42 protein-coding genes and 1 riboswitch (1 of these 43 running past the window's edge) are annotated in these 57671 nt (G+C 68.2%); of the genes, 9 read left to right on the forward strand and 33 right to left on the reverse strand.

Annotated features, from left to right (window positions below; translation table 11 throughout):
* Positions 1–198: 198 nt before the first annotated feature.
* Positions 199–852 (forward strand): MerR family transcriptional regulator, encoded by a 654-nt coding sequence (locus HMPREF2883_RS12785; protein ID WP_070662985.1) that lies wholly within the window; start codon positions 199–201, stop codon positions 850–852.
* Between the two features lie 34 nt (positions 853–886).
* Here HMPREF2883_RS12785 and HMPREF2883_RS12790 read toward each other — a convergent pair whose 3' ends face one another.
* The 12 genes from HMPREF2883_RS12790 to HMPREF2883_RS12845 all read right to left on the reverse strand — a co-directional run bounded on the left by HMPREF2883_RS12790 (position 887) and on the right by HMPREF2883_RS12845 (position 24420).
* Positions 887–1933 carry an ABC transporter substrate-binding protein gene (locus HMPREF2883_RS12790; protein ID WP_070662986.1) on the reverse strand — a complete coding sequence of 349 codons (1047 nt, stop codon included), beginning with the start codon at positions 1931–1933 and terminating at the stop codon, positions 887–889.
* Positions 1934–1985: 52 nt separating this feature from the next.
* Positions 1986–2933, reverse strand: coding sequence for an ABC transporter permease (locus tag HMPREF2883_RS12795; RefSeq protein WP_070662987.1), 948 nt, complete (start codon positions 2931–2933; stop codon positions 1986–1988).
* Positions 2934–3115: 182 nt separating this feature from the next.
* Positions 3116–3266, reverse strand: a riboswitch (FMN riboswitch).
* A 77-nt stretch (positions 3267–3343) separates the two neighbouring features.
* A complete protein-coding gene (locus tag HMPREF2883_RS12800) occupies positions 3344–4498 on the reverse strand; it encodes a glycerate kinase (RefSeq protein ID WP_070662988.1) in 1155 nt (384 codons plus the stop codon).
* 31 nt (positions 4499–4529) lie between these two features.
* On the reverse strand, positions 4530–6023 hold the full coding sequence (putP, locus tag HMPREF2883_RS12805) for a sodium/proline symporter PutP (protein ID WP_070662989.1): 1494 nt from the start codon (positions 6021–6023) through the stop codon (positions 4530–4532).
* A gap of 263 nt (positions 6024–6286) precedes the next feature.
* Positions 6287–6793, reverse strand: a complete 507-nt coding sequence (locus tag HMPREF2883_RS12810; protein ID WP_070662990.1) for a holo-ACP synthase AcpS — start codon at positions 6791–6793, stop codon at positions 6287–6289.
* 137 nt (positions 6794–6930) lie between these two features.
* Entirely contained in the window at positions 6931–16383 is a 9453-nt protein-coding gene (locus HMPREF2883_RS12815; protein ID WP_081384529.1) for a type I polyketide synthase, read from the reverse strand.
* A gap of 133 nt (positions 16384–16516) precedes the next feature.
* The gene (locus tag HMPREF2883_RS12820) at positions 16517–18085 is read right to left on the reverse strand and encodes an acyl-CoA carboxylase subunit beta (RefSeq protein ID WP_371080924.1); all 1569 of its coding nucleotides are present in this window, start codon (positions 18083–18085) and stop codon (positions 16517–16519) included.
* A gap of 66 nt (positions 18086–18151) precedes the next feature.
* Entirely contained in the window at positions 18152–19987 is a 1836-nt protein-coding gene (locus tag HMPREF2883_RS12825; protein WP_070662992.1) for an acetyl/propionyl/methylcrotonyl-CoA carboxylase subunit alpha, read from the reverse strand.
* 388 nt (positions 19988–20375) lie between these two features.
* Positions 20376–21071: a ribulose-phosphate 3-epimerase gene (rpe, locus tag HMPREF2883_RS12830; RefSeq protein WP_070662993.1), complete on the reverse strand. Its 696-nt coding sequence runs from the start codon at positions 21069–21071 to the stop codon at positions 20376–20378.
* Positions 21072–21109: 38 nt separating this feature from the next.
* The gene (locus HMPREF2883_RS12835; protein ID WP_081381221.1) at positions 21110–22501 is read right to left on the reverse strand and encodes an RsmB/NOP family class I SAM-dependent RNA methyltransferase; all 1392 of its coding nucleotides are present in this window, start codon (positions 22499–22501) and stop codon (positions 21110–21112) included.
* A gap of 224 nt (positions 22502–22725) precedes the next feature.
* Complete coding sequence (fmt, locus tag HMPREF2883_RS12840; RefSeq protein WP_070662995.1) at positions 22726–23700, reverse strand: methionyl-tRNA formyltransferase; 975 nt, start codon at positions 23698–23700, stop codon at positions 22726–22728.
* Positions 23701–23739: 39 nt separating this feature from the next.
* Complete coding sequence (locus HMPREF2883_RS12845) at positions 23740–24420, reverse strand: HAD family hydrolase (protein ID WP_070662996.1); 681 nt, start codon at positions 24418–24420, stop codon at positions 23740–23742.
* Positions 24421–24766: 346 nt separating this feature from the next.
* Here HMPREF2883_RS12845 and HMPREF2883_RS12850 point away from each other — a divergent pair, with 346 nt between their 5' ends.
* From HMPREF2883_RS12850 to HMPREF2883_RS12880, 7 genes are all read left to right on the forward strand, one after another.
* Positions 24767–25990, forward strand: coding sequence for an arginine deiminase (locus tag HMPREF2883_RS12850; RefSeq protein WP_070662997.1), 1224 nt, complete (start codon positions 24767–24769; stop codon positions 25988–25990).
* Between the two features lie 65 nt (positions 25991–26055).
* Positions 26056–27063: an ornithine carbamoyltransferase gene (gene argF / locus HMPREF2883_RS12855; protein WP_070662998.1), complete on the forward strand. Its 1008-nt coding sequence runs from the start codon at positions 26056–26058 to the stop codon at positions 27061–27063.
* Positions 27064–27066: 3 nt separating this feature from the next.
* On the forward strand, positions 27067–28047 hold the full coding sequence (arcC, locus tag HMPREF2883_RS12860) for a carbamate kinase (RefSeq protein ID WP_070662999.1): 981 nt from the start codon (positions 27067–27069) through the stop codon (positions 28045–28047).
* A gap of 209 nt (positions 28048–28256) precedes the next feature.
* Complete coding sequence (locus HMPREF2883_RS12865; protein ID WP_070663000.1) at positions 28257–29384, forward strand: serine/threonine protein kinase; 1128 nt, start codon at positions 28257–28259, stop codon at positions 29382–29384.
* 187 nt (positions 29385–29571) lie between these two features.
* Positions 29572–30591, forward strand: a complete 1020-nt coding sequence (locus HMPREF2883_RS12870; RefSeq protein WP_070663001.1) for a DMT family transporter — start codon at positions 29572–29574, stop codon at positions 30589–30591.
* Positions 30592–30720: 129 nt separating this feature from the next.
* Complete coding sequence (locus HMPREF2883_RS12875; RefSeq protein ID WP_070663002.1) at positions 30721–32079, forward strand: MFS transporter; 1359 nt, start codon at positions 30721–30723, stop codon at positions 32077–32079.
* A 118-nt stretch (positions 32080–32197) separates the two neighbouring features.
* Entirely contained in the window at positions 32198–32944 is a 747-nt protein-coding gene (locus tag HMPREF2883_RS12880) for a TetR/AcrR family transcriptional regulator (RefSeq protein WP_070663003.1), read from the forward strand.
* 46 nt (positions 32945–32990) lie between these two features.
* Here HMPREF2883_RS12880 and HMPREF2883_RS12885 read toward each other — a convergent pair whose 3' ends face one another.
* The 12 genes from HMPREF2883_RS12885 to pyrR form a co-directional block, all read right to left on the reverse strand.
* Positions 32991–35138, reverse strand: coding sequence for a primosomal protein N' family DNA-binding protein (locus tag HMPREF2883_RS12885; RefSeq protein WP_081384528.1), 2148 nt, complete (start codon positions 35136–35138; stop codon positions 32991–32993).
* A gap of 39 nt (positions 35139–35177) precedes the next feature.
* Positions 35178–36383, reverse strand: a complete 1206-nt coding sequence (gene metK, locus HMPREF2883_RS12890; protein ID WP_070663004.1) for a methionine adenosyltransferase — start codon at positions 36381–36383, stop codon at positions 35178–35180.
* 69 nt (positions 36384–36452) lie between these two features.
* Positions 36453–37790, reverse strand: coding sequence for a bifunctional phosphopantothenoylcysteine decarboxylase/phosphopantothenate--cysteine ligase CoaBC (gene coaBC, locus HMPREF2883_RS12895; RefSeq protein ID WP_070663005.1), 1338 nt, complete (start codon positions 37788–37790; stop codon positions 36453–36455).
* Positions 37791–37802: 12 nt separating this feature from the next.
* A complete protein-coding gene (gene rpoZ / locus HMPREF2883_RS12900) occupies positions 37803–38201 on the reverse strand; it encodes a DNA-directed RNA polymerase subunit omega (protein WP_070663105.1) in 399 nt (132 codons plus the stop codon).
* 45 nt (positions 38202–38246) lie between these two features.
* On the reverse strand, positions 38247–38840 hold the full coding sequence (gene gmk / locus HMPREF2883_RS12905) for a guanylate kinase (protein ID WP_070663006.1): 594 nt from the start codon (positions 38838–38840) through the stop codon (positions 38247–38249).
* 57 nt (positions 38841–38897) lie between these two features.
* Complete coding sequence (gene mihF, locus HMPREF2883_RS12910; protein WP_070663007.1) at positions 38898–39209, reverse strand: integration host factor, actinobacterial type; 312 nt, start codon at positions 39207–39209, stop codon at positions 38898–38900.
* A 150-nt stretch (positions 39210–39359) separates the two neighbouring features.
* Positions 39360–40244 carry an orotidine-5'-phosphate decarboxylase gene (gene pyrF, locus HMPREF2883_RS12915; RefSeq protein WP_070663008.1) on the reverse strand — a complete coding sequence of 295 codons (885 nt, stop codon included), beginning with the start codon at positions 40242–40244 and terminating at the stop codon, positions 39360–39362.
* Complete coding sequence (carB, locus tag HMPREF2883_RS12920) at positions 40241–43600, reverse strand: carbamoyl-phosphate synthase large subunit (RefSeq protein ID WP_070663009.1); 3360 nt, start codon at positions 43598–43600, stop codon at positions 40241–40243. Before carB ends, pyrF begins: the two co-directional genes overlap by 4 nt.
* A 1-nt stretch (position 43601) precedes the next feature.
* Positions 43602–44825 carry a glutamine-hydrolyzing carbamoyl-phosphate synthase small subunit gene (carA, locus tag HMPREF2883_RS12925; RefSeq protein WP_070663010.1) on the reverse strand — a complete coding sequence of 408 codons (1224 nt, stop codon included), beginning with the start codon at positions 44823–44825 and terminating at the stop codon, positions 43602–43604.
* Positions 44818–46140, reverse strand: a complete 1323-nt coding sequence (locus HMPREF2883_RS12930) for a dihydroorotase (protein WP_070663011.1) — start codon at positions 46138–46140, stop codon at positions 44818–44820. Before HMPREF2883_RS12930 ends, carA begins: the two co-directional genes overlap by 8 nt.
* Positions 46137–47126: an aspartate carbamoyltransferase catalytic subunit gene (locus tag HMPREF2883_RS12935; protein ID WP_070663012.1), complete on the reverse strand. Its 990-nt coding sequence runs from the start codon at positions 47124–47126 to the stop codon at positions 46137–46139. Before HMPREF2883_RS12935 ends, HMPREF2883_RS12930 begins: the two co-directional genes overlap by 4 nt.
* Positions 47123–47791 (reverse strand): bifunctional pyr operon transcriptional regulator/uracil phosphoribosyltransferase PyrR, encoded by a 669-nt coding sequence (pyrR, locus tag HMPREF2883_RS12940; RefSeq protein ID WP_070663013.1) that lies wholly within the window; start codon positions 47789–47791, stop codon positions 47123–47125. The genes HMPREF2883_RS12935 and pyrR overlap by 4 nt, the downstream gene beginning before the upstream one ends.
* Before the next feature lie 391 nt (positions 47792–48182).
* Between pyrR and HMPREF2883_RS12945 the strand changes: the two genes are divergently transcribed.
* Complete coding sequence (locus tag HMPREF2883_RS12945) at positions 48183–49046, forward strand: glycoside hydrolase family 16 protein (protein WP_070663014.1); 864 nt, start codon at positions 48183–48185, stop codon at positions 49044–49046.
* 109 nt (positions 49047–49155) lie between these two features.
* On the opposite strand, the gene HMPREF2883_RS12950 is transcribed toward HMPREF2883_RS12945, so the two are convergent.
* The 9 genes from HMPREF2883_RS12950 to mltG all read right to left on the reverse strand — a co-directional run.
* On the reverse strand, positions 49156–49743 hold the full coding sequence (locus HMPREF2883_RS12950; RefSeq protein ID WP_070663015.1) for a hypothetical protein: 588 nt from the start codon (positions 49741–49743) through the stop codon (positions 49156–49158).
* A 312-nt stretch (positions 49744–50055) separates the two neighbouring features.
* The gene (locus HMPREF2883_RS12955) at positions 50056–50925 is read right to left on the reverse strand and encodes a hypothetical protein (RefSeq protein WP_070663016.1); all 870 of its coding nucleotides are present in this window, start codon (positions 50923–50925) and stop codon (positions 50056–50058) included.
* A 100-nt stretch (positions 50926–51025) separates the two neighbouring features.
* On the reverse strand, positions 51026–51517 hold the full coding sequence (nusB, locus tag HMPREF2883_RS12960) for a transcription antitermination factor NusB (RefSeq protein ID WP_070663017.1): 492 nt from the start codon (positions 51515–51517) through the stop codon (positions 51026–51028).
* Positions 51517–52080: an elongation factor P gene (efp, locus tag HMPREF2883_RS12965; protein ID WP_070663018.1), complete on the reverse strand. Its 564-nt coding sequence runs from the start codon at positions 52078–52080 to the stop codon at positions 51517–51519. The genes nusB and efp overlap by 1 nt, the downstream gene beginning before the upstream one ends.
* Positions 52081–52170: 90 nt before the next feature.
* On the reverse strand, positions 52171–52737 hold the full coding sequence (locus HMPREF2883_RS12970) for a shikimate kinase (RefSeq protein WP_070663019.1): 567 nt from the start codon (positions 52735–52737) through the stop codon (positions 52171–52173).
* The gene (gene aroB, locus HMPREF2883_RS12975; RefSeq protein WP_070663020.1) at positions 52734–54602 is read right to left on the reverse strand and encodes a 3-dehydroquinate synthase; all 1869 of its coding nucleotides are present in this window, start codon (positions 54600–54602) and stop codon (positions 52734–52736) included. The genes HMPREF2883_RS12970 and aroB overlap by 4 nt, the downstream gene beginning before the upstream one ends.
* Positions 54603–54678: 76 nt before the next feature.
* Positions 54679–55911: a chorismate synthase gene (gene aroC / locus HMPREF2883_RS12980; protein WP_070663021.1), complete on the reverse strand. Its 1233-nt coding sequence runs from the start codon at positions 55909–55911 to the stop codon at positions 54679–54681.
* 67 nt (positions 55912–55978) lie between these two features.
* On the reverse strand, positions 55979–56950 hold the full coding sequence (locus tag HMPREF2883_RS12985; protein ID WP_070663022.1) for a shikimate dehydrogenase: 972 nt from the start codon (positions 56948–56950) through the stop codon (positions 55979–55981).
* 12 nt (positions 56951–56962) lie between these two features.
* A protein-coding gene (mltG, locus tag HMPREF2883_RS12990; protein WP_070663023.1) for an endolytic transglycosylase MltG crosses the window boundary here: on the reverse strand, positions 56963–57671 show its 3' portion. Its footprint extends 509 nt past the window's final position; the window shows 709 of its 1218 coding nt (coding positions 510–1218); its start codon lies beyond the right edge, outside the window — the gene reads right to left on this strand; it ends in the stop codon at positions 56963–56965.

The raw sequence follows: 57671 nt of genomic DNA on the forward strand, positions 1-57671 counted from the left end.
ACCGACCCACACCCCTTGGAATCAATCATCTAGGTCACGCGAGACATTGCCGCCGTTCTGCCGTCTCAGGGGGTTGAGCTGTTTCCCTTCGAACCTTGGTATCGGCGCGCGTGAGCCTCGGGGGCCGTGTGCGCTCGTATGCTCGGACCAGGGCGACATCGCACGACGGCCCGGCGACGCCGCTGAAGAAGGAGGACCATGCGTATCTCGGAGCTCGCCAAGGAGTCCGGGACCCCGGTGGCGACGATCAAGTACTACATCCGCGAAGGCCTCCTACCCGCCGGTACGCCCGTTAACGCGCGGCAGTCTGACTACGGGACTCAGCACCTGGAGAGGTTGCGCCTCATTCGGGGACTCATGCACGTCCTAGGTGCATCCATTGATCAGGTGCGTGATGTCATCGACGTGATCAATCAACCGGATCAGGAGCCGTGGGAGGCGATGAAGTTCGCGACCGAGGCGATCCCAGCCCCTCACCAGCACGAGGAGTCGAGGGCGGGCAAGGCGCGTGTGGTACTGGAGCAGTTCGGCCTGCCCTGCTCCCCCGAGCATCCTGCGGTCAGGCACCTCGACGTGGCCCTGGCTTTCGCTGAGGAGATCGGTATGGCCATGAGCTCGGAGCAGCTGGCCGTTTACGTCGAGGCCGCGCGGCGGACTGCGCGCGCCGATATCGAGCGTGTCCCTTGGCAGTCGCGCGAGGACTCGGTGAGGCAGGCGGTCCTAGGGACCGTGGTCTACGAGCCGGTACTCCTTGCGCTACGGCGCATCGCGCACCGCGAGCTGGGCATGGCTCACTACGAGCACCACGACGGCGAGCAGGATCCGACACCGGACTCCCCGCCGGAGGAATGACGACGCGACCGGCGCGCCCCTGACACCCGTGTACTTACTGCCCTAGGGGAACGCACACCTCGACGGCCTTGGGCGTCTTCTTGTCGCCCAGGAGCTTGTGGGAGGTGAGGAACTCGATCATGGCGGCGACGTCGTCTACCCGCACCGAACCAATGGGGTGGCTGCCGTCGCCGCTGACCAGCTTGCCCGTGGCCACGGCGACCTCGCGGGCGCGCTTCGCCTGCGTCTGATCCACCTTGAGGTCGTCCATGTGTTCCTTGGTGGCCTCGACCGCCGCGTCGGGGTCCTTGACGAAGGCGGTCATGCCTTTGATCGAGGCCTTGACGACGGTCTCGAGGTCCTGGCGACGGGAGTCCAGCAGGGATCGGGTCGTCACCAGCGAGACGCCTACGAGGGGGATCCGGTCGGCGACCTGGATGGTACGCACGGGGGTGCCGGCCTGGCGGATCTGGATCGCGTCGTTGTTGGAGAAGCCGACGACGGCGTCGACCTTGCCGCCGACGAGCGCAGCCTGCTGGGTGTAGCCGATGTCCTGGATCGTCAGGTCGGACTCGGTCAGGGAGGCCGTGGACATGGCCAGCTGGAGGGCGTACCAGGTCTCACCCTTGCGGCCTGGAGTGCCGACGGTCTTGCCCTTGAGGTCCGCGGGAGCCTTGATCGGCGAGCTCTCCGGGACGATGAGGCAGGCCGGGTAGGACTGGTAGTAGCCGCCCACGACGACGAGGTCGGAGCCGTTGGAGGTGGCCACCACCGCCTCGTCGGCGCCAGCGACGACGAGCTGCTCATGGCCGCTCTGGAGGGCGTCGAAGAGACCGTCCTGCGCCCCGTGGTGGTGCAGCGTCACGTTCGTGGCGTATGTCCCGTCATTCTTAGCCATGTAGAAGGGGGCGAACTGGATGTTCGGCGTGTAGGTCAGGCCGATTGTCAGTGCGCCTCCGGCCGCCGAGGCCGACGCCGCGCGGCTGGCGGTCCCCGAGGAGCAGGCGGCAAGTGCTCCGGCGCCGGTGAGCGCCAGGCCTCCTGCCAGCAGCCGGCGGCGCGAGAGGAGTGACTGGGAGACGACGAGGTGAGAGACAGCCATGATGAGGAGTTTCCTTGTGTCGGAGGGGTGAGAAGCGGAGGCCGCGCAGGGCTCAGGTGGCGCGTCGGCCTCGTAGGGCGTCCACGGTGCGGCTGCGTCGCTCGAGCTCATGGAGCACCCAGTGGATGGTTGTGGCCAGCACGCACAGGAGCGTGATCGTGGCGAATACGCCGGTCGTGTCGCCCCGGCTCTGCTGCGTGGAGAGCACTGTCCCCAGGCCCTCGCCGCCCATGATGAGCTCGCCGACGACCGCACCGGTGACTGACAGGGTGAAACCGGTGCGCAACCCGGTGTAGATCGCCGGCAAGGCCATCGGAAGCTCCATGTGGATGAGCATGCTCAAGCCATGAGCGCCGTCGAGCCGGGCGGCGTCCATGACGTCGGCGTCCAGGCCGCGCAGCCCCAGGAGCACCGTGATGGTGATGGGGAAGAAGACCATGAAGGCGCACAGGACCACGATGGGAAGAGTTCCGTAACCGATCCACAGCACCATGAGGGGCGCGACGGCGATGCCGGGAACCGCCTGACTTGCAGCGACATAGGGCAGGACGGTTCGGGAGAACAGCCGCCAGCGGTACAGGGCCCAGGCCAGGGGCAGAGCGAACACGGCGGCCAGGAGACAGCCGAGGAGAGCCTCACGCAGCGTGATCCACGCTCTCCATCCCAGCCCGGCCTGAGTGAGGTTCAGCCACAGGCGGGTGACGACCGCCCAGGGGCTGGGCAGGAAGATCTCGGGGACGGCCCCCGAGCCGGCGACGAGCTGCCAGATGATGAGCAGTGCCGCTCCCAGGACGACGGCGGGAAACGGCCCGCTCCGCTCAGCAGCGCGGATGCGACGTCGGCGACGAGCCGAAGGCCTGGACGGCGACTCTGAGAACGACTCTGACAGGGAGGTCATCGACGAGGCCGAGGATGTCGACGGCTCAGGAACGTCACTGGGCGGCTCGGCGGGGGAAGCGTGGGGGCGTGCGGCCTTGCCGATGGGGCTGGGGCTGTACACGGTGGTGTCCTTCCCGGGACGTTCCGGGAACGGGCGCTCCCGGCTGCACCGGGGTCCGCCTGTGCACCGTCGGTCGGCGCACACACGTGCTGGGCGCCCGCTCGGTTCACCACCCGGCGAGCTCACAGCTGTCCGTGAGCTCGGGACACCGTCTCGAGCTGCGGGTCTCCCCGCCGAGCGCCACGCGCATCCTCCCCTCCGGACTTTCACCGTCGGTGCCGGAGTTCCACCGGCTCAGCCGTCGCATCCATAGCCGCTTCAGGCGGGTGTGGTGCGAGCGGGTCGCGGACTGTGACCGCCGGTTCGGACTTTCACCGACCCCGGAGCACGTTGCTGTTGGTAAGGATACAACGCAACCGTCCCACGACGGTACCCGGGACCTCTTCATGGCTGAGCGTGCTCGCGGGATGTCATTCAGAGCGAGGCTCGAGCTGGTCACCATCAGCGGAACAGTGACCCACAGCGTCCGCAACCGCCCGGCGCAGATGTTCCGGGCCCCGTCTAAGAGACGTCTCCAGTGCCTCGGAAGGATCGGAGATCTGGATGATGCGCTGGGCTCCCAGATCACTCAGACGCTGTTGTGCCGCGGCATCGATCCCGACCCGTCCGGCGAAGACGATGGAGGGCACCCCGTACTCGCAGGCCAGGCGGAGCACTCCGCTGACCGCCTTGCCATTTAAGGACTGCCCATCAACGGTCCCCTCCCCTGTCAGCAGCAGGTCGGCCTCTTCCAGCCGCTCACGCAGTCCGACGACGCGAGCCAGGTGATCAATGCCGGTGGCAAGCTCCGCCCCGAGAACAGCTGCCAGGGCAAAGGCGGTGCCGCCTGCCGCCCCGGTGCCCGGGCGGCAGGCCCAGTGGCTCAGGCCGAGGACTGCGGCCAGGCGCGTCACCTCGCCATCAACCCACGTGATCGCAGGCCCGAGCAGTCCCTTCTGCGGTCCGAAGACGGCTGCCGCGCCGTGGGGACCCGTGAGTGGATTCGTCACGTCACCGGCCACCGTGATGCTCACGCCCTCGAGGCGACGGCGAGCCGGCCCGACCTCGATCCGCCGGATGCGGGAGAACTCGGCGGGTACCGGTTCCACCTCACCTCCCCTCTCGTCCAGGCAGCGGGCGCCCAGCGCCACGAGCATCCCCAGGCCCAGGTCGTTGGAGGCCGACCCACCCAGACCGATGAGCAGTGAGCGGGCGCCGACGTCGACCGCGGCAGTGATGACATGGCCGAGCCCTGCGGTCGAGGAATGCATGACGTCCCGCTCTCCCGGCGCGATGTGCTCCAGCCCCACGCTGGAGGCCAGGTCGACAACGGCCCGATCGCCGTCGAGTCCGAAGCCCGCCATCCGGGGCCGGCCCAGGGCGTCAACCGTGGTCACCTCCTGCCACGAGGCGCCCCAGGCGGCCGTGACGGCCTCGGCGAAACCCTCTCCGCCGTCGGAGACGGGGACCTGATCGACCACGCATGTGGTGGGCAGGGCGTCGCGCACCCCGACCGCCATGGCCCGAGCGGCCTGCACGGCGGTCATGGACTCCTTGAAGGAGTCGGGTGCGATGACGATCCTCATGGATGCGGTACTGTCCGACTGCCCAGGCCGGCTATGCCCGCGAGGCGGTGACAGCGGCGTCGAACTCCTCGGAGATCTCCTTCGAGGGCTGACTCGTGCGGGACACGGCCCAGGCCACGGCCAGGTTGCTCAGGAATCCGGGCACGATCTCATAGAGGTCGAAGATGCCGCCCGGACCGCCGGAGACGTTCCCCCAGATCATGACGACGACGGCCCCGGTGATCATTCCCGCGAAGGCACCCATGACGCTCAAGCGCTTCCAGTACAGCGACAGCAGAATGGTGGGGCCGAAGGAGGCGCCGAAGCCGGCCCAGGCGAAGGCCACGAGCGCGAGGATCGTTTTACTGTCATTCCAGGCCATGATCGCGGCGACCAGGGCGATGGCGAATACCGCCATGCGCGAGTAGAGCACCATGCGGTTGCCACTGATCTTGTCCTCTCGGGTTCGGGCGAAGGAGCCGTACAGGTCCTCAATGAGCGCCGAGGAGGTGACGAGCAGCTGGGAGGAGATCGTCGACATGATGGCGGCAAGAATGGCTGCCAGCATGAATCCTGCGACCAACGGGTGGAAGAGCAGCTTGCCCAGGGTGATGAAGACGGTCTCCGGGTCGGCCAGCTGCTTCTTGTCGTGGTGGTACGTGGCTACGCCCACGACGGCGGTGCCGGCAGCACCGAGCACCGCGAAGAGCATCCAGCCGATTCCGATGGTGCCGCCGGCCACGGCCTCCCTGGGACTGCGGATGGCCATGAACCGGACGATGATGTGCGGCTGTCCGAAGTAGCCCAGGCCCCAGGCCAGTGCCGAGATGACGCCGAGCAGCGTCGTCGTCGGCCCCCAGACGACCCAGTAGTGGGCGTCAACCTCGGAGACGGCCTTCATCAGGTTGGACACTCCCCCGAGTCGAATGACCCCTGCGACGGGAACCATGACCAGGGCGGCCACCATCATGACTCCCTGGACGAAGTCGGTGTAGGACACGGCCAGGAAGCCGCCGATCAGCGTGTAGACCACGGTGATGGCGGCGACGATGACCATGCCGAGGTGGTAGTCCATGCCGAAGGAGGACTCGAAGAAACGGCCGCCGGCGACCATGCCGGAGGAGACGTAGAAGGTGAAGTAGACCAGAATGATGAGGCCGCTGGACCACCGCAGCAACCGGTGCGTGTCGTGGAGCCGGTTGTCCAGGAAGCTGGGGACCGTGATGGAGTTGTTGGCGACCTCGGTGTAAGCGCGCAGGCGAGGAGCCACCAGCAGCCAGTTCGCCAGAGCCCCGGCCGTCAGTCCGACAGCGATCCACCCCTCGACCAGGCCGCTGACATACAGGGCCCCCGGCAGTCCCATCAGCAGCCACCCCGACATGTCGGAGGCTCCCGCCGACAGTGCCGCCACCCAGGGATTGAGGTCGCGGTCGGCGAGCATGTAGTCGTCGAAGTTGTCCGTTCGCAGATAGGCCCAGCCCCCGATGGCGAGCATGGCCACGAAATAGACGATCATCGCGATGGCTTGATAGGTAGTGGCAGTCATCAATATCCTCACGTCAGTCAGAGGGGAGACACACCGCTGTCGCCGTTGGAGAAAGGGCTCGTGGAGCCTCTCGAGGGATCCGGATCGGCGTGCGCGGTATGTCGCGGCTCGTCGTTGATGTTCCTGATGGCGCGACCATGAGTGGCAGACAAGCACTGCGGATGATGTGGAAATCCGCACGTTACATGACATGACGGGCGGCAGTGACCGCTCACTTGATCATGGTTGAGACTTCTTCATCGTTCCTTCTGCGTGGGCACGACTCAACGCACGTGAAGGACGATGGCCGCGGCATAATCACCGTCATGGCTCATGGAAACCGGCCAACACCCTGGGGTTGATACCTCCTCTCCGAGACTGCGTTCAACAGCACGGGCAACGGTGCCGCTCAGGCGTAAGGAAGGGCGGCCCCACCGATCGGTGACCACCTCGATCTCACGCCAGTCGACGTCCTCGACCAGGATAACCGGAGAACTACTCGTTCCGCGACTATTTGCGCACAGAACGTGTGCCTGGCTCCAGGCCTTGATGAAGGACTCCTTGGCCGCCCAGCGTGCGGCCAGATGCTGGGCCGGACTCGTCCCCCTGTCCTGCGAGCGGTTGTGGGCCTCTCTGAGCTCGCGCGCAGTGAAGGCTCGTTGTGCGAAGACGGTGCCGGGCTGCTCGAGCTGGGCGGAGAAACCCGGAATGTGCACCAGGTCCGTGCCCACTGCCAGAACGGTGGAACCGGGGGAAGGCTGCGGCGTGTCCGGAAGCTGCGGCTCAGTCATGACGGAGTACTCATGAAGTAAAACTTACGAATCATTGACGCAATTCCTTCGACAATTCCATATGGACCAAACAGGGCCGGTTCTACAGACGGTATCCATCGTCTGTAGAACCGGCCCTGTCCGCTATCGTGATGAGCTTACTCGCCGGTGTGGTAGACGCCGTCGGAGCCCAGGCGAGCGTCGGGGTCGAGCAGCATGGCGGCTTCGACCTCATGCGGGTCGCGCTGCTTGGACTCCTCCCCCAGGCGCCGGCTCTGAACCTGCTCGAACAGCGGGGCCCGGCCGATCATGCCTGCGCGGCGGCGCCTGGTCCCGGCGGCCAGGCGGGCGTTGGCGGAGGCCAGCCAGGCGTCAACCGCCTCCTGGCCCTCGGCCTGACGCAGGGCGGCCTCGAAGGCGCCGGGGTGGACGATCGCGATGAGACCGGAGACGTGTCCGAAGCCCAGCGAGGTCAGCAGGCCGGCTCGCACCGGGCCGGCACCGGGGACCCGCCCGTCCTGACCGCCGCGGCCGGCCAGACGGATGGGCCTGCGCGGCCACACCCAGAAGGCGTCCTTGGCCAGCGGGGCGTCGACGACATCCAGGGAGGCGTTGCCGGGAGCCACACCGGAGGTGAGGATCTCGGTCAGGCCCGCAACCTGGAAGACGGCGGCGCCGCCCTTGGCGTGACCGGTGATGGTCTTCTGCGAGACCGCCACCAGCGAGTTGCCCTCGGAGCGTCCCAGTGCGCGCGCCAGACGCGTGTGCAGCTCGGACTCGTTGGGGTCGTTGGCACCGGTCGAGGTGTCGTGCTTGGAGACCAGCGCGATGTCGTCAGCCTCCACACCCAGGGCTGCCAGGGCCTTGGCCAGGCGCGAGCTGCGCCCGCCGCGGCCGGCGCCCAGGGCGCCCAGGCCGGGGGCCGGGATCGAGGTGTGGGCGCCGTCGGCGTAGGAGGAGACGAAACCGATCACGCCGGCCACCGGCAGCCCCATCCGGGCCGCCACCGAGCCACGGGCCAGGATCACCGTGCCGCCGCCCTCGGCCTCCACGAATCCGCCGCGGCGGCGGTCGTTGGCGCGCGAGAAGTGGCGGTCGGAGATGCCCTTGGCGCGCATGGCCGCGGCCTCCGCGGTGGCGTTCATGTTGCCGAAGCCGACGACCGACTCGATCGAGATGTCGTCGATGGCGCCGGCCACGACGACGTCGGCCTTGCCCAGGGCGATCTTGTCCCAGCCCTCCTCGATGGAGACGGCCGCGGTGGCGCAGGCGCTCACCGGCTGGACCATGGCACCGTAGCCGCCGATGTAGGACTGCATGACGTGGGCGGCCACAACATTGGGCAGGGCCTCCTGGAGGATGTCACTGGGACGCTCCTCCCCCAGGAACCGGCCGACGAACATCTTGCGCATCGACTCCATGCCGCCGAACCCGGTGCCCTGCGTGGAGGCCACGTCGGAGGGGTGGACGGCCTTGAGGAGCTCGGCCGGGGTGAAACCGGCCGACAGGAAGGCGTCAACGGTGGTGACCAGGTTCCAGGAGGCGATCGGGTCCATACCCTGGGTCATCGAGGCAGGGATGCCCCAGCGCTCCGGGTCGAAGTCGCGCGGGAACTGGCCGCCAACCGTGCGCGACAGCGCGGCGCGGCGCGGCACCCGGGCCAGTGAGCCGGCCAGGCGGGTGACGGTCCACTCGCCGGTCTCGGCGTCGGGGACCACGAGCGTGTGCTCGGGGTCGGAGGCCTCAATGGTGCGGGCCGTGGCCTCGTCGGGAACCGACAGGGTGATGTCGCGGTCGAGGTAGACGATGACCTCCTCATCGGCGATCGGCGCGATGACGCCGTCGTCGACGAACTGGCGGATACCGCAGCGGGCCACGACCTCGTCGCGGTAGCGCTCCAGGATGTCGGACTCCTCGACCATCTCCCCGTCGGTGTCGTACCAGCCGGCCTTGGGGCTGTCCTGCCAGGTGAGCAGCCCCATGCCCCAGGCGAGCTCGAGGACCCCGGCGGCGGTCAGGTCAACGTCCTCCCCGCTGCTCATACCCAGCTCGGCCTCGCGGCGCGTACGACCCGATCCCCAGGTGGAAACCTCTCCGGTGGAGATGATGACGACCAGGTCGTCGAGGTCGGCGCTCACCTCGCCCCACTGGGGGGCGGTGGGCTGAGTCGGGACCACCGGGGTGGGCAGGGCCTTGATGACGGCCGGGGCCTCTGTCTCCTCGGTGGGCTCGGCGCCCTGAGCAGCGGCGTTCTCACGCAGGGCCACCAGGTCGATGTCGTCACCCAGTCCCCCCGTGAGGTCAGCGTTCACCGGGGCCTGGGCCGCCCGGGTACGCACCTCGGTGGTGCACAGGTCGGTGAGCTCGGAGGCGATCTCCTCCGTGGTCCAGGTGCGCACCCCGGCTGCCTCGACGGCGGCGACGAGTGGGTCGTTACCGCCCATGAGGCCGGTGCCCTTGACCCAGCCGATACGGGGGTGGGCCAAAGTGACGCGCTGGGCCCAGGCCCGCTCCGACGACCAGCGGTTGACGATCGCGTCCAGAGCGGACTTGACCTCGCCGTAGGCGCCGTCACCGCCGAAGGTGCCCCGGTTCGGGGAGCCGGGCAGGACCACGTGCAGACGGTGGTCGACGTGGGTGTCGGTGCCGATGGCGCTCAGAGCGGCAATGGTGCGCTCCACCGACCACAGCAGCAGGCGGGTCTGGGACTCGGCCGCGGGGCCGGCGTCGGCCAGCGTGCCCGAGACGCGCGGCGCGGCGAAGGGGAACAGGAGGGTGGGAACCAGGGCCTCCTTGACCACCTTGGTGGAGCCGCCGGAGGTGACCACCTGGTCGTTGCCGATCCACTCGGCCAGGGCGTCGACGTCCCGGTAGGAGGACAGGTTCGCGGGAACCATCCACAGCTTGGCGCCGGCAGCGGCGTGCTCGCGGTACAGGGTGGTGGCGAACTCGAGGCGCTCGTGGGTCAGGCGCGAGCTGGTGGCCACCACGGTGGCGCCACCGGCCAGCAGCTCTCCGACGACGGCCGCGGCGATGGAGCCGGGGGCCACACCGGTGACGACGGCGACGTCCTCGGACCAGCGCACCGTGGGATCGTCGGCCTGGGGAGCCTTCGGCGCGGCCTGGGCGATCGCGGTCAGGACGGCGGCGCGCTCGGCGCCGTCGGCCAAGTCGGAGGCCTTGACCTGCCTGGCCCACCAGGTGGCGTGGTCGGCCACCGCCTGCCCCAGGCCCACGAAGCGCTCGGGGGCCAGGAGCCGGCGGAAGGCATCCAGGTCGGTCTCGCCGGAGCCGAGTCGGGCGACGTCCTCACGGGCCGTGGCCCAGCGGTCGTCGATGAGGACGGCGCGCTCAGGGACGAAGGCCGGTGTGACGGACTTGACCCATCCGGCACCCAGCTCGGCGTCCAGGGCGGCCATGGCGGCCCGGGTGCGGGAGGCCTCGTCGTCGGCGTCAGCCGGGACAGTGGCCTTCTCGGCCAGGCCCAGGGCGTCCAGGAGGGTGCGGGCCGTGGTGGCCAGGACGCCCTCGGAGCCGGTGACGCTCTGGGCGAAGGCGTCCAGGGCCGCGGAGTCGACCACTGCGCCTCCGGCGCCGCCAGCACTCGGCTTGGAGACGGCCACACCGTGGTCGGCGGCGACGGCCTGGACGGCGGAGTCGATGAGGGCGTCCACGGCGCTTGCACTGGTCAGCGGGGCCGAGGAGCCCAGGGAGGCCAGGTCCTCGCCGCGCATCGAGGAGCCCTCCCGGGTGCCCAGGAACAGTGCGGCGGTCACGTGGGAGACCCACCCCTGCCCCAGACCCCAGGTGCCGGTAACGCGGTCAGCGATACGAGAGGCGCGCACGCCGGAGGGGCCCAGAAGGCGGCCCAGTCCCACGCGGATGGCCTCGGTGAGAACGGGACCGAAGGCCTTGTAGCCGGGGGCCCCCTTGGCGACCGTGGCGGCCAGGGCCGTCATGTCGGCGTCAGCGGCGCCGTCGATGGAGGCGAGCTCGAGCTCGGTGCCCAGGTCCATGAGGAGCTGGTTACGGCGCGAGGAGACTCCGTTGGTGAGTGTCTCGGTGGTGTCCGTGGCGCCGATCTGCTCGGGGCGGATGCGCGAGGCGTGGGCCAGGAGCACCGTCAGGGCGTCGGTCGCACCGAAGGGCAGGTCGTCCACCGGTCCGGCTGCGGCTGGAGCCGCCGCAGCGGGGGTGGCCTCGGCGGCGGGAGCGGGAGCCTGCTCGGCCGCAGCGCTCTGCGCGGGAGCCTCGGCCTCAGCAGCCGGCTCCTGCGCGGCCGGAACGTCGAAGTCCGGCTCGGTGAGCTCGACGGCCGGGTCGGTGTCGGTGGCCAGCACCCGAGCCTCGTCGCGGCGAGCGTTGTGCACGGTGACGTGGCGTCCGGCGTGCTGGGGCAGACGCAGGGTGTTGGTGGCCAGGTTCGCCAGGGTGGGGGAACCCGCCAGGCCCACCTCGACGATGTGCTCGATCCCCAGGCCGCCCTCGCTCGGGGAGGACAGCAGGACCTCCTGGGTCTCGATCCAGCGCACTGGTGAGGCGAACTGCCAGGCCAGGAGCTCGACCAGCAGGACGCGGGCCAGCTCCATGGGGCGCTTCACCCAGGAGTCCCAGTTGGCCAGGATCTCCTCAACGGGCTCGGAGGGTACGACCTCAAGGATCGAACGGGCGAAGTCCTGGGTCAGGGCGAAGGGTCGGGCCACAAGGTTGGGCACGTAGTGGCCCACCAGCCGCTCGACGTCCAGGTTCTCGGGGACGAGCTCGAGCAGGCGAGTGCGGAACTCCGGCACGCCGGGGCGCAGCACCTCGGAGTGGAAGGGCACGTCGATGCCGGGGACGAACATGAAGGGGTTCTTGCCTCCGCGGGCCTTGGCCTTGGCGCGGGCGTCGGCGGCCAGGGCGTCCAGGCCCTTGATCGTGCCTGCTACGGCGTACTGAACGCCGGCCAGGTTGTGGTTGACGATCTGGAGGAACTCTCCGGTGGCCTGGGAGATCGAGCGCACGTAGGCCTCGACCTCGTCGGCCTTGATACCCGCCTGGTTGGGGCGCAGGGCCCCCATGCGGTAGTTCGAGGCGCCGTCGGCGTCGCGCGGCACCAGCGAGTGCATGGTGGAGCCGCGCTGGAAGACGATCGAGATGGTCGTCTCCACGGGCATGACGTGCCCGTAGGCGCTCAGCGCCGTGTACTCGCCCAGGGAGTGGCCGGCGAAGGCGGCGTTGTCCACGAGGGCGCCGGCCTCGGCCAGGCGTGCAGTGGTCGCCATGGCGACGGTGGCCAGGGCTACCTGGGTGAACTGGGTGAGGTTGAGCAGCCCCTCGGGGTGGCGGTAGGTGACGCCGCGGGCGGTCATCTCGGTGGGGTTGTCGCGCACCAGGTTGATGACGGAGAAGCCCAGCTCGGCGCGGGTGTGGGCGTCGGCCCGCTCCCAGATCTCCCGGGCGGCCTTGGAGGAGTTCATCTCGTCCAGGCCCATGCCGGGGGCCTGGATGCCCTGACCGGGGTAGACGTAGGCGGTGGGCTCGGGCGTCGTCACGGCGGTGCCGCGGGAGACGACCTCGCCTTTGATGCGGCAGACGACCTCCAGGACGTAGCCGCCGCCGACCACCAGGCCAGTGCGCTCCACGGTGATCTCGACGTCGTCGTTCAGCTCCACCGGACCGGTCATGACGTAGGTCCAGCCGGCTAGGACGTGGCGCGAGCCGTCGGCCGCGGTGGAGGCCGCCACCTGCTGGGCGGTGGCCGACAGCCACATGCCGTGGACGAGCGGGGCCTCCATGCCTGCCACACGGGCGGCGTTGTAGGAGGTGTGGATCGGGTTGAAGTCGCCGGTGACCCGGGCGAAGGCCGTCATGTCCGCGGGCGCGGTGACGGTGGTGCGGCGCAGAATGCGGCGCGCGGCCGGGGCCGTCTTGCGCCCGGTGCCGCCGGCGAGCTCGGGGGCGCTGGGCACGGCGTTGCCGGAGGCACGGCCGCGGATGGCGAAGCGCTCGCGCATGAGTGCCACCACGGTGCCGTCGCAGGCGTCGGTCAGCTCCAGGCGCACGTCGACGACACGGCCGGCACTGGACTCCTCCAGCGCGGCGACCCAGCCGGTGACGTTGATCGTGGGGCTGGTCGTGGCCGCGGCCTCCTGGAGCTGGTGGAGGGTGAGGTGCAGGTCGATGGTGTGGTCCAGGTGGACGGCGCCGAGCAGGCCCTCGATGAGCGGCATGCCGTCCTCGACGACGCTGCCCAGGGCGGCGTAGACCACCGGCCAGCAGGGGCCGAGCAGGGCGTCGGGCACGAAGGGCGCGGCGGACAGGTCCGCGGGCAAGGCGTCGGCAGTTACCGAGGCGTGGTCGTGGCCCAGGTTGCCGGCCAGCGTGAAGGAGCCGTGGATGGTGCCGAAGGGCTGGGTGGCGGGACGCCCCAGGGCGTCCGTGGCTCCGTCCTGTGCGGGGCGGACCTCAGGCAGGTGATCGACGTTATCGCCCGTGATGGACACGGCCCCCACGCCTGCGGTGGCCCGCAGCAGGTCGTTCATCGTCTCGCTGATGCGCTCGGGGTCGACCAGTGGGGCGGCGCCGTCCCAGGCGCGGGCCAGGCGCAGCGGCACCACGAGGCGGCGCACGGCGTGGATCTTGTCTCCGCCGGGAGTGTCGTCCCAGTGGGTGTCGAGGCGGATGTCGAGGTCGTAGGCGTCCTCGGCCACGTCCGGGCGGGCGACGACGTTGTAGGCGTCGTCGCCCAGGACGGTGGCCGGGTTGACCGTCAGGTGACCGTTCCACAGGACGTGGGGGGCCACCTGGACGAGCTCCTTGGCGTCGGCCACGGGGGACGCCAGGACGCCGTCGGCCACGGCGGGGGCGGCGCCCAGACGGCCGGCGGCCTCCTGCTCGCCGGTGCCGGCGTCCTGGAGGGCCTCGACGGCGGCGGTCTCGAAGCGGCCCAGCAGCTCGCCGACCGGCTCGTTAATGGTGGTGATGCCGGCCACGGCGACCGGACCGGGGATGATGCGCACCTGGTCAGCGGTGTAGCGCGGGTCCTGGGACTGCCACAGGGAGTCGGTGCCCCACCAGCGCAGGATGTCGGCGTCGACCACGGGCACGAAGGGCACGGGCTTGGGGTGCTTGCGGCACAGGTCGACGAACCAGGCGGTGTCAACGGGCTCCACGAGGGTGGAGGCGGCCGACGGGTAGTGCTCGGTCAGGGCGGCCAGGGCGGCGTCGGAGTCGATGACGGCGTCGTAGTCGGCGAAGAGCGTGGGGATCTCGCCGTGGTCGGCCGGGCTCAGGCGGGCCTCGATGCGGTGCAGCAGGTCGATGAAGCGGTCGTACCAGCCCTCGTCGGCCCAGTCGGCGCGGGTGGCGCAGCGCCCCTCGTGGGGGGCGACGCACAGTTCGGCGTAGCGGGTGGCCCACTGAAGGTAGGTCATCTCCTCGACGTCGCCGAAGTAGGGCTTGGCGGTCTTGGCCAGGGCGTCGATCATCTCCTGGCGGCGTGCGGCCATGGCGGCCTCGTCACCGGCGAGCTCCTGGATGAGGCGGGAGGCCCGGGCCGAGGAGTTGTCGATCTCGTAGAGGTCGGCACGCAGGTGGGACAACCCGGAGGTCATGCCGCCGATGGACTCCCCGGAGGCGACCCAGCCGCCCTCGACCCCGGAGTCCTCGGGGATCCCGGGGGTGTCGACGAGGAGCTGCTTGACGTCGTCGTTGGTCTTGGCCTCCAGGCAGGTCATGGCGGCGGTTCCGATCATGACGCCGTCGACGGGGGCGGCGGCCGTACCGTAGGCCTCGGCCCAGCGGCCGGTGAGGTAGTCGGCGGCGCGGGTGGGCGTACCGATACCGCCGCCGACGACGAGCACCACGTTGGCCACGGCGCGGATGGCGTCGTAGGTGGCCAGGAGCATGGTGTCCAGGTCCTCCCACGAGTGGTGGCCACCGGCGTGTCCGTCCTCGATCTGGATGATGACGGGGCTGTCGGGCACGGCGCGGGCGATGGCCAGGACCTGACGGATCTGGTCCACGGTGCCGGGCTTGAAGGCGATGTAGGGGAAGCCCTCGGCGTGCAGGCGCTCGAGCAGGGCGGTGGCCTCCTCGAGCTCGGGGATACCGGCGGAGATGGTGATGCCGTCGATGGGGGCGCCCCCGGCGCGGGCCTTGGACAGCAGCCGCTGGGTCCCCAGGTGCAGGTTCCACAGGTAGCGGTCCATGAACATGGCGTTGAAGGCCGCGGTGCGCCCGGGCTCGAGCGCCTTCTCCAGGCCCTGAAGGTTCTCGGTCAGGACGGCGGGGGTGGTCTGGCCCCCGCCGGCGAGCTCGGCCCAATAGCCTGCGTTGGCGGCGGCCGCCACGATGGCCGGATCCACAGTGGTAGGGGTCATTCCCGCCAGGAGTACCGCGCTGCGCCCGGTCAGGCGGGTGAAGGCGGTGTCGAGGGTGAGACGGCCGTCGGGCAGGCGGGTGATGCGCGGGGCGAAGCGGGAGCGGTCGACGCCGGGGCGGGGGGCCGCGCCGGCGCGGTCGAGGTCGTCGATGGCCTTGGCGGTCCCCGCGGGCACGACGGTGGTTCCCGTACCGGCCACGACGCCCTCGGTGAGACGAACCAGGACATTGCCCGGTCCCAGGTCCAGGACGGTGCGCACCGGGGCGTCCGATCCGGCTGCGAGGGCCCCGGTGACCAGGCCGGGCCAGTCGACCGGGTCAATGAGCACGGCGGTGGCCAGCTCGCGGGCGAGCTTCTCGTTCAGGCCGCAGGTGGCCGCCCAGGCGGCGACGTCGTCGACGGCACCGGCGAGCAGCGGGGTGTGGAAGGGAACCGAGGTGGTGAGGAACTCGGTGACCGGGGCCAGCACGGCGCCACCGCGACGGCGGTCCTTGCGGGCCTTGGCGCTGCGGGCGGCGGCCGCCTCCAGCGCGGTGACAACGCTCTCGAGGTCGGCTGGGCGCCCCGAGAGGATGTGCGCCTGACGGCCGTTGGTCACGCCCACGGAGATCCGCTCGGAGCCGGGGACCCGGGCCAGGACCGCGTCGAGCACGCTGCGGGTCACGCCGCGGACCGAGAGCATCGGGGTGGACTCCCCCACGGTGCCCAGGTCGAGGCGGCGGGTGGTGCGAGTGGCCGCCGCACCGATGAGGCGGGCGATGGCGTGAACCTCGATGACGCTCTCGCGCTCGCCGGCCTGCACGGCCTGGAGGAGACTGACGCCCAGGACGCCCTGGGAGTGGCCGATGGCGCTCACCGGGGCGTGGGCGGCCGGGTCGATACCGGCGCCGGGTAGGGAGGCCAGGGCGGCGTGCTGGGCCATGAGGATGCCTGGCACGGAGACGTCTGCGCCGTCGGCGGTGGTGCGGTGCTGGGGGGTGACCGGAGCGGCCTCGTCGTCCAGGAGCCTCGAGCCGCGCGGGGTCACGGTGAGCAGGTCGGTGGCCACGGGGGCCAGGCGCTCGGCCACGGCCCGGTCGACCGCCACGACGTCATCGGCCAGGGCGCGGTCCAGGGAGACCAGGTCGGCCAGCGTCTGGCGCCAGGGGGTGGCCTGTCCTCCGAAGGTGATGATGTAGGGCTCGCCTCCGCTCAGGCGCTCAGCGATGGTGGTCGCGGGGCTGGGGGCTTGCGAGTTCGTGTGCACGGTAGTGGTGTCCTTCGGTGTTGCGACGGCGTGGTCGGTGGTCTCGGAACGGTTACCAGAACTGAGGTCAGGTGAAGACGGGGAACGGGGTGAACGCGGTGAAAGCGGCGGCGAGTGGGACTCGGAGCCGGGGTCAGAGGGGGATGTTGTCATGCTTCTTGGGCGACTCGGGACGGGCGTCGTTCTTGGCACGCAGGGCGGCCAGTGAGTCGACGATGACGTTGCGGGTGTCCTCGGGGGCGATGACGGCGTCGATCTCTCCGATGGCCACGGCCTTGTCGGGGTTGATGACGGCGTCGGTGTACTCGGCCACGAGCCGCTCGTGCTCGGCGGCGGCGGCCTCCTCCCCCTGCTCATCACGGACCTTGGCCAGGTCGCGGCGGTGGATGATGCCCACGGCACCGGTGGCGCCCAGGACGGCGATCTCGGCCCCCGGCCAGCAGAAGTTGAGGTCGGCGCCGATGGCCTTGGAGCCCATGACGATGTAGGCGCCGCCGTAGGCCTTGCGCAGGACGATCGTCACCAGTGGCACGGTGGCGGTGGCGTAGGCGTTAATGACCTTGGCGCCGCGGCGGATGATGCCGGCGTGCTCCTGCTCGGCTCCGGGACGGTAGCCGGGGACGTCGACGAAGGTGACCACCGGCAGTCCGAAGGCGTCGCAGAAGCGCACGAAGCGGGCGAGCTTCTCGGAGGCGTCGACGTCCAGGGTGCCGGCGTCCACCAGCGGCTGGTTGGCGACGATCCCCACCGGGCGGCCCTCGAAGCAGGCGAAGCCGACCACGACATTGGTGGCGAACTCCTCCTGGACCTGGACGAGCTCGCCATGGTCGACGACGGCTGAGACCACCTCGACGACGTCGTAGGCCTGCCGGGTGGAGGCCGGGACGATCTCGCCGACGCTGCGGGCAGCCTCGGCGTCGGCCTGCGCGTCGGCGTCGTCGTAGGCGTACAGGGGGGCACTGACCTCGGCCGAGGAGGGCAGGTAGGCCAGGAAGGTGCGGACCTGCCCCAGCGCGTCCTCCTCATCGTCGGCCACGTAGTGGACGACGCCGGAGACCGAGCCGTGGATCTTCGCACCGCCGAGGTCCTCGGCGCTGATCTGCTCACCGGTCACGGCGCGTACGACATCGGGGCCGGTGACGAACATGTGGGAGGCCTGGCGGGTGGCGATGACGAAGTCGGTCAGGGCCGGGCTGTAGACGGCGCCACCGGCGCAGGGGCCCAGGATGACGCTGATCTGCGGGACCAGCCCGGAGGCGGCGCAGGTGCGGTTGAAGATGCGTCCGTACTGGCGCAGGGCACCCACGCCCTCCTGGATCTTGGCGCCACCGGAGTCGATGAGCCCGATGACGGGGATGCGCAGGCGCAGGGCGTCGTCCAGGAGGCGGACGATCTTGTCCCCCTCGATGGTGCCCAGGGCGCCGCCGGAGACGGAGAAGTCCTGGGAGTAGACGGCCACCTGCCGGCCGTCAATCTGACCGAAGCCGGTGACGACGCCTGAGGGTCGGGCCTTGTCGCCGGCGCCCGAACCGGTGTAGCGGCCGATCTCCAGGAAGGTGGAGTCGTCGAGCAGGTCGTTGATGCGCTCGCGGGCGGTGCGCTTGCCCTTGGCGTGCTGACGGGCGGCGGCGCGCTCCTCCGCCTCCCGGTCGACGCGGGCGATGCGCTGGCGGAAGGCGGTGGTGGCGACCGAGTCGGCCATGGTGCTTCCCTGGGCCGGTGTCTCGGCAGGTGTTCCGGGGCCGGAGAGGGGATCGGTGGTCACGGTTCAGGCCTCCTCGGAGCCGTTCTCGGGGGTGTGCATGCGCACCAGGACGTCGCCGGCCGAGACGGTGCGTCCGGCGCTGACGGGGATCTCCGAGATGGTGCCGTCGCTGGGTGCGTGGACGTAGTTCTCCATCTTCATGGACTCCAGGACCACGAGCAGGTCGCCCTGACAGACCCGCTGGCCCGGCTCCACACAGATACGGGTGACGATGGCCTGCATAGGGGCGGCGATGACGCCGGGCTCACTGCCGGCGGTCCCGGTATCACCGGGAGCTGCGCCTCGAGGTGAGCGGGTCCCGCCCGAACGGCCGCGCAGCGGCTGGGCCCGGTTGCTGCGGGAGCTGAAGCCTCGCGCCGGGTTGGAGGGGGCGAGGATCCCGTCGGGCAGGGTCAACTGCATGCGGCGGCCGTTGAGCTCGATGATGTAGCTGGAGCGGGTGCGCGGGTTGGCGGCCGTCTCCGAGGAGCCGTCGGCCTGCGACGTCGCCGTGGCGTCGTCGAGATCGGGCAGCACCTCCTTCTCGATCCACCGCGTGGTCACGGCCAGCCGCCCGGCGCTGTCGGGTGCGGTGAAGTCGGGGCGGGTGAGGACCTCGGCGTGCAGGGCGGTGCACACGGTGACGCCTTCGACCACCGTCTCCCGCAGGGCGCGCCGGGCTCGGGCGATGGCCTGCTCCCGGCTGGCGCCGGTGACGATGATCTTGGCGAGCATCGGGTCGAACAAGGGCGTGACGACATCGCCTTCGGTGACTCCGGACTCGATGCGGATCCCGGGGCCGGCCGGCCAGCGCAGGCGGGTGATGGCGCCGGTGGAGGGGGCCAGACCGCGCGTGGGGTCCTCACAGGTGATGCGCAGCTCGAGGCTGTGACCTCGGGGCTCGTTGACCTGCCCGAGGTGACCGCCCTCGGCGATGCGCAGCTGGACCTCGACCAGATCGGTGCCGGTGACCTCCTCAGTGACGCAGTGCTCCACCTGAAGACGGGGGTTGACCTCCAGGAACCAGACATCGCCCTCGGGAGTCAGGAGGAACTCGCAGGTGGCCACCCCGACGTAGTCGACCGTCTCCAGGAGGCGACGGGAGGCCTCAATGAGACGGTCGTGAACGCCCTCAGGCAGGAAAGGGGCCGGAGCCTCCTCGAGGAGCTTCTGGTTGCGTCGCTGCAGGGAGCAGTCGCGGGTGGAGACCACGGCGAACCCGCCGTGGCAGTCGCGGGCGCACTGAGTCTCGATATGGCGTGCGGCCGTGACGAACCGCTCCAGGATGAGGGTTCCGCCGCCCTGCGCCGCAGACTCGAAGGCCGGGGTGGCCCTGACCTCGTCGTCGTTGTGCAGGACGGTGATGCCACGCCCGCCACCGCCGTCAGTGCGCTTCAGGGCCACCGGGTAGCCATGGGCGGCGGCGAAGGCGATGACGGTCTCGGCGTCGGTGACCGAGTCGGTGATGCCCGGCACCGGGGCGACCTGGGCCCGCTCGGCGGTGGCCCGGGCGCTCATCTTGTCCCCGAGGGCATCCATGGCCTCAGGCGAGGGCCCGACCCAGGTGATACCGGCATTGATGACGGAGCGGGCGAAGTCAGCGTCCTCGGACAGGAACCCGTAACCGGGGTGGATGGCGTCGGCGCCGGTGGCATGTGCCATCTCGAGCAGCGCCGCCGCGTCGGTGTAGGACGATCCCTCAGGCAGCGCGTAGGCCTCGTCGGCAAGTTCTGCCGCGGGGCTCATCAGGTCCTCGGGCGTGTACGGAAGGATCGACGTCGCCCCCAGATCGCGGGTGGTTCGCACGATACGCAGTGCGATCTCGCCACGGTTGGCGATGAGGATGCGGGAGAGGGTCACCAAGAGTCTCCTTACCTGGACTTACCTGGACGGTGCCGGGCTGACGGCGGGCCCTCCTCGGGCCTGCGGGGTGGATCCGCGCCTTCCCTGCAGTCGTCGAGGGGCAGCTCCACTGGACACCGACGTTACGTGGTCAGGGCACCACATTCCATTTGTGGAAACCTCACAAAGACCAAGAGTTGCGTTGGTGTAACAGTCGAGACCCCAGTGATAGGGCGGCATAACGGGGGCCTCACAAAGGCGCTCCTCGCCCCTCGAGCACCTTTGAGGTTTCCCACAAGCCTCGTGAGACGACGTGGCTCTACGTACCGGCTGCCACATCTGCATCACGAGCCTCTCCTCTAGCGGGGTGTCGATTCCAGCCACGGTCAGTGCCCCCGTAGCGTCGTCAACGGCCGCTGCACGTGTCATGGCGGTGCGAGGAGGCCACCTCACGCAGCTGGCAGATGGCGGCCAGGGCGTCGTCGGCCCGGTAGACCGCTGAGCCGGCGACGAAGACATCCGCCCCGGCCTCGGCCGCGCGCTCAATGGACTGGATGGTGATGCCGCCATCGACCTGCACGCGCAGATCGAGCCCTCTGGCGCCGACCAGCTCGCGAGCCCGACGGATCTTGGGCAGCATCGACTCGATGAAGGACTGGCCTCCGAAGCCCGGCTCCACGGTCATGAGCAGGAGGAGGTCGAACTCCCCCAGCACATCGGCGACGGCCTCCAAAGGGGTGGCGGGTCTCAGGGCGATGCCCGCGCCGGCGCCGAGCCGGTGGAGCTCGCGCGCCAGACGCACCGGCGCCGTCGTGGCCTCGGCATGGGGGGTGACGATCTGGCAACCGACCTCGGCGTAGGCCGGTGCCCAGCGGTCGGCGTCGCGGATCATGAGGTGGGCGTCCACAGGCAGCGAGGAGTGGGCGAGCACCGCCTCGACCACCGGCAGCCCCCAGGACAGGTTGGGTACGAAGTGGTTGTCCATGACATCGACATGGATCCCGTCGGCGCCTCGGGCGCCGTCGTCTCCCGTGACCCGGTCGAGCTCGTCGGCCAGGTGGGCGATGTCGCAGTTGAGGATCGAGGGGTGGATGGCCGTCATCGGGATGCTCCTCATGATGCGCTGGTGCGGGTGGTCGGTCAGCTGGTGCGGCGCAGCAAGGCGCAGAACATGGCGTCGGTACCGTCGAGGTGGGGCCACAGCTGAAGCGTCTCCCGGTCAGCTCCGGCCGGTGGCTGCGGGGCCAGACGGGTGGCGACGTCCCCGGCGTGCAGGGACTCAGTGCGCAGGCCCTCGCGCTCCAGACGGCGCGTCACGTCACGCACCACGAGACTCGTCTCCAGGGTGTGCGGGGAGCAGGTCACGTAGGTCACCACTCCCCCTCGCCGCACGGCGCGCAGCGCGCTGGCCAGCAGCTCGCGCTGAAGCTCGGCCAGGACGGTGACGTCCCCCGGCTCTCGGCGCCAACGGGCCTCGGGGCGACGGCGCAGTGATCCGAGGCCCGTGCAGGGGGCGTCGACCAGGACCCGGTCGTAGGCGCCGGGCTCATCACGGCCCAGGTCGCGTCCGTCGCCGCATCGCACCCTGGCCACGTCCGGCGCGATGGCGCGCAGGGCGGAGCGCACCAGGTCGGCCCGGTGGGGGCTGACCTCATTGGCCAGCAGACGGGCGCCCGTCTGCGCGGCCCTCGCCGCGAGCAGGGCGGCCTTGCCGCCGGGCCCGGCGCACAGGTCCAGCCAGTGCTCGTCGCGGCCCTCGAGGGGAGCATGCGCCGCCATGAGCGCCACCAGCTGGCTGCCCTCGTCCTCAACCCCGGCCCGCGAGTCGCGGATCGCCTCGATCCGGCCCGGGTCTCCCCCGACCATGACGACGGCGAGGGGACTGATCCTGCCCGGTCGCGGCTCGACGTCGTGGGCCCGGTCGGCCTTGCGAGCGACCTTGGCCAGCGCCTCTGGGGCGATGAGGCCGGGCCTGGCGCACAGCACCACCTCGGGGTCGACGTTGTCCGCCGCCAGGAGCGCCTCGAGCTCATCGCCGCTGCGGCCGTGAGTGGCCAGGGCCTGGCGCAGCGCCTTGACGATCCACTCCGGGTGCGACTGAGTGCGGGCCAGAGCGGCCGTCTCATCGGGTGCGTCCCGGCGCAGCACCGCCATCCAGGAGTCCAGGTCCCGCTCACTGAGCCGACGCATGACCGCGTTGACGAAGGTGGCTGCGCCGCGCCCGCAGGAGGTGGTGGCCAAATCCACGGTGGTGCTCACAGCGGCGTGCTGGGCAACCCTCATCCCCATGAGCTGGTGGGCCCCCAGGCGCAGGACGTCGAGCACGGCCACGTCGATGCGCTCCAGGGGACGGGCCGTACAGGCAGCGATCATGGCGTCATAGCGCCCCCGAAGCCGCAGGGTCCCGTAGGTCAGAGCGGTGGCGAAGCCGGCGTCGCGCCGATCCAGGTCGGCGGCCTCCAACAGCTCGGGCAGGAGAAGATTGGCGAAAGCGTCATCGCGGCGAACACGGGTGAGTACCTCCAGAGCCACCTGACGCGCCGAGCCTGATCGGCCCCGCGCCGGGCGCGCCGACGCACCCGCCTGCGGGCCGTCCTGCTTGAAGGCGCGCCGGCCCTGGTGAGGACCGCCGCGCTCACGCCGCCTGCCGCGGTGCTCCCGGCGTCTGCCGGGCGCGTCGCCCCGCCCGCGGCCTGCGCCTCGCCGGTTCTCGTTGTGGCCGCCCGATGCGCCCCGGCGTGCCGATCGCTCCCCCATCAGCTCATTGCCTCACCGTCGTCGTTCATCGCAGACGCGGCCCCCAGGACGGTCCCCGCCTCCGGTCGCGATCCCCGGGCCCAGGCATCGGCGGGCATCCACCTGCGCCCGGCGGGCGCGACCTGCCCCAGACGGACAGCGCAGTCCCCGGTTCCCACGAGAACCTCGTGCTTGGTGGCGCGCAGGTGACCGGGCAGGAGATCGGTGACCTCCGGGACCGCGGTGACCGGCCCCAGGCGGAACCGTGCCCCCTGATATGTGGTGTGGGCGCCCGGCGCCGGACTGACACCCCGGATCCGGCGGTCGATGCTCAGTGCCGGATCCTCCCAGCGAATCCGGCCGTCGGCGGAGGAGAGCGTGGGTGCCAGTGTGGCCAGCGCGTCATCCTGCGGCTCGGGGCGCACGCTGCCGTCCTCAACGGAGCGCAGCACGTCGAGGACCAGGGGCGCCCCGGCGCGCGCCAGCCGCTCAAGCAGGTCCCCACTGGTATCCCGACCACTGATGGCCTCGGTGACTCGGCCGTAGACGGGACCGGTGTCAAGCCCCTCCTCGAGCCGGAACACGCAGGCCCCGGTGACCTCCTCACCGGCGATGACCGCCCGCTGGACCGGCGCGGCTCCGCGCCACGCGGGCAGCAGCGAGAAGTGCAGGTTCAACCAGCCGTGCTCAGGCACGTCCAGCAGATCGGCCGGGACCAGGCGACCGTAGGCGACCACGACGGCGACGTCGGCCCTCAGGGCGCGCACCCAGTCGCGCACGTCGCCGGCCTGCTCGCCCTTGAGGGTGGCCGGGGTGCGCACGTCGAGCCCCGCGCCGCGAGCCGTGGCCGCCACCGGTGAGGGGTGCAGCGTCCGGCCGCGTCCTTTTCGGGCGTCCGCCCGGGTCAGGACCCCGACGACGTCGTGCTCGCTGGCGATGAGGGCCTCCAGGGTGGGCAGGGCGGCCTCGGGGGTTCCGGCGAAAAGCACACGCATGCGCCCGAGTCTAAGGCTCGAAGTCACCCAGTGCGGGGTTCAGCACCGGCCCGGCGTGGGGAGCAGCCCCAAGGCGATGAGCTCGGAGCGCAGCCGTCCTGAGCCGGTGAAGCGATGGGTGCGAAGCCCCAGCCGGCCGGCCGCCTCGATGTTGACCGGCGAGTCGTCGATGAACAGAGTACTGGGGGCCTGGAGGCGGTAACGGCTCAGCAGGAGCTCGAAGGCGGCGGGGTCCGGTTTGGCCAGGTGCTCGCGCCCGGAGACGACGACACCGACGAAGCGCTCGAGCTGGGGAACCAGGAGCCTGGCCGCCTCGAAGGGCTCGGCGTCGAAGTTGGTCAGCCCGTACAGCGCCACGCCTTCCTCAAGGAGCTCGTCGAGCAGGGCCTCCATCCCAGGAACGGGGCCGGTCAGTGAGGCGGCGAAGCGCTCGCGGTACAAGGAGAGGATCTCCGCCCAGTCGGGGCGGTCGGGGTGGGCTCGGGCGTAGTCGGTGAGCACCTGGTCGAAGGGCTCCCCCCGGTCCAGGCGCTCGTTCCAGGACAGGAACCCGCCGTCGACCACGAACTCCTCCCAGGCGTCGGCCGAGACATATCCGGCGACGGCCGCGATGGGCTCCCAGGCGTACAGGACGTTGCCGTAGTCGAGGACGACGGCGCTCACGGAGTCGGAGGAGGCGGCGGTCCTGAGAGCCGGGATCAGCGTATTCACATCCGGCATCGTCCCATGCCTGCGCCGTCGGGGTCGGCAGGTGACCCCGACCGGGCCGGAACTCCTCTGACGTTTGTAAGTCATCTACTGATGCTGGGCCGCCCCGGTCGAAGGCCAGAGGCGTTCGAGAGCAGCTCCGAAAGTGGCGAAGTGCCTGGTGGGAGCAACATCACGTCTCGACGATGGCCGCTTGATCAACGTGCTCTGAACTTCTTCCTACCAGGAGGTTTTCAACCGTCAACGGTTCTGGTACGGTCGTACCAATCCGGTACGGTCGTACCACTTCGTTAGCCAGAGCGCACGATGCGCGTCATGATCCAGGTCAACGACACGGTGCTGTGTCAGAGAGGGAGTCATGGAATTCTCCGTAGATTCCGAAATCGGGAAGCTTCGCCAGGTCATCCTGCACAGGCCTGGTAACGAGATGCTCCGGCTCACTCCGCAGAACAAGGACCACCTCCTGTTCGACGACGTCCTGTGGCTTGAACGGGCCCAGGAGGAGCACGACCAGTTCGCGCGAGTCCTGACCGGTCGCGACGTCGAGGTGCTCTACCTCAGTGACCTTCTGGCTCAGACCCTGGAGATTCCCGAGGCCAGGGACTACGTCCTGGACCGGGTCGTCAACGAGAACACCAACGGCCCCAGCGCCACCGAGCCGCTGCGCGCCCTGACCGACGGGCTGTCCGGAGCTGAGCTGGCCGAGGTGCTCATCGCCGGGATCACGAAGGCCGAGCTGCTCGAGCGCACCCCCTGCCCGGACTCGCTCGTGCTGGCCTCCATGGGCGACGACGACCTGCTTCTGCCGCCTCTGCCCAACCACCTCTTCACTCGCGACACGTCCTGCTGGATCTACAACGGGGTGTCCATCAACTCGATGATGATGCCGGCTCGGAAGCGCGAGACCATCAACTACGAGGCGATCTACCGCTGGCACCCCCGATTCGCGGGCTCCGAGTTCCCCGTGTGGTCCGAGGGCACGCAGGCCGGCCCCGCCACCGTCGAGGGTGGAGACGTCCAGATCATCGGCAACGGCGCCGTTCTGGTCGGAGTCTCCGAGCGCACCACCTCGCAGGGCATCGAGAGGCTCGCCAGCCGGCTCTTCGCCGGAGGCAAGGCGAACCAGATCGTCGCCGTCGAGATGAATCGGACGCGCGCCCAGATGCACCTCGACACGGTGATGACCATGGTCGATGTTGGCACGTTCACCATCTACGGCGGGATGGGGAAGCTGTCGACGCTCACGCTGCGCCCGGACGGCGACAAGCAGATCAGCGTCACGCGCAACGCCCCCGAGGACATGTACCGTATCATCGCCCAGGCCCTGGGCGTTGGTGAGCTCAACGTCCTCATCACGCCCCAGGACTCGATGGCCGCCGCCCGTGAGCAGTGGGACGACGGCTCCAACTCCCTGGCCATCGCCCCCGGTGTCGTCGTCACCTATGAACGTAACGTCAACACCAACGACTACCTTACTTCCCATGGCATCGAGGTCCTGACCATCCCCGGCTCGGAGGTCGGTCGCGGTCGCGGCGGTCCTCACTGCATGAGCTGCCCAACCCTGCGGGACCCACTTGCCTGAGTCGGCCCTGGCCGGCACCTAAGAAGAACTGTTAGCACACCCACATACCGGACGAAGGAATCCTCATGACCCACCCCCTGCACAACCGCAGTTTCCTCAAAGAGCTCGACTTCACTGCCGAGGAGTGGAACAGTCTGCTTCAGCTGGCCGCCCAGCTCAAGGAGGACAAGAAGTCCGGCCGCGAGGTGAAGCGACTGACCGGTAAGAACATCGCCCTCATCTTCGAGAAGACGTCGACGCGCACCCGCTGCTCCTTCGAGGTGGCTGCCTACGACCAGGGCGCACAGGTCACCTACCTCGACCCTTCCGGCTCCCAGATGGGGCACAAGGAGTCCGTGGCGGACACCGCCCGGGTCCTGGGCCGCTTCTACGACGGCATTGAGTTCCGTGGCAAGAAGCAGGAGCACGTCGAGGCCCTGGCCGAGCTCTCGGGCGTGCCGGTGTGGAACGGACTGACTGACGAGTGGCACCCCACCCAGATGCTCGCTGACCAGCTGACCATGCTGGAGCACACCGACAAGCCGATCGAGAAGATCTCTTTCGCCTACCTCGGGGATGCCCGCAACAACGTCGCCAACTCGCTGCTCATCTCGGCGGCGCTCATGGGGATGGACGTGCGGATGGTGGCTCCCAAGGATCTGCAGACCTCTGCCGAGGTGGTCGCTCAGGCCGAGAAGCTGGCCCAGAAGAGCGGCGCCCGCATCCTCATCACCGACGACACCGCCGAGGGTGTCAAGGGCGTCGACTTCCTCTACACCGACGTGTGGGTCTCGATGGGTGAGCCCAAGGAGGTCTGGGACCAGCGCATCGCCCTGCTCACGCCCTACCAGGTCAACGCCAAGCTGGTGGAGGCCACCGGCAACCCGGACGTGAAGTTCCTCCACTGCCTGCCTGCCTTCCACGACCGCAACACCACGGTGGGTGAGGACATCTTCGCCAAGACCGGCATGGACGGCCTGGAGGTGACCGACGACGTCTTCGAGACCGAGCGCAACGTCGCCTTCGACCAGGCCGAGAACCGTATGCACACCATCAAGGCCGTCATGGTCGCGACCCTCGGAGAGTGGGACTGAATCGTGAGAATCGTTGTCGCACTCGGAGGAAATGCCCTGCTGCGTCGGGGGGAGAAGCCTGACGCCAGCACCCAGATCCGTAATGTCGAGATCGCGGCCCACGAGCTGGCCAAGCTGGCGGAGAAGCACGAGCTGGTCCTGACTCACGGAAACGGTCCCCAGGTGGGTGTCCTGGCCCTGCAGTCCGCCAATGACGAGCGCCTCTCCGAGCCCTACCCCTTCGACACCCTCGGCGCCCAGACCCAGGGCATGATCGGCTACTGGCTGCTGCAGGCCATGCAGAACGCCCTGCCGGGGCGTCACGTGGCCGCCATGGTCAACCAGACCCTGGTGATGGCCGGCGACCCCGCCTTCTCCAACCCCACTAAGTTCGTCGGTGAGGTGTACACCAAGGAGGAGGCCGAGAAGCTGGCTGAGGAGCGGGGCTGGGTGGTCAAGCCCGACGGCGAGCACTACCGCCGTGTCGTCGGCTCCCCCATGCCGCAGCGCGTCATTGAGACCCGCCTGGTGCGCTCGCTGCTGGACGCCGGCGCGATCGTCGTCTGCTCCGGCGGTGGCGGTGTTCCCGTCGTCCGCAGCGAGGAGGGAAAGCTCAAGGGCATTGAGGCCGTTATCGACAAGGACCTCACCGCCTCCGTCTTGGCTGAGGCGCTCGAGGCCGATGCACTTCTCATCCTCACGGACGTTGATGGAGTGTTTAAGGACTTCGGAACCGAGAACCAGAAACAGGTTCCGCGGGCCACGCCGGCAGAGCTGCGTTCCATGGGACTTCCCAGCGGGTCCATGGGGCCAAAGGTTGAGGCGGTGTGCCGATTTGTTGAGCTGACTGGCGACATGGCGGCAATCGGACGTCTTGAGGACGCTGTCGCCATCATTGAGGGTCTGGCAGGAACTATCGTGACTCCCGGAGGTAACTATGGAGGACCCGACGATATCCATCCTCCGATTCCCGAGCAGCTCGACACTCGCATTCGCAGGGCCTGACCGGCGCAACGGCATCGGTCTTTCAAGGAGGTGGTGAGCGCCGTCAACCAGTAATGACCGTGCCGCGGTTCAGCAATCATTCTTATATTCAGATACTCCTACGGCCGCTTTCTCGGTTCCTTCAGAGTAGAATAACAGTGTTGAACCATAGACACATGACCTGTCTTCATTCACGCACCACACATCGAGCACAAAGGAGTGACTTACTCATGACGAAGATCGTCAACTCTTGGAACGACTTCGACCCGCTCAAGCACGTCATCGTCGGACGTGCCGACTTCTCGGTTATTCCTCCCGAGGAACCCGCCACCTCCGAGAAGGTGCCGATCGACTCCGAGATGCGCGGCATGTGGGGCCCCCGTCCCACCGCCACCGTCGAGGCCGCCAACGAGCAGCTCGACAACTACGTCAAGATCCTCGAGGGTCTGGGCGTCAAGGTGGACCGCCCCACGCCGCTGCAGTGGAACCAGGCCATCCAGACGCCTGACTTCCGCACGGAGTCGGGCTTCACCCAGATGCCCCCGCGCGACATCCTGCTGACGATCGGTGACGAGATCATGGCATCGGCCAACTCGTTCCGCTGCCGCTACTTCGAGTACCTCGCCTACTGGCCCCTCATGAACCAGTACTTCGAGGAGGACCCGGAGTTCAAGTGGACCCAGGCCCCCCGTCCTCGGCTGACGGACAAGTCCTACAAGCATAACTACTACGACGAGCGGATCTCCCTGGAGGAGCGTCTCGAGCGCACCGCCGCCAAGGACTTCGTGACCACCGAGGTCGAGCCGATGTGGGACGCCGCCGACGTCATGCGTGTGGGTAAGGACCTGTTCATCCAGCACGGTCTGACCACCAACCGCAAGGCGATGGAGTGGTTCAAGCGCTACTACCCGGACCTGCGGGTGCACGCGGTGAACTTCCCCGGCGACCCCTACCCGATTCACATCGACGCCACCTTCGTGCCGCTGCGGCCCGGGCTCATCATCAACAACCCGCACCGCCGCCTGCCCGAGGAGCAGCGCAAGATCTTTGAGGCCAACGACTGGCGGATCGTTGACGCGGCTCCCCCGGCCCACGAGGTTCCGCCGCCGCTGTGCTACTCCTCCGTCTGGCTGTCCATGAACTGCCTCGTCATCGACCACAAGACCGTGTGCGTCGAGGCCAGCGAGGTCCACCAGATGGAGCAGATGGACAAGCTGGGCATGAACGTCATCCCGGTTCCCTTCCGTGACGCCTACGCCTTCGGCGGTGGTCTCCACTGCGCAACGGCGGACGTCCACCGCGAGGGGGGCTGCGAGGACTACTTCCCCAACCAGGTCGCTGACCCGACTCTGGTCTGATCTCAGGGGTGCGGGGCGGTGGCTCATGGACCGGGCTACCGCCCCGCACTGTTCCCGGCTCTGCTCTTCGTAGCGCGGTCAGTGGACGCTGCATAGGACTGGGAAGGTCCACCTGACCGCGTAAGACTCGGCAAGGATGCCGATCCGTCGCGCACGCCGGGGGGAGAACTCAGGAGACTCAACTGCCATGTCACAGACTTCGTCCGCTGAATCCTCTGTCACAGAGTACGTGATGAACAAGAAGCTTGGCGCCATTGCCATGCTTCTCTCCGCCACTGGGATGGGGCTCGTCGGCACCATCAGTCGCGGCGCGACCGCCGGCCTCGCTCATGCCGACAAGTCCGTCATCGGATCGTTCCTGGCCTTCGGCCGCATGAGCGTCGGACTGCTCGGATTCATCCTCATCCTCATCCTCATCCTCACCCGGAAGGTTGGCCTGTTCCGCCGCACCCGTTTGAGCACCACCGTGATCCTGGGAGGAGTGAGCATCGGCCTGTCCCTGGGCTGCTACATCTCCTCGACGTTGATGACGACCATGACCAATGCCGTCTTTCTCATCTACACTGGACCCCTGTTCTGTGCGTTGCTCGCACGTATCTTCCGAAAAGAGAAGATCAGTGTGCTCTCTGGGGTCTTCCTGTCCCTTGTGTTCCTAGGCATGCTGCTGACCATTGGCATCATCGACATCAAGAACGGGAGCCTGACTTTCGGACTGGATCTGTCAACCGGGAATCCTAAGTTTCCACAGAAGAGCCTGGGAGACCTTTTAGGACTCTTGTCAGGCGTCTTCTATGGCCTGGCCCTGTTCTTCTACGGGTACCGCAAGGATGTCGATTCAGTTGTCCGCGGTGTCTGGAACTTCTTCTGGGCCGCCTGCGCGACGCTGGCGATGTCCATTGTCTTGCGTCCTTGGCATGGGGTCGCCTCCTTCACGGCCGCCAACTGGATGTGGGCAGTGGTCCTCTTCCTCGTCTGCGGCCTCTTCGCGCTGGGATTCTTGGTTGTTGCAGGACGCAACCTGCCTGCAGTGGAGTACTCGACGATCTCTTACTGGGAGTGTGCGGTCGTCATTGTGTGCAGCCTTCTCATCTGGAAAGAGCAACTCAGCCCTATGGGAATCATCGGAGGACTGCTCATTGTTGGCGGGGGCCTCGCCCCGATCGTCGTGGATGCCGTTTCTCGAAAGTCACGCCCCTCCAAGGCCTGATGATCATGTGATCCTGTCCGTCTGCGTCAACTTCCTGCAGGCGGACGGGATCACATGTATAATTACTAACGTCTCTTCAGGGGCATTATCACGTCATCGTCGACATCCACCGAGCCGGAGCCATAGGTTATGAATACCGTCCACTCAGGAAGCACGAACGACCATCACCTGGATTCAGTACGAAGTCTCGCATTGAGGCGCGCAGCGAAAGCGAGCTTCATTGGCAACTTCATTGAGTGGTTCGACTATGCCTCGTACGGATACCTGGTCACCGTCATGGGTCACACCTTCTTCCCGGAGGCGGACAAATCGGTGCAGCTTCTCTTGACATATGCAGTATTTGCAATATCATTCATCTTGCGTCCTATCGGAGCTGTTGTATGGGGGGCCTGGGGTGACCGTTGGGGGCGCCGCTGGGCACTGTCCTGGTCGATTCTCATCATGTCCGGGTCGACGTTCTTCATCGGGTTTCTTCCCACATACTCAGTTATCGGAATGGCAAGTGCCATCGGCCTGCTTGTCCTGCGAATGATCCAGGGGTTCTCCGCATCGGGCGAGTATGCAGGCGCTGGAACCTTCCTGGCAGAGTATGCCCCTCCGTCGCGCCGCGGGATATACACGTCTCTGGTTCCCGCTTCCACCGCTTGTGGTCTACTTGCCGGCTCTCTCATGGTCACTGGGATGTTCTCGGTTCTCAGCGATGACGTCATGAATGCCTGGGGGTGGCGGGTCCCCTTCCTCCTGGCAGGGCCATTGGGACTCATCGGCCGCTACATCCGGGTGCATCTGGAGGACTCCCCCGCATATCAGGAGATGCGGGCAGAGATGCCGCAGGAGCAGAAGACCGCCAGCTGGTCCGAGCCGCTGCGCCTGCTGCTACGCGACCATCTGCGTGAGACGCTCATCACCTTCGGAGTCTCCTGCCTCAACGCAGTTGCGTTCTATATGCTTCTCACGTATATGCCGACGTATGCCCATGAAGAGCTCGGGTTCTCCCAGGACACCTCCACCCTGGCGACCTCTGTGATGCTGGTCGTGTACATTGCGGCGATCTTCCTCATGGGGCACCTGTCGGACTCCTTCGGGCGCCGCCGGATGCTCATCGCCGCTTGCGTCGCATTCATCGTTCTCACCATCCCGTTGTTCGTAGTCATGATGAAGGCGGCGGACATGCTTGCAGTGGTGATCCTGTGCGAGATTGTCTTCGCTATAGCTCTGACTGCTAATGATGGAACACTGGCCACCTTCCTGGCGGAGTCCTTTCCGACCAACGTGCGCTACTCGGGCTTCGCCCTGTCCTTCAACGGGGCCAACGCGCTTCTTGGTGGGACGACACCGTTCATTGTCACCTGGCTCATCAAGGTCACCGGCTCTTCCCTGGCGCCGGCGGTCTATCTCACGGTGATCGCGATGATCGCCATGGTGGCAATCCTCCGTTCTCGTATGATTCATGGGTCGGAGCTGACTGAGGATCAGGCTCAGTCCTGAGCTCGAGTGGCTCACTGAGAGCATGTGGTGACAAGTCGGATATAGGCCGCTTCTTTACGAAGCCATTATCACCGTCTTGTTTCGGACATCAACGCGTTATTGTCGTAAGATGATGAGCATGGCTAGTACCGACGCAGATGCTGCTGGAGAGGCGGCAAGTAGTGACGCCTCTGTGCCCGCAGGCTCTCGAGCAGTATCGCGAGTGACACCACGCGGTGAGGGCCGACGTCAGGCCATCATTGAGGCTGCGGCCGCCATCATCCGTGAGTCGGGCCCTTCCGCGGTCAGCCATCGCAGTGTCGCCAAGCGAGCCGGGTGCTCCTTGTCCGCGACAACCTATTACTTCGACGGCTTGGAGGATCTCCTCCATCAAGCGGGGCTGGTCAACATTGGACTGTGGGCCTCCCGCGCGGAGGACGTCGCCGACCGGGTGGAGGCCTTCAAGGGTGTTCCAGACCTCTCCCAGCGGGTGCGGTTCATCCTGCAGGCGACCCTTCCCGCCCATGGCGCCTACTTCGGGCACTATCTTCAGCTCATCTCAGCCAGCCAGGCGTCACCGGTCAAACACGCCTACCGCCAGGGACGGCAACGTCTCAATGCCGCCCTGCGTCGTGTGCTGCGCCAGCTCGACAGCCCGCTCGAGCCGGAGATGGTCATCGCCATTGTCGACGGTGCGGCCGTCACCGCCCTCAGCGAGGGGTGGAACGTCAAGTCGACCGCAGCAGGACTACTGACAGATCTCATCTCCCTGGCCCGCGGCATGCCGCCCTTCCAGGCGCCAGGTGCCACGGCGGGCTCCACTTCGACCCCTACTGCTCATACGACCCGGCCCGCCACGGTCACGTCGAGTAGCTCCGCAGGCTAGGGCCCTGCCGGCTGGTCTCATTCCTCGTCAGTTCTTCCAGGCCTTCTCACCACAAACGGGTGGGATCGAGCTCAACACGCACCGGCTCCTCGCGCCGGGCAGAGCGGTCACGCAGCCTTACCCCGAGCATGGTGGCAAGTGCCTTGCCGCGTGACAGCGGAGCGCGCACCAGGGCTCTGGCCATGCCGGAGGGCACCTGGCCGCGAACGGGTGGTGGGGTCACCGGACCCAGTACCTCAAAACCATCGGCTTCGGCCTGAGCCAGGAGGGTCTCCACACCGCCTACCGGGCCGTCCAGGCGTGCCACTCGCCATGCGGGTGGAAGGTGCAGGTCAGCTCGCTCCAGTAGGTCTCTGCGGGCGAAGCCCGCCTGGTCCCATCTCACGAGGGCCTGCGCCGCGACCGGATCCGGGCCGCCCAGGAGAATGACGCGGGCCGACGGCGCCGCCAGCGCCACTGCATTCGACCACTGGCGCAGTGCTTCACCTCCTGCCCCCAGGTCGGGGCGTGAGGACAGTGCGCCGCCGTCGAGCAGCAGGACGGCCCGGTATCCGTCCTCGGCCACCGGCTCTGCTCCGGGTGTGGCCACGACGAGGCGTGGCGTGTTGTCAACCTGGTCCACGACGCCGTGGGCCTCCCTCGCTCCTGAGACCACCACGGGGACACCGGGAAAGGCCCGCCCCAGCTCCTCCCCCGTGCGCGTGGAACCGACCGTCGCCATCCTCAGCCCATGGCCGCCGCACTCGGGGCAGTCCCACTGCCCCACCGTACGAGCACACCAGCGGCAGGAGGTGCGACCCCGTTGGTCCATCGCCAACGGGCCTCCGCAGACCGAACAGTGAGCAGCAGAGCGACACTGGGCACAGGCCACCAACGGCACGTACCCGGCGCGCGGCACCTGAACGAGCACTGGTCCGTCCTGCAGGGCGCGCCGCAGTGCTCGATGGGCGAGTGACGGGATGCGGGCTGCTCCGGAAGCGCCCTCCCGGTCCAGCTCAGCCGGGCCAGGAGCCGCCACGCGAGGCACCACGGCGCGCACAACGTGTCGGGAAGCCGCCAGGCTCTGACACCATCCCTGTTCGACGAGCGATTGCGCTTCCACGGAGCGAGTGAATCCTCCGATGAGCAGGCCGGCTCTCTCCAACGTCGAGCGCAGGGCGAGGACCGTGCGCGTATGGCTGTAGGGGGCGTGAGGCTCCTCCAGCCGGTTGTCCCCGTCGTCCCAGACTGCCGCCAGCCCGAGTCGGTGCACCGGGGCGAAGGCCGCCGACCTGGTGCCAACAACCACCCGGGCTCGCCCCAGCAGCAGAGCCATGAACGCCCGATAACGGCGTGAGGGCCCATGCTCGGCCGAGAGCACCACCACCGGTTCCCCCTCCAGGTCGCGCCTGAGCCGGGCAGCGAGGGTCTCAGCCTGATGAGTTGTCGCCACCACGATGACGGCGCTGCGAGAGCTCGCCAAAGTAGCCTGGACGGCCCGGGCCAGGCACACCTGCCACGGCTCAACCACCGGGGCGGGCCGACCGTCGTCGCGCGACGAACGTGCTTCGGGCGGCCGCAACTGCGCCGGCAGTGCGGACCAGACCGCGCGTGGAGCCTCGCCGTGGGCCAACCGGTTCAGGTACTCCTCGCCGCCGTCGTAAGGGCGCCAGCTGGGCTCGCTCGAGGACGGCGGCTCCCAGGTGGGAAGGTCGAGGGGAGCCTTGTCCCTCTCAGCCTTCTCAGTCGTGGCGTGCCTGGCCGGAACCGCAAGACGGATGACGTCGGAGCGTGTCCCGCAGCAGCGGGAGGCGACGGCCTCAATGAGACGACGTGAGCCCTCCGGAAGGACCGGGAGGTCGGAGACCACTCGGCGCAGAGCAGTCAGCCGACCGATATGGGTTGTTGTGGTCCCCCGCTCCCAGATCCATCCGCGCATCTCCTGCTCGCCGAATCGAACCATGACCCGGGTGCCGGGAAGGGCCTGCTGCGCCAACACCGCGGGCACCAGGTAGTCGAAGGTGCGGTCGAGGTGCGGCACTGGGGAGTCCAGGAGAACCCTGGCCACGGGGTCGTGGACTCCGGCCACGGTCACCGTGCGCGGACCGGGCTCCGGCAGCTCCAGCAGCTCGCCCTGCCCGCTCACCCCATGACCACGCCCGGGCCCCTCGGACTGCCCGGAGGCAGAAGCAGCGTCGTCGTAGTCGGTTGCCATACAAGCCCTCGGAAGTCTCCCGATCTGGGTACAGGGGACTCAGACAGCCTGGCGCAGCGCCTCGACGCGGTCGGTGGCCTCCCAGCTGAAGCCGGGGCGCCCGAAGTGGCCGTAGGAGCTGGTGGCACGGTAGATGGGACGCAGCAGATCGAGGTCGCGCACGATCGCGGCCGGACGGAGGTCGAAGACCTCGTTGACGGCCTTCATGATGCGCTCCTCAGAAACCGTTGCCGTCCCGAATGTCTCCACGTAGACGCCCACGGGGTGGGCGGAGCCAATGGCGTAGGCCACCTGAATCTCACACCGTCTGGCCAGTCCCGCTGCGACGACGTTCTTGGCGACCCAGCGCATGGCGTAGCTGGCGGAACGGTCCACCTTCGAGGGATCCTTGCCGGAGAAGGCGCCCCCGCCGTGACGGGCCATTCCGCCGTAGGTGTCGACGATGATCTTGCGTCCCGTCAGCCCCGCGTCACCTGCCGGACCGCCGATGATGAACTGTCCCGAAGGATTGATGAGGATCTCGGTGTCGGCGGTGTCGAGATCGGTGCCGGCCTCGGCCTCGGCGGCCAGCACCGGCTCGATGACCTCCGTGCGCAGAGCGTCGGTGAGCCAGGCACGAGTGCGGTCCGCATCGTGCTGGGTGGAGATGACCAGGTTGTCCAGACTCACCGGGCGCTGGCCGTCATAGCCGATCGTCACCTGGGTCTTGCCATCGGGGCGCAGTCCCGGGACGATGCCCTGCTTGCGCACGACGGCCAGACGTTCCGCCAGGCGATGCGCCAGATGGATGGGCAGCGGCATGAGGGCCGCGGTGTCGTCACAGGCGTAGCCGAACATAAGCCCCTGGTCGCCTGCGCCCTGCAGGTCGAGAGGATCGATATCCGTGTCATCCCGGCGGGCCTCAAGCGACTTGTCGACTCCGGCCGCGATATCCGCGGACTGCTGCCCGATCGACACCGACACACCGCAGGAACGGGCGTCGAAGCAGACGTCTGAGGAGGTGTAGCCGATGGCGGAGATCTCCTGGCGAACGATCTCGGGGATCTCGACGTAGGCCCTCTCCGTGGTGACTTCGCCGGCCACGTGCACCAGGCCGGTCGTCACCATCGTCTCAACCGCGACGCGTGCGGTGGGGTCCTGCTCGAGGATGGCGTCGAGAATCGCATCTGAGACACGGTCGCAGATCTTGTCCGGGTGTCCTTCGGTGACCGACTCGGATGTGAACAGACGCAAGGAGGAACTCACCTACCCATCGTAGTCACCACAAGAACTGATCCGTCGTGGCGTTACCCACGAAAATGCGCAAGGCGGGGGTCAGGTCGCGTCTACCAGGTCAGCGGTCAGGGAGATGAGAAGACGGGCGACCTCCATCTTGCTGCCCTGCCCCCGCGCCACTTCCGTGCCGTGGGCATCCAAAACGACGACGGCATTGGGAACGTCTCCGAAGCCGAGCTCCTCCCCCACCGCGTTGACCGCCAGAAGGTGAGCCCCTTTGCGGCGGGCCTTGGCCCTGCCGTGGAAGAGCACGTCACCGTTCTCGTCCCCGGTCTCGGCGGCGAATCCGACGACGATCTGGCCGGGCCGAGGCGGGTCGCTCACCAGCCCGGCCAGGATGTCCGGGTTGGTGGTGAGCTCAATGGACATGACCGGTTCGCTGAGGTGATCCGATCCGGCGGGCACCTGCTTCTTGAGTTTGCTGGCGGCCACGGTGACGGGCCGGTAGTCGGCGACAGCTGCTGCCATGATGACGGCATCGGCGTTGCGGGCGCTCTCGCGCACGGCTCGGAGCATGTCCGAGGCGGTACCGGCAGCAACAACGGTCACTTGCGCAGGCAGGGCGTTGAGCAGGTCGCAGGCCACGTGCGCCTGCACCAGCGTGACACGGGCTCCCTGCTCGACGGCCGCCGCCGCCAGTGCGCAGCCCTGGCGCCCTGAGGAGCGATTTCCGAGATACCTCACCGGATCGATGGGTTCGCGTGTCCCGCCGGCCGAGATGACGAGGTGCCGCCCTTCCAGTCGCTTGTCGCCCTCCCCCGAGGCGTCCTGCGCTGCCGCGCCCCCGGCGGCGGGCTGTGTCAGGGCAGCCAGGGCCTGCGACACGATCAGCTCGGGATCGGGCATCCGTCCCACACCGGAGTCCTTGCCGGTCAGGCGCCCACTGTCCGGTTCGATAACCGTCAGACCGCGCTCGCGCAGCACGGCCACGTTCTCCTGGGTGGCGGGGTTGACCCACATCTGGGTGTGCATCGCCGGCGCCAGGACGATGGGGGCCTGGCAGGTCAGTATCGTCGCGGTGAGCATGTCATCGGCCCGTCCTGCCCGCACCCGCGCCAGCAGGTCCGCCGAGGCCGGAGCGACCACGACAAGCTCGGCCCACTCGGCCACGGCCACGTGCTCGACCGCAGCCGGGTCGTCGAAGACCCCGGTGGATACCGTCCGGCCGCTGACCGCCGCAAGCGCCGGAGCGCCGATGAACCTCAGCGCCGACTCGGTGGCCACCACCTTGACCTCGTGCCCGGCCTGACGCAGCAGTCGAACGACAAAGGGGGCCTTGTAGGCGGCGATCGACCCGGCCACGCCGACAACGACGCGCCGTGGCCGCTCGAAGGCGGTCACGGCGCGTTGACTCGCAGCAGTGTACGGCTCGTCCATGGCGAGCCCGGCTCAGAACTGGATGTCGTCGAGGCTGGTGGGAGTCTCACCATCCTCAAGGGAGACCGGAGAATCCAGCGAGATATCGCTGAACATGTCGGCCTCGGCGGCCCGACGGGCCTCCTCGGCCTCGGCGCGGCGGGCGCGGGCCACGTCCCCGGGAATGACCTCGAGCTTGTCCTCGGCGATCTCACGCAGAGCGATGCTCAAAGACTTCTCACCGACCTCGGAGTCGACCAGCGGACCGAAGAACTCGAACTGGTTGTCCTCGAGCTGCTGGGTGTAGGTGTTGATCTGGCGGGCGCGCTTGGCGGCCTCCACCACGAGCCCGTACTTGGAGTCGACCTTCTCCAGAAGGTCGTCGATCGGCGGGTTGGTGATGCCCTCGGGCTGGGGAGAGGTTCCGAGCATGTGCATGCCTCCGGTTCAATCTCGATAGTTCAGAGCCACGTTATTCTAACTGCTCAATCCCATGAGTCTTTCCAGTTCCGCGGTGGCGCTCGCCACGGTGTCATTGATGACGACGTGGTCGAATTCGCCGGCCGCGTCCAGCTCGGTGCGTGCCGTGGTCAGGCGCCGTTCCCGCTCCTGGGCATCTTCGGTACCGCGTCCGATGAGCCTGCGGACGAGCTCGTCCCAGCTCGGTGGCGCGAGGAAGACGAGGCGGGCCTCAGGCATCGCCCGGCGCACCTGTCGGGCGCCGGCCAGGTCGATCTCCAACAGCGCAGGACATCCGGCATTGAGCCGATCCTGAACCGGGCCGCGGGGAGTGCCGTAGCGATGCACGCCGTGGACCAGGGCCCACTCCAGCATCTGGCCGCTGGCGACGAGCGAGTCGAAGTCCTCGTCGCTGACGAAGTGGTAGTGCACGCCGTCGACCTCACCGGGACGGGGTTGACGGGTGGTGGCCGAGATCGAGACGAACAGGCTGGGATGGCGTCTGCGCAGCTCCGCGACAACAGTGCCCTTGCCCACCGCGGTGGGGCCGGCCAGAACGGTGAGGCGGGCGAGAGCAGGAACGGAGGGGTCTGTGGCAGCAACGTCGGTCATGGCCACATCATGGTCTATCGGGGCCTGCCGGCACGACCCTGCGTCCGAGTGGATGGCCTAACCGAAGCGCTCCACCAGCGCCGCCCTCTGATTCGCCCCCAGTCCGCGTACCCGCCGGGACTCGGCGATATGCACATCGGCAAGGATGGCGTCAGCTGTTGTGGTCCCCACACGTGGCAGTGAGACGAGCAGTGCCCTGACCTTCATCTTGCCCAGGACATCATCTGTCTCTGAGGCGGTGAAGAACTCGGAGAGCTTGAGCTCCCCGCTCTTGAGCTCGGACTTGATACGGGCGCGCTGCGATCGCGCAGCGGCCGCCTTCTCCAGTGCCTGAGCCCTTTGCTCGGGTGTCAGCGTTGGAAGCGTCATGGTGTGTCTCCTCCCGGTCGTATACCAGTGACCCGCACCACGAGCATAAGTCGGGTCAGGTGCACTCGCATTCGCAGGAGCCCATATTCCACAACCTACTTCGTGCTTCCACACACCCCGAACCCGGGACGGACTACAGCACCGTGAGGCTCAGCGAAGGGCTGTTGCAGCCTCGTAGGAAGACGCCGACGCGGCTTTTCGCAGTGCCTCAATGGAGGGGCCCGCCTTGAGAACCCCGCGTGAGGTGGAGGCCAGGACCTGACGGCGCGCCGCCCCGAAAACGGCTTCCAGCTCGGCGGGCCCTGCTCCCTGGGCACCGACCCCGGGCGCCAGCAACGGACCGTTGGCGCGCTGCAGGTCGATTCCCAGGTCGGAGACGGCCCCGCCGATGGTGGCTCCGATGACCAGCCCGATGCAGCCGAGCCGGCCCTCACCACTGGCCTGTGCGTTGGACGCGGTCACGCCTTCCACGATGCCGGCGGCCACGGCCTGGTCGCCGTTGACGGCGTGCTGGACCCCGGCTCCTTCCGGATTGGAGGTCAGGGCCAGGACGAAGACGCCCCGACCGCTGGCCTCGGCGAGGTTGAGCGCAGGAGTGAGGGACCCGTAGCCCAGGTAGGGCGAGACGGTGATGGAGTCTGCGGCCAGAGGAGCGCCGTCGGACAGGTAGGCCTGGGCGTAGCCGGCCATGGTGGAACCGATGTCCCCGCGCTTGACGTCGAGAACGGACAGGGTGCCGACGTCGCGTAGGGCCGCCAGGGTCTCCTCAAGGACCGCGATGCCGGCGCTGCCGTGACGCTCGAAGAAGGCGGACTGCGGCTTGACGGCGGCCACGTGTCCTCCGACCGCGTCAATGGTGCGCAGGGCGAAGTCCCGCAGTCCCGCGGCCGAGTCGGCCAGCCCCCAGGCGTCGAGCAGGTTCGGGTGAGGGTCGATGCCGACGCACAGGGGGCCGTGGTCATCCATGGCGTCGGCCAGACGGGAGCCGAAGGGGCGTCTGGTACGACTGGGCTGGTAAGAGGCTGCGGGACTCATCGAGTCTCCTTGTCTTCAACAGGGGCGACGGGGTGGGTCTCGGGAGCCGAGCCTCGTCGGGATCGGCGGGCGGCGATGTGCTCCTGGAGGCTGCGAACCTGGAAGGGACCGCGCAGCTGGGCCTCGAGGGCCTGGACCGCCGCCTGGAGCTGTTGGACGGTGGTGATGATGGGACGGTCGGCGCCGGTGGTGGCCGCGCGGATGGAGTACCCGTCGGCACGGGCTCCCTGGCCCTTGGGAGTGTTGACAACCATGTCGATGGCTCCGGACTCGATGAGTCCGGCGATCGTCTGCTCGCCGTGGGCACCAACCCCCTGACTGATCTTGCGTACCGCCATGGCGTCAATCCCGTTGCGGCGCAGTACCTGTGCGGTCCCGGTGGTGGCCAGGACCGTGAAGCCCAGCTCTGCGAGCCGGGCCACCGGCAGGATGATGGCTCGCTTGTCCCTGTCGGCTACCGAGACGAACAGCGTGCCCTCTCCTGGTAGGCCACCGTAGGCACCGGCCTGGGACTTGGCGAAGGCTCGGGGGAAGTCGACGTCGTAGCCCATGACCTCTCCAGTGGAACGCATCTCCGGTCCCAGGATCGTGTCGACCACGCGCCCCTCGGTGGTGCGGAATCGTTTGAAGGGTAGGACCGCCTCCTTGACGGCGATCGGGTCATCGGGATCGGTGACGGCGGCGTCGGCCTCGGGCAGGTGGCCGGAGCGCCTGAGCGAGGCGATCGTCTCCCCTGTCATGATGAGGGCCGCCGCTTTGGCGAGCTGCACGCCGGATGCCTTCGAGACGAAGGGGACTGTGCGCGATGCCCTGGGGTTGGCCTCGATGACGTAGAGAACATCGGAGACCAGGGCGAACTGGATGTTGAGCAGCCCTCGCACGCCCACCCCTCTGGCGATCGCCTCAGTGGAGCGTCGGATGCGAGCGATCTCCGTGTCGGACAGGGTCATGGGCGGCATGACGCAGGCAGAGTCACCGGAGTGGATACCGGCCTCCTCGATGTGCTCCATGACCCCGCCGAGGAACAGCTCGCTGCCGTCGTACAGGGCGTCGACATCGATCTCGATGGCGTCGTCGAGAAAACGGTCGATGAGCAGCGGCCCGGTCCCATAGACGCCTCCGGGCTCAAGACCGGCGCGCTGGAGATAGTCGTCGAGTCCCTGGGCGTCGTAGACGATCTCCATACCGCGGCCGCCGAGCACGTAGCTGGGGCGCACCAGGACCGGATAGCCAATGCCCTGGGCGACCGAACGCGCCTGCTCGTCGCTCAGAGCGGTGCCGTGCGCCGGTGCGGGCAGGTCGGCGCGCTGCAGAACGACGCCGAAGGCCTCGCGGTCCTCGGCGGCGTCGATCGCCTCGGGGCTTGTCCCCAGAATCGGCACCCCGGCCTCGGCCAGCCTGGCCGCCAGAGACAGCGGTGTCTGGCCACCGAGCTGGACAATGACACCGGCCACGGGGCCGGCCGCCAGCTCAGCCTCGTAGATCTCGATGACGTCCTCGAAGGTCAGGGGCTCGAAGTAGAGCCGGTCGGAGATGTCATAGTCGGTGGAGACGGTCTCGGGGTTGCAGTTGACCATGACGGTCTCGTAGCGATCGGACAGCGCCATCGCGGCGTGAACACACGAGTAGTCGAACTCGATGCCCTGGCCGATCCGGTTGGGTCCCGAGCCCAGGATGATGACGGCCTCACGCTCGCGGGATGCCACCTCGGTCTCCAGGTCATAGCTGGAGTAGAGGTAGGGGGTGCGTGAGGCGAACTCGGCGGCGCAGGTGTCCACGGTCTTGTAGACGGGCCGCAGGCCGAAGGCATGGCGGACCTCTCGTACCGTGTTCTCGCTGATGCCGCGCAGGGCGGCGACCTGGACGTCGGAGAAGCCGTGGCGCTTGGCCTGGGCCAGGACTTCCGGAGTGAGCGCCGATGCGCCCTTGACCTCCTGGGCCACCTCCTCAAGAAGCAGCATCTGGTCCAGGAACCAGGGGTCGATGCGGGTGGCCTCGTGAAGCTGAGCAATCGTGGCTCCGCCGCGTACGGCCTGCTGGAGGTCAACCAGCCGGTGCTCGGTGGGCACGGTGATGGACTCCAGCAGCTCGGCGGTCTGCTGCTGGTTGGGGGCCGGTCCGTCCCAGTGGAAGACGGTTCCCTTCTTGTCCAGGGAGCGCAAGGCCTTCTGGAGGGCCTCGGTGTAGGAGCGGCCGATCGCCATGGCCTCGCCCACCGACTTCATGGTGGTGGTGAGCCTGGGGTCGGCGCCCCGGAACTTCTCGAAGGCGAAGCGCGGGACCTTGACGACTACGTAGTCCAGGGTCGGCTCGAAGGAGGCCGGGGTGGAGCCGGTGATGTCGTTGGGGATCTCGTCGAGCGTGTACCCCACGGCCAGGCGTGCGGCGATCTTGGCGATCGGGAAGCCGGTGGCCTTGGATGCCAGGGCTGAGGACCTCGAGACGCGCGGGTTCATCTCGATGACGATGATCCTGCCGGTGGCCGGGTCGACGGCGAACTGGATGTTGCAGCCGCCGGTATCGACCCCGACCTCCCGGATGACGGCGATGCCGATGTCCCGCAGCCGCTGGAGCTCGCGGTCGGTGAGGGTCAGGGCGGGGGCCACGGTGATGGAGTCGCCGGTGTGCACTCCCACGGGGTCAACGTTCTCGATGGAGCACACGACCACCACGTTGTCGGCGGTGTCGCGCATGAGCTCGAGCTCGTACTCCTTCCAGCCGATGATCGACTCCTCCAGGAGGACCTCGGTGGTGCGGGAGGCCGCCAGACCTGCCCCGGCGATGCGATGCAGGTCCGCGTCATTGAAGGCGACGCCGCTGCCCAGGCCGCCCATTGTGAAGGAGGGGCGTACGACGACCGGGTAGCCGCCCAGGGCTTCGACCCCCGCGCGGCACTCATCCATGGTGTGGGCGATGACGCTGCGGGCGACCTCGGCGCCGCAGCGCTCGACGACGTCCTTGAACTCGTCACGGTCCTCCCCGGCGTTGATGGCCGCGGCGGAGGCGCCGATGAGCTCGACGTCGTACTCATCGAGCACGCCGCGCTCGACCAGGCTCATGGCGGCGTTGAGGGCGGTCTGCCCGCCCAGGGTGGGCAGGAGGGCGTCGGGCCGTTCCTTGGCGATGATGGTGGTGAGCACCTCGGGGGTGATCGGCTCGATGTAGGTGGCGTCGGCGACGTCGGGGTCGGTCATGATCGTGGCCGGGTTGGAGTTGACCAGGATGACGCGGATTCCCTCGGCGCGCAGGACGCGGCAGGCCTGGGTGCCGGAGTAATCGAACTCGCAGGCCTGCCCGATGACGATGGGTCCCGATCCGATGACCAGGACGGAGGTGATATCAGGACGAGCAGGCATGTCAGTTCTTGTCCTCGCGGTCCTGGCCCCGGCGGTGCTCCCGCATGAGGCGGATGAATTGGTCGAAGAGGTGCTCGGCGTCGTGGGGGCCGGCAGCGGCCTCGGGGTGGTACTGGACGGAGAAGGCTGGCAGGTCCAGCGCCCGTAGCCCCTCGACGACGCCGTCGTTGAGTCCCAGGTGGGAGACCTCCACCCGACCGTAGCGGCCGTTGTCGAAGGGAGCTATGGAGGGCTCGTCGACGGGTGCGTCGACGGCGAAGCCATGGTTGTGGGCCGTGATCTCCACCTTGCCGGTGGCGCGGTCCACAACGGGCTGGTTGACACCACGGTGCCCGTAGGCGAGCTTGTAGGTGCCGTAGCCCAGGGCACGTCCCAGGAGCTGGTTGCCCAGGCAGATGCCGAAGAAGGGGATGCGCGCGTCGAGTACGCCGCGCAGGAGACTGATCTCGGCGTCGGCACTTCCCGGGTCACCGGGGCCGTTGGAGAACAGGACACCATCAGGCCTGAGGGCGAGGAGCTCGGAGAGAGTCGTGGACTGAGGCAGGACGTGGACACGTACGCCGCGCTCAGCGAACTGCCACGGGGTGCGGGACTTGATGCCCAGGTCGATGGCGGCCAGCACCGCGACCGGCTTGTGCCCCTCGGCCGGTCCGGTGGGCTCGACGATGTAGCCGGAGGGAGTGGTCACCTCGGCGGCCAGGGCACGGCCGCTCATGGGCGGCTCACTGCGCACGGCCTCCAGGCAGATGTCGATGCAGGCCTGACTGGGGCCACCGGGGTCGGTAGCGCCAGACGGCAGGGCCTGACCGGAGAAGATGCCGCCGCGCATGGCGCCTGCCTCACGCAGATGCCGGGTCAGGGCCCGGGTGTCGACCTCGCAGAGGCCGACAATGCCGGCGTCACGCAGGTCGTCCTCCAGCTCGCGGCGGGAGCGCCAGCTGGAAGCTCGTCGAGCAGGTTCGCGTACGACGTAGCCGGCCACCCAGATACGGTCCGACTCGGCATCCTCGTCGTTGACCCCGGTGTTACCGATGTGTGGCGCGGTCTGCACCACAATCTGGCGGTGGTAGGAGGGGTCGGTGAGTGTTTCCTGGTATCCCGTCATTCCGGTGGAGAAGACGATCTCTCCGATGGTGCGCCCTTGAGCCCCGTAGCTGCGGCCCCGCAGGGCCCAGCCGTCCTCCAGCACGAGGAGGGCGGCTGGGCGGTGACCCGACTCAGACATGAGCTGAACCGACCGGAGCCTCAACGGGAGCCCCGTCCAGGACGGTGGGGCGGCCGTGGAGGAAGGTGGCCATGACCTGTCCCGGGAGCTCCATGCCCGCGTAGGGGGTGTTGGTGGAGCTGGTCCACTGGGCGGAGGCGTCGACAGTGCGGCGCACCTCGGGGTCCACCACCGTGATGTTGGCCGGGGCCCCGACTTCGAGCTCGCAACCCTGGTCGCTCAGACGGCCGATGCGGGCTGGGGTCGAGGACATGGCCCGGGCGATGTCGCGCCAGGTCATGCGACCGGTGCTGACCATCGTCTCGATCAGGACGCTCAGAGCCGTCTCCAGGCCCGTCATGCCGAAGGCACCGGCCTGCCACTCGCAGTCCTTGTCCTCCAGCGGGTGCGGGGCGTGGTCCGTACCGACGACGTCGATGGTGCCATCGGCCAGGGCCTCGCGAACCGCCTCGACGTCCTCAGCGGTGCGCAGCGGGGGGTTGACCTTGTACAGCGGGGAGTAGGTGCGGGCCATCTCGTCGGTCAGCAGGAGGTGGTGCGGTGTGACCTCGGCGGTGACATTGATGCCGCGGGACTTGGCCCAGCGGATGATGCCGACGCTGCCCGCAGTGGACAGGTGACACACGTGCAGACGCGAGCCCACGTGCTCGGCCAGCAGGACGTCGCGGGCAATGATCGACTCCTCGGCCACCGCCGGCCAGCCGCGCAGGCCCAGCTCGGCGGAGACGACGCCCTCATGCATCTGGGAGCCCTCGGTGAGGCGGGGGTCCTGAGCGTGCTGGGCGATGACGCCGTCGAAGGACTTGACGTACTCCAGGGCCCGGCGCATGAGGACGGGGTCGGAGACGCACTTGCCGTCGTCGGAGAAGACGCGCACTCGGGCGGCGGAGGTCGCCATGGCGCCCATGTCGGACAGGTGCTCGCCGGCCAGTCCCGCTGAGACCGCGCCCACCGGCTGGACGTCCACCCAGCCGGCCTCACGGCCCAGGCGCAGCACCTGCTCCACGACACCGGCGTTGTCCTGGACGGGCGTGGTGTTGGCCATCGCGAAGACGGCGGTGTAGCCGCCGACGGCTGCGGCGCGGGTGCCGGAGTAGATGGTCTCGGCGGACTCTCCTCCGGGTTCGCGCAGGTGAGTGTGGATATCGACGAGCCCGGGCAGGGCGACGAGGCCGTCCAGGTCATGGCGCTGGACATCGGCCGGGGCCTTCGCCGCCGCGTCAGGACCGATGGCGGTGATGGTGCCGTCGGTGATGAGAATGTCAGTGGGGTCCTCGCCGTAGGGGCGGACACCGGTCAGGAGGTGGGAGGTCACAGCTGGTTCCCTTCGTCAGCGAGGAGGAGGTAGAGAGCGGCCATACGAACGGAGACTCCGTTGCCGACCTGCTCGATGATGCGCGAGCGGGGGTCGTCGGCGGCCTCGGCGGTGATCTCGAGGCCGCGGTTCATGGGGCCGGGGTGCATGACGATCGCGTGCTCCGGCATGGCCCGGCGACGGGCGGAGGTGAGGCCGTAGACGCTGGAGTACTCAGCAGGACTCGGGAAGAAGCCCCCTCCGGCGGCACTCATGCGCTCGCGCTGGATGCGCAGCATCATGACGGCGTCGGGCTGAATCTCCTCGATCGCCTCATCGAGGTTGTAGGAGACCTCGCAGGGCCAGTCGTCCATGCCCACCGGCAGCAGCGTGGGAGGTGCGACGAGCGTGACCTTGGCGCCGAGCGCCGTCATGAGGTCCACGTTGGAACGGGCCACCCGGGAGTGCAGGACGTCACCGACGATGATGAGGCGGGCGCCCTCCAGGTCGCGCCCCTGCGGGCAGGGGCTGCCGTCCGCTGTGGCGGGCGCTCCGGGAACGTACCAGCGCCGCAGCGTCATGGCGTCCAGGAGGGCCTGGGTGGGGTGCTGATGGGTGCCGTCCCCCGCGTTGAGGACCGGCACGTTGATCCAGCCGGCGTGGGCCAGCAGGTGCGCAGCGCCGCAGGCGGAGTGGCGCACGACGACGGCGTCCGCCCCCATGGCCATGATCGTCTGGGCGGTGTCCTTGAGGGACTCGCCCTTGGACAGTGAGGAGCCCTTGGCCGAGAAGTTGATGACGTCGGCGCTCAGGCGCTTGGCAGCGGCCTCGAAGGAGAGCCTGGTTCGGGTGGAGTCCTCGAAGAAGAGGTTCACCACGGTCTTGCCGCGCAGCGTCGGGAGCTTCTTGACCGCATGACGCTGGGTGGCGGCCATCGCCTCGGCGGTGTCCAGGACCATGACCGCCTCGTCGTGGGTCAGGTCCTTGGCGGAGAGCAGGTGCTTCATCGGGTGGCCTCCTGGTTGCTGCGCTCGCTCGAACGCTCAGTGGGGACGTCTGCGGGGACGATGGTGACGGCGTCGGTGGAGGCGCCGAGCTCGGTCAGGGAGACCACGACCTTCTCGGTGCGGGAGGTCGGCAGGTTCTTACCCACGTAGTCGGCTCGGATGGGTAGCTCCCGGTGGCCGCGGTCCACGAGCGTGGCCAGCTGCACGGCCCGGGGGCGGCCGACGGCGCCCAGGGCGTCGAGGGCGGCTCGGATGGTGCGCCCGGAGTAGAGGACGTCGTCGACGAGGATGACGACCTTGCCGTCAATGCCGCCCTGGGGGATCTCAGTGGGACGGGGAACTCGGATGGGGTGGCGTCCCAGGTCATCGCGGTACATGGTGATGTCCAAGGTGCCGACCGGGACCTTGGCGGCGGCCTGCGCCTGCCCCGTCTGCTCGGACCACTGCGTGCCTTCGCCCGAGGCGACGGCGAGTGCGTCGACGAGTCTGTGCGCGAGTGGTGCTCCCCCGCTGGGGATCCCGAGGACGACGATGTCCTGAGTCCCGTGGTTGCGCTCCAGGATCTCGTGCGCGATACGGAACAGGGAGCGGGCTATATCGGGAGGTCCGAGGATCTCCTTGCCCTGGATCGGTGCGCTCAAGGCGCCTGACAAACTTTCGGCCATTTCAGGCCTCCTTCCCCGCCTCTCTGGACGGACTTAAAGGATGTTGGTCACTACCGAGTGTACGTCACCTCCGGCGGGTTGTGCTCGCCCACACAGCACGACCTTCGGAGACGAAGGTCACGCCAACGGCTGCGGAACGGCTCAGCACCTGACGACGATCGCAACAGGACGTGTTTCGCATCTACAAACTGTCCGTAACAATGTTTAGTCTTAGCCCAATGCTCAGGCGTCGTCAGACGCTGACTGCGAGATCGTCACAACATGTCGAGAGCTTGAGAAGTGAGTGCCGGATCCATCTGAGCCCGATTGAGAGCTGAACGATGTCGCAGAGCAGGCAAGATCCGGTGTTGCTGCTGCGTCAGCGACTTCTTCTCAAGCAAGGAATGCCCTCATGACACTCCCTACTCGACGTTTGATCATCACCGGCCTCAGTGCCGGGGCAGGACTGGCCGCCGCCGGTCTCGTCTCCCCCTCGCCGGCAGCGGCGGCGGAGTCCTCCTACGACTTCAGCAGCGTCATCTTCAATGAGCAGTTCTCTGACGGGACGGATTTCTCCCCGTCACGGTGGCGGGACAACCGCTCGGAGCCCGAGTCCTGCGCCAGCTACGACTGGGGGGTGTTCACGCATGACACCCACAGCGTCAGCAACGGTGTCGGGCACGTCCTGTGGCGCAAGCGCGCCACTCCCCTCAAGGGTTTCCAGAACCGCTTCGACAAGGAGCCGACCCTGCGCTACGTCAACCAAGCCTTCGTCACCACGCAGGGGCTGTTCTCCTTCGTCTATGGCTCCTTGGAGACCAGGGCGCGTTTCCCCCAGTCGGCTGAGGGTCTCTTCGCAGGCATCTGGTTGCGGGCGGACGACAATGACAACGGCGGCGAGATCGATGTCGTGGAGACCTACGGCGGCGGCAGCGCCACCGGCATCGCCGAGTCAACTGTGCACTACGGCCAGGCGGGGGGTACAGGAAGCAACCTTGGGGTCTCGCCGCGGCCCGATCTCACCCAGTGGCACACCTACGGGATGGAGAAGACCCCCGAGAGCATTCTCTTCCTCTTCGACGGTCAGCCCTACCACGAGGTCTCACGTTCAGCATCGGAGCAGGATTTTGATGACTGCTTCGGTGACGACGCCGCTTACCACATCTGCCTGACCACGCACAGCGGAAGCATCCACCGGGGGCGGCTCAAGCATGAGGGCTTCACGCAGGCCCAGGTGGATATTGACTACATCGTCGTACGGGCCATGGATGACTAGTTGACGCAGCCCCTCCTCAGCCTGCGCTCCGGCCTCTTCGCCAGGACGCGTTGGCGCGGGCTGAAGGGATTGCGCCGGCGCCCGAGTTCTCATCGACGCCAGGAACAGCTCATGCGGGCTGCGTTCCCGGGGTCTGAGACGCTTTGACCGCCGGGTCCAGCGCCTTGCTCATACGGAGAAGAAACACGAGCCCCACTGCGATCAGAACCTCCACCAGGTCGCAGACGACAAGCAGTGGTTCAAGCAGTGGTTCAAGAGTGGAGCCGGACAAGGCCGTCAAAGGCCAAACGACACAAATGATGAAGATGGGAAGTCCCGCCACGACACTCGCGGCCAGCAGAGCCGACGTTGGCATCTTGGCCTCGACCCATCCATCAGGCTGAACCTGAGGCGTCCGGGAATGTGCCCGAATACAAGCGATAAGAGCAAGGATGAATGTAGCAACCCAAGCAATACCAACGATATACGGGGTGACGAGCACAACGAAAAGGGCAAAGAATCCGAACGGCAGGTCGTACTCCCCGTGCGCGATGAGCAAGGCGAGAAAGGTGGTGGTAAAGATCATCTGGATGATCATGGTGAGGAGCCCGATGATGCCGCCGGCGACCGAGACTTTGCGGGTCGCGGAGCGCTTGCGCTGAACCGTCGTCAGGACCGGGTCATTCCGGCCGAAGCCAGGAGCAGGAGCCGGCCCCACCGTGGGGTTGTATCGGCCGTAAGGAACAGGCGTAGGGGTGTTCCGTGGGTGGCCGGCGCCCTGGATATGGGGGTCGTTGTTGGGATTCTGGGGAGGTAGGTGACTCACGGGGGTACTCCAGCATCGACAAAGGTGATGGCCTCAGCCTAGGCGACCGGAGTCGGATGGGCGCAGCTCACGGCATAGGGAGCCCGCCCCATGCCGCGCGCCCGCTTGCTCCCTGACCCAGCGCCCAGCATCCCGCGTTGATCGGCGTCGAAAAGCAACTCGACAGCACGTCAGCACCCGAGTTCTCATCGGCGCCAGAACAGATCATGCGGGCTGCGTTCCCGGGGCCTGAGACGCTCTGACCGCCGGGTCCAGCGCCTTACTCATGCGGAGCAGAAAGACGAACCCCACCGCAATCAGGAGCTGAGTCAGGCCGAAGAACATGAGCAGTGGCTCCAGGAAGCTATCAATGAACTCAGCAGTGCTGCCACGTGAGAGTCCCTCGTTGAATATCACGTACATGATGAGGGTGGGTAGTCCTGCCACGATGCTCGTGACCAGCAGAGCCAGCGTTGGCGTCTTGGCCTGGGCCCATCCATCAGGCTGAACCAGAGGCATGCGGGAACGGGCCTGAACACAGGCGACGAGAGCCAGGATGAAGGTGATGACCCATCCAAGGCCGACGGCTATCGGGGCGAGCACCACGATGAGCAAGGACACGAACAGCAAGAACTCGCTCTGCTGTCCCACGTACCCGATGGCGAGGAATATGGTGACGATGATGATCATCTGAATCATCATGGTAATGACCCCGATGATGCTGCTTGAGAGCGAGACCGTGCGAGTCGCGGAGCGCTTGCGCTCGCATGTGAGGACCGGGTCGTTCCAGGCGAACCCGAGAACCGGGGTCAGTCCCATCGGGGGGTAGGGGCCGTAAGAAACAGGCATGGGTCCGTTCCACGGATAACCTCCGGGCGCTGCTGAGGACGGCGGGAGGCCTCCGAGAGGATAGGGCCCGGTGGGGTAGGCCATTCCCGATCCCGCCCAGGGGTAGACGGCCCCGTGGGGGCCGGCCAGTACGGCTACAGGGTTGTCGACGCCGCTTGCCCCGTCCAGCGGTGCGCCGGTGCCCTTGATGTAGGGGTAGTCGTTGGGATCCTGGGGAGGTAACTGACTCACGGGGTACTCCAACATCGGCAGAGGGGGCGGCCTCAGCCTAGGCCACCGGTGCCGGACGGGCGCAGCTCACGACATAGGGAATCCTCCCCATGCCGTGAGCCCCTCGCCCCATGCCTCAGCACAAGGTGTCCGCGAGGTCCCCGATACGCCCCAGAAGTCCTCCGAGGTACCTGGGGGACTCGTCGGTGGACAGCATCCGGCTCAGCGTCATGGCCTCATCCACGGCGACTGGCGCATCCACCTCGTCGTTGTAGACGATCTCCCAGGTGGCGACTCGCGCAATGGCACGGTCGACGGCCGGCATGCGCCCCAGGGTCCATCCCTGGGCGTAGGTCTGGATCGTCTCATCGACGTCGCCCAGGTGGTCGCACACGCCGTTGAGGATCTCCCGGGTGTAGGCAGGGGCCTCGGTGTGGTTGGCCGAGCTGACGGCGCGCAACTGCGCGAAGGAGCGCAGCTCCTCAGTGTCCTCGGAGCTCAGCATCCCGCGCTGATCGGCCTCGAAGAGGATCTCGATGGCACGCCGGCGCGCCTTGGTGCGGGCGGTGACCGGGTGGCGCGACGCGGGGCTCGAGTGGGTCGAGCCCTCCTCGGGATGCTCGGTCATCAGTCGTTGACGCGGGAGATGTAGGAGCCGGAGCGAGTGTCCACCTTGACCTTGTCACCGATGTTGAGGAACAGGGGGACCTGGATCTCAGCACCGGTCTCGACCGTGGCGGGCTTGGTGCCGGCGCTGGAGCGGTCGCCCTGGAGACCCGGCTCGGTGTGGGAGATCGTCAGGACCACGGAGGCCGGCAGCTCGACGAACAGGACCGAGTCCTCGTGGAAGGCCACGATGACCTCCTGGTTCTCCAGCATGAAGGTGGCGGCGTCGCCGACGGTGGCCGAGGGGACGGAGGTCTGCTCGTAGGACTTGACGTCCATGAAGACGTAGTCGTCGCCGTCCTTGTAGAGGTACTGCATGTCGCGCCGGTCGACGGTGGCGGTCTCGACCTTGAGGCCGGCGTTGAAGGTCTTGTCAACGGTCTTGCCGGACAGGACGTTCTTGATCTTGGTGCGCACGAAGGCGGGGCCCTTGCCGGGCTTGACGTGCTGGAACTCCACTACCTGCCACAACTGGCCCTCGAGGTTGAGCACCATGCCGTTCTTCAGGTCGTTCGTCGTGGCCACGAGGGTTTCCTCACTGTTGCGTTGCATCTGGGACGCGCTGATCCTACCGCGAGGTGCCGCGATCACCTCGTGACGGGCGTGTCGCACCGATCACGAGTGGTGGGACAATTCGGCGGCGACGGCGTTCATCACCTTCTGACCGGCCTCGTCGGGGGTCGTTGCGGTGGTGTCGATGATGATGTCGGCCAGGTCCCGGCACTGGGCCTGACGCGCGTGAAGCATCTGGACGAACTGGTGGTGGATGGTCCCCAGGGCCACTGACCGCGGCGCGTCAAGACCGTTACGGGTGGCCAGGGCTCGGGTGGCGCAGGTCAGGGCCACGACACGGTGAGTACCGCGGTTGACGAGCCTGACACGCTCAAGGCCCTGACGCACTCCCCTGGCCTCCAGGCAGCCCGACCCCAGGGCGACGACGACGCTCTCACTCACGGCGCGCTCTAGGAGCCTGGCAGCGGTGTCAGCCTCGACGCGACGGTACTCGGTCTCCGGCACCGCGACGAGCGCCAGGTCGGGGCGGGTGCCCAGCTCGTCAGCAACGAGCCGGCCCAGATCGAGCACGGGCAGGCCCCGGGCACTCCCGATGGCACGAGCCACGCTGGAGCAGCCGGCCCCCGCAGGGCCGATGAGGATGAAGGCACCCGGTGCCGTGGCGCTCAACCGCGGTGTCCTTCTGCCTGGCGGGGCCCACCTGTGACGGCCTCGTGAGCCGACAGGAGAACGCTCTCCGCGGGCGCCTGTACCCGCACGGGCCTGGCGATGTCGTCGAGCAGGACGAGTCGCAGTCGGCCGCCGCGCACCTTCTTGTCGCTCATCATGGCCTCCTTGAGCTCCTCCCAGCGCCCCTTCCCCTCGGGGAAGCGGGTCGGCAGGCCGACCGCCTCGAGGCTCTGTCGGTGCAGGGCGAGTGCGTCACTGCTCAGAGTGCCGTTGCGGTGGGCGATCTCGGCGGCGAAGACGCAGCCGACGGCCACCGCGTCTCCGTGACGCCAGGAGTACCCGGTGACCTTCTCGATCGCGTGGGCGTAGGTGTGCCCGTAGTTGAGGACCTCCCGCAGGCCGGCCTCGGTGAGATCCTCCCCCACGACGGTGGCCTTGACCGCGACGGATCGGGCGACCATGTCGGCCAGCACTGGCGAGTCCCAGGTCAGGCAGTCGGCGGGATCGGCCAGCACCCGGTCGAGGATGACGGAGTCGGCGATCAGGCCGCACTTGATGACCTCGCCGAGTCCGGCCCGCAGCTCGGCGGCGGGAAGCGTGGAGAGCGTCTCGAGGTCGGCGATGACCGCGGCCGGCGGGTGGAAGGCACCCACCAGGTTCTTGCCTGCGGGCGTGTCGATACCCGTCTTGCCGCCGACGGCGGCGTCCACCATGGCCAGCAGCGTGGTGGGCACCTGCACCACGGGAACACCTCGCAGCCAGGTCGCGGCTGCGAAACCGGCCAGGTCCGTTGTCGCCCCGCCACCGAGACCGACGACGAGCCCGTCACGGCCCAGGCGGAAGGAGCCGAGCCGCTCCCACAGGTACTCCAGGACGCGCGCCTTCTTGGCCGCCTCGCCGTCGGGAACCTCCAGGCGCAGGACGCGCAGGCCCTCAGCGGTCAGTGCCGCCTCGGCCGCGGCGGCGCGGTCGGCCAGCGCCTTGGCGTGGATGATGGCGACGCCTCCCGCGCCCGCTCCGGGGGTGTCCTGGATGATGCGGGGCAGCTCGGCCAGGAGCCCGTGGCCGATGAGCACGTCGTAGGGGCTCTCACCGGCGACACTGACCCTCCGCGTGCCGCTGCTCACCTCCGTGGTTGCCGCGGGCCGGACACGGGCGCGCCGGCGTGAGCCGCTGGCCCCGTCCGGGGCGGTGGCGCAGTCCGCCTGTCCCTCGGCCATGGGTGCCAGGACACTGACCGCCTGTGCGGTCTGGACCCCCAGGGCCACCAGGATGAGAGCGGCGACCTGCTGGGGGCTGAGCCCGTCGGTGGGCACAGTGAGCGTGGCGACCTCGGAGTACAGCGGTGAGCGCTGAGCATGGAGGGCCTCCATGCGCGCCAGGACGCCCGCGTGCTCACCGTGCTCCTCGCAGCGCTCCTGGGCGGCACGGGCCTGGTCGGAGTCCGCGTCCGGGGCCATCACAGGGCGCCCGGTCCCGTCACCCACGTGCTTAGCGGCGGTGCTCGGGGAGGTGGACAGGTAGATGACGGTGTGACCGCGCAGCAGGTCTCGATTCTCGGGACGCAGAACCGCTCCCCCACCCAGGGCGATCACGCCTTGGGCTGCCGCCGGGGAGTCCAGGACTGCCCGCATGGCCCGGTGCTCGCGGTCGCGGAAGCACTCCTCCCCCTCGGAGGCGAATATCTCGGGAATCGTCATGCGGGCGCGCCTGCGGATCTCGGCGTCAGTATCGGTGACCTGGACGCCCAGGGCCTGAGCCAGGAGCCTGGCCTGAGTGGTCTTGCCCGCACCGGGCAGCCCCACCAGAACCAGGGGCAGCTGGTCGTCGCGCAGAGCGATGGTCGGAACACGCTTCCAGGTCATGATCGTGACTCCCTCTCCGTTGAGATCGCTGTGGGTGGTACCAGTATCGCCCGGGCGTAGCGACTTGCCACGAGATTCACCGCTCGGTTCGCCACTGCGTCCGTTCAGCGATGCGGCTCAGGTAGGAACGCAGGTTGCGTCGAGCCTCATCGGCCGAGTCGCCTCCGGTCTTGTCCAGTAAAAGGTCGGCCAGGACCAGAGCGGTCATGGCCTGAGCGATGACCGCTCCGGGGACGACGGCGCACACGTCGGAGCGCTGGTGGAGCCCGGTGGCGGCCTCGCCCGTGGCCAGGTCGACGGTGCGTAGGGCCCTGGGCACCGTGGAGATCGGCTTGAAGGCGGCCCGTACCCGCACATCGGAGCCGTTGGAGGTGCCGCCCTCGATACCGCCGGCGCGGTTGGTGGACCGGGTGAGCGTTCCGCAATCCACTGAGACGATCTCGTCGTGGGCCACCGAGCCCCGCCGAGCCGCCTCGGCGAAGCCGTCGCCGATCTCCACGCCCTTGACGGCCTGGATCCCCATGAGCGCGGCCGCCAGGCGCGCGTCCAGGCGGCGGTCAGCGCTGACGTGAGTACCCAGTCCCACCGGGACACCGGTGGCGATAACCTCGACGACGCCCCCGAGCGTGTCACCGTCCTTCCTGGTGGCGTCGATCTCGGCGACCATGGCGGCACTGGTGGCGGGATCCGTGCAGCGCACGGGGTCGGCGTCCAGGCGCACGGTGTCCTCAGCACCCGGCGGGGGTACGTCGTCGGGCAGGGCGACTGATCCGATCCGCACGACGTGGCTGACCAGCCTGATACCGGCGATCTGCCCCAGAAGGGCCTCGGCCACGGCCCCCAGCGCCACGCGGGCGGCGGTCTCGCGGGCTGAGGCCCGTTCCAGGACCGGGCGGGCCTCTGGCAGGTCGTACTTGAGCATCCCCGGCAGGTCCGCGTGCCCGGGCCTGGGGCGGGTCAGCGGGCGGTTACGGGCGATCTCGCGCTCGTCACCGGTCCCGGCGTCGATGAGCAGCTCATGGGGGTCCACGGGGTCGGCGCTCATGACCGTGGACCACTTGGGCCACTCGGAGTTGCCGATCTGCAGGGCTACGGGGCTGCCGATGGTGCTCCCGTGGCGGATGCCGCCCAGAACCCGCAGCTCGTCGCGCTCGAAGGCCTGGCGAGCGCCGCGCCCGTACCCCAGGCGACGCCGGGCCAGTGCCGCCCGGATGTCCTCACTGGTGATCCGAACTCCCGCGGGTACGCCTTCCAGCACCGCGGTCAGAGCCTCGCCGTGGGACTCCCCGGCCGTCATCCATCGAAGCATGGGGTAGATACTCTCACACGTCGATGCCGCCGGCGTCACCCGTCCTGAATCGTCGCTGTAGCGAGGATCAGCTTGAGGTCTCCGAGGAAACTGCGGTAGGGGCGCACGGCGGGGCCAGGGCCGCCAGGAGCCCGGTGCGCATGAGTTCGATATCGGGCTGCTGCTCGGTCATGAGCTGCACCTGGGGCACGGCCTGGTGCAGGAGCATAAGCCAGCCCGGGGCAAGGGCTCCCCCGGCGTGCACCCAAGCACCGGCGACGGCGGTGGGCCAGGGGGCGTAGACGACGTCGAGCATGACGGCTCCTGCCCGGGTGCCGTCGGCCTGCTCCAGGGCCTTGCTCAGCGGGCCCGCCAGCGGGTCGGCCGCATGTGCGGGCAGGGTTGAGATGATGACGTCGGCTGCGGCCAGGCGTCGGGCCGCCTCGGTGTTGGAGGCGGCGTCGGTCGGTTTCCAGGTGAGGGGCTCGATATCCAGCCCCATGCGGTGGGCGGCGCTGAGTGCGCGTCCGGGGCCGGCGTGCCGTCGAGCCACGACGGTGATCCGGCCGGCCCGGAGTTCTCCGAGTGCCGCGAGGGCGGAGCAGGCGGTGGCGCCCGAGCCGAGCACCACGGCCTGCTCGACCCGGAGGTGGCCATCCGGGGAACCTGGTGTCTGTGTACGGGCGGTCTCCCGCAGTGCGCCGACGATGCCTGCGACGTCGGTGTTGAAGCCGGTCAGGAGCGCGCCTCCTGCCCCACTGCGCTGCGCCACCACGGTGTTGACGGCACCGACGGCCTCGGCGAGGGGGTCGATGATGTCCAGGTGCGCCAGGAGCGTCTGCTTGTGGGGCATGGTGACGCTCAGGCCCGCCCAGGCGGGCCCAGCCTGAACCGGAGCGGCCAGTTCGGCGAGCAGCCCGGGCAGTTGCGGAGGTGCAGTCTCGAGCCGCTCGTAGGACCAGTCCTCCAGCCCCAGCCCGGCATAGGCGGCCAAGTGCAGCACGGGTGACAGCGAGTGGCTCACCGGCCGACCGATGACGGCGGCGCGGTGGCGTATCACAGGCCGACCTCCTCAGCCATTCTTCTTGCTCTCGTTGCCCTCGCAGACATCCTTGTTCTTGTTGCAGTAGTCGGAGAGCTTCTTGGTGTTGGTCTTCTGCTCCTCATTGGTGGAGGCGAACAGGGTCTCGCCGGTCTTGAGGTCGACCGTGACGAAGTAGAGCCAGCTCCCGGCCGGCGGGTTGAGTACCGCCTTGATGGCGGCCTCATTGGGATTGCCGATCGGCCCTGGCGGGAGACCCTGGTGAACGTAGGTGTTGTAGGGGTTGTTGGCGTCCTGAGTCTCCGCCTCGGAGGGGATGCCGCCGTCATGGCCCAGGCCGTACTGCACTGTCGAGTCCATCTGGAGCAGGCCGTGGGTCTCCCCGTCTGTCTGCGCCAGACGGTTCTCGATGACCCGTGCCACCTGCCCGTAGTACTGCTCCTTGTTGACCTCCCGCTCGACGATGGAGGCCTTGGTCAGGACCTTCTGGTAGTCCTCCTTGGGCACCTTGAGCTCTTTGAGGCGGGTGACGGTCTGAGAGACCATCTTCTTGATCAGATCCTTCGGTGTGGCGTTCTCGGTGATGTCGTAGGTGCCCGGAGCGAGCCAGCCCTCGACGTTGCCGCCGGCTTCGGCGGGCAGACCGATAGCCGCAGAGTCGGCGTAGGCCGCCTCGATCTGCTCATCGGTGAAGTTGCCGACCTTCTTGAGGCGTTCCTTGACGCTTTGCTTGGTGGAG

The organism is Actinomyces sp. HMSC075C01, from assembly GCF_001812965.1.
Taxonomy (GTDB): domain Bacteria; phylum Actinomycetota; class Actinomycetes; order Actinomycetales; family Actinomycetaceae; genus Actinomyces; species Actinomyces acetigenes.

Coding starts and splice junctions, on each gene's coding strand:
- HMPREF2883_RS12870 (WP_070663001.1), top strand. CDS start 29,572: ATGTCACAGACTTCGTCCGCTGAATCCTCTGTCACAGAGTACGTGATG.
- argF (WP_070662998.1), top strand. CDS start 26,056: ATGACCCACCCCCTGCACAACCGCAGTTTCCTCAAAGAGCTCGACTTC.
- HMPREF2883_RS12955 (WP_070663016.1), bottom strand. CDS start 50,925: ATGTTGGAGTACCCCGTGAGTCAGTTACCTCCCCAGGATCCCAACGAC.
- HMPREF2883_RS12880 (WP_070663003.1), top strand. CDS start 32,198: ATGGCTAGTACCGACGCAGATGCTGCTGGAGAGGCGGCAAGTAGTGAC.
- HMPREF2883_RS12810 (WP_070662990.1), bottom strand. CDS start 6,793: ATGACTGAGCCGCAGCTTCCGGACACGCCGCAGCCTTCCCCCGGTTCC.
- HMPREF2883_RS12885 (WP_081384528.1), bottom strand. CDS start 35,138: ATGGCAACCGACTACGACGACGCTGCTTCTGCCTCCGGGCAGTCCGAG.
- rpe (WP_070662993.1), bottom strand. CDS start 21,071: ATGACGGCCATCCACCCCTCGATCCTCAACTGCGACATCGCCCACCTG.
- gmk (WP_070663006.1), bottom strand. CDS start 38,840: ATGACCGACGTTGCTGCCACAGACCCCTCCGTTCCTGCTCTCGCCCGC.
- HMPREF2883_RS12820 (WP_371080924.1), bottom strand. CDS start 18,085: ATGGCCGACTCGGTCGCCACCACCGCCTTCCGCCAGCGCATCGCCCGC.
- putP (WP_070662989.1), bottom strand. CDS start 6,023: ATGACTGCCACTACCTATCAAGCCATCGCGATGATCGTCTATTTCGTG.
- nusB (WP_070663017.1), bottom strand. CDS start 51,517: ATGACCGAGCATCCCGAGGAGGGCTCGACCCACTCGAGCCCCGCGTCG.
- HMPREF2883_RS12945 (WP_070663014.1), top strand. CDS start 48,183: ATGACACTCCCTACTCGACGTTTGATCATCACCGGCCTCAGTGCCGGG.
- fmt (WP_070662995.1), bottom strand. CDS start 23,700: ATGCGTGTGCTTTTCGCCGGAACCCCCGAGGCCGCCCTGCCCACCCTG.
- HMPREF2883_RS12875 (WP_070663002.1), top strand. CDS start 30,721: ATGAATACCGTCCACTCAGGAAGCACGAACGACCATCACCTGGATTCA.
- pyrF (WP_070663008.1), bottom strand. CDS start 40,244: ATGAGTCCCGCAGCCTCTTACCAGCCCAGTCGTACCAGACGCCCCTTC.
- coaBC (WP_070663005.1), bottom strand. CDS start 37,790: ATGGACGAGCCGTACACTGCTGCGAGTCAACGCGCCGTGACCGCCTTC.
- carA (WP_070663010.1), bottom strand. CDS start 44,825: ATGTCTGAGTCGGGTCACCGCCCAGCCGCCCTCCTCGTGCTGGAGGAC.
- aroB (WP_070663020.1), bottom strand. CDS start 54,602: ATGACCTGGAAGCGTGTTCCGACCATCGCTCTGCGCGACGACCAGCTG.
- HMPREF2883_RS12800 (WP_070662988.1), bottom strand. CDS start 4,498: ATGAGGATCGTCATCGCACCCGACTCCTTCAAGGAGTCCATGACCGCC.
- HMPREF2883_RS12865 (WP_070663000.1), top strand. CDS start 28,257: ATGACGAAGATCGTCAACTCTTGGAACGACTTCGACCCGCTCAAGCAC.
- rpoZ (WP_070663105.1), bottom strand. CDS start 38,201: ATGCTCGGAACCTCTCCCCAGCCCGAGGGCATCACCAACCCGCCGATC.
- HMPREF2883_RS12845 (WP_070662996.1), bottom strand. CDS start 24,420: ATGCCGGATGTGAATACGCTGATCCCGGCTCTCAGGACCGCCGCCTCC.
- aroC (WP_070663021.1), bottom strand. CDS start 55,911: ATGCTTCGATGGATGACGGCCGGGGAGTCCCACGGCGAGGCTCTGACC.
- mihF (WP_070663007.1), bottom strand. CDS start 39,209: ATGACGCTTCCAACGCTGACACCCGAGCAAAGGGCTCAGGCACTGGAG.
- HMPREF2883_RS12785 (WP_070662985.1), top strand. CDS start 199: ATGCGTATCTCGGAGCTCGCCAAGGAGTCCGGGACCCCGGTGGCGACG.
- HMPREF2883_RS12935 (WP_070663012.1), bottom strand. CDS start 47,126: ATGAAGCACCTGCTCTCCGCCAAGGACCTGACCCACGACGAGGCGGTC.
- pyrR (WP_070663013.1), bottom strand. CDS start 47,791: ATGGCCGAAAGTTTGTCAGGCGCCTTGAGCGCACCGATCCAGGGCAAG.
- carB (WP_070663009.1), bottom strand. CDS start 43,600: ATGCCTGCTCGTCCTGATATCACCTCCGTCCTGGTCATCGGATCGGGA.
- HMPREF2883_RS12850 (WP_070662997.1), top strand. CDS start 24,767: ATGGAATTCTCCGTAGATTCCGAAATCGGGAAGCTTCGCCAGGTCATC.
- HMPREF2883_RS12790 (WP_070662986.1), bottom strand. CDS start 1,933: ATGGCTGTCTCTCACCTCGTCGTCTCCCAGTCACTCCTCTCGCGCCGC.